Source organism: Methylosinus sp. Sm6 (assembly GCF_019802345.1).
Lineage (GTDB): Bacteria > Pseudomonadota > Alphaproteobacteria > Rhizobiales > Beijerinckiaceae > Methylosinus.
This window is the reverse complement of the sequence record NZ_JAINDZ010000028.1, coordinates 1-53,062: the sequence shown is the minus strand read 5'-3', so window position 1 is coordinate 53,062 and position 53,062 is coordinate 1. Positions and strand designations below refer to the sequence as shown.

62 protein-coding genes (1 of these 62 cut by a window edge) are annotated in these 53,062 nt (G+C 66.0%); 27 read left to right on the top strand and 35 right to left on the bottom strand.

Annotated elements, in window-relative coordinates; translation table 11 throughout:
• A protein-coding gene (locus K3F48_RS17430; RefSeq protein WP_222576703.1) for a carbon-nitrogen hydrolase family protein crosses the window boundary here: on the top strand, positions 1-508 show its 3' portion. Its footprint begins 341 nt before the window's first position; 508 of the gene's 849 nt are visible here — the last part of the coding sequence; its start codon lies beyond the left edge, outside the window; its stop codon occupies positions 506-508.
• 126 nt (positions 509-634) lie between these two features.
• On the opposite strand, the gene K3F48_RS17425 is transcribed toward K3F48_RS17430, so the two are convergent.
• Positions 635-1,282, bottom strand: a complete 648-nt coding sequence (locus K3F48_RS17425; protein ID WP_222576702.1) for a hypothetical protein — start codon at positions 1,280-1,282, stop codon at positions 635-637.
• A gap of 220 nt (positions 1,283-1,502) precedes the next feature.
• Here K3F48_RS17425 and K3F48_RS17420 point away from each other — a divergent pair, with 220 nt between their 5' ends.
• From K3F48_RS17420 to K3F48_RS17410, 3 genes are all read left to right on the top strand, one after another.
• Positions 1,503-2,399, top strand: a complete 897-nt coding sequence (locus tag K3F48_RS17420) for a radical SAM protein (RefSeq protein WP_222576701.1) — start codon at positions 1,503-1,505, stop codon at positions 2,397-2,399.
• A 166-nt stretch (positions 2,400-2,565) separates the two neighbouring features.
• Entirely contained in the window at positions 2,566-3,684 is a 1,119-nt protein-coding gene (locus K3F48_RS17415; RefSeq protein ID WP_222576700.1) for an acyltransferase, read from the top strand.
• A 105-nt stretch (positions 3,685-3,789) separates the two neighbouring features.
• Entirely contained in the window at positions 3,790-4,062 is a 273-nt protein-coding gene (locus K3F48_RS17410; RefSeq protein WP_222576699.1) for a hypothetical protein, read from the top strand.
• A 198-nt stretch (positions 4,063-4,260) separates the two neighbouring features.
• Here the strand turns inward: K3F48_RS17410 and K3F48_RS17405 are convergent, their stop codons facing one another.
• Together K3F48_RS17405 and K3F48_RS17400 are read right to left on the bottom strand one after the other, a co-directional pair.
• Positions 4,261-5,589 (bottom strand): PAN domain-containing protein, encoded by a 1,329-nt coding sequence (locus K3F48_RS17405; RefSeq protein WP_222576698.1) that lies wholly within the window; start codon positions 5,587-5,589, stop codon positions 4,261-4,263.
• Between the two features lie 445 nt (positions 5,590-6,034).
• The gene (locus K3F48_RS17400) at positions 6,035-6,889 is read right to left on the bottom strand and encodes a nitroreductase family protein (RefSeq protein ID WP_222576697.1); all 855 of its coding nucleotides are present in this window, start codon (positions 6,887-6,889) and stop codon (positions 6,035-6,037) included.
• A gap of 230 nt (positions 6,890-7,119) precedes the next feature.
• Here K3F48_RS17400 and K3F48_RS17395 point away from each other — a divergent pair, with 230 nt between their 5' ends.
• The 4 genes from K3F48_RS17395 (at position 7,120) to K3F48_RS17380 (ending at position 11,811) form a co-directional block, all read left to right on the top strand.
• Positions 7,120-8,427, top strand: a complete 1,308-nt coding sequence (locus K3F48_RS17395; protein WP_222576696.1) for a homoserine dehydrogenase — start codon at positions 7,120-7,122, stop codon at positions 8,425-8,427.
• Positions 8,428-8,480: 53 nt separating this feature from the next.
• Entirely contained in the window at positions 8,481-9,476 is a 996-nt protein-coding gene (gene glpX, locus K3F48_RS17390) for a class II fructose-bisphosphatase (protein WP_222576695.1), read from the top strand.
• Between the two features lie 195 nt (positions 9,477-9,671).
• Positions 9,672-10,526 (top strand): right-handed parallel beta-helix repeat-containing protein, encoded by an 855-nt coding sequence (locus K3F48_RS17385; RefSeq protein WP_222576694.1) that lies wholly within the window; start codon positions 9,672-9,674, stop codon positions 10,524-10,526.
• A 331-nt stretch (positions 10,527-10,857) separates the two neighbouring features.
• On the top strand, positions 10,858-11,811 hold the full coding sequence (locus K3F48_RS17380; protein WP_222576693.1) for a hypothetical protein: 954 nt from the start codon (positions 10,858-10,860) through the stop codon (positions 11,809-11,811).
• A 90-nt stretch (positions 11,812-11,901) separates the two neighbouring features.
• Here the strand turns inward: K3F48_RS17380 and K3F48_RS17375 are convergent, their stop codons facing one another.
• Positions 11,902-12,042, bottom strand: coding sequence for a hypothetical protein (locus K3F48_RS17375; protein ID WP_222576692.1), 141 nt, complete (start codon positions 12,040-12,042; stop codon positions 11,902-11,904).
• Positions 12,043-12,244: 202 nt separating this feature from the next.
• Here K3F48_RS17375 and K3F48_RS17370 point away from each other — a divergent pair, with 202 nt between their 5' ends.
• The 3 genes from K3F48_RS17370 (at position 12,245) to K3F48_RS17360 (ending at position 16,829) form a co-directional block, all read left to right on the top strand.
• Positions 12,245-13,537, top strand: a complete 1,293-nt coding sequence (locus K3F48_RS17370) for an RsmB/NOP family class I SAM-dependent RNA methyltransferase (protein WP_222576691.1) — start codon at positions 12,245-12,247, stop codon at positions 13,535-13,537.
• A gap of 116 nt (positions 13,538-13,653) precedes the next feature.
• Entirely contained in the window at positions 13,654-15,255 is a 1,602-nt protein-coding gene (guaA, locus tag K3F48_RS17365) for a glutamine-hydrolyzing GMP synthase (RefSeq protein ID WP_222576690.1), read from the top strand.
• A gap of 293 nt (positions 15,256-15,548) precedes the next feature.
• Positions 15,549-16,829, top strand: coding sequence for a tyrosine-type recombinase/integrase (locus K3F48_RS17360; protein ID WP_222576689.1), 1,281 nt, complete (start codon positions 15,549-15,551; stop codon positions 16,827-16,829).
• On the opposite strand, the gene K3F48_RS17355 is transcribed toward K3F48_RS17360, so the two are convergent.
• The 6 genes from K3F48_RS17355 to K3F48_RS24990 form a co-directional block, all read right to left on the bottom strand.
• On the bottom strand, positions 16,759-17,055 hold the full coding sequence (locus K3F48_RS17355) for an AlpA family transcriptional regulator (RefSeq protein ID WP_222576688.1): 297 nt from the start codon (positions 17,053-17,055) through the stop codon (positions 16,759-16,761). The genes K3F48_RS17360 and K3F48_RS17355 overlap by 71 nt on opposite strands.
• Before the next feature lie 385 nt (positions 17,056-17,440).
• Positions 17,441-18,379, bottom strand: a complete 939-nt coding sequence (locus K3F48_RS17350; protein ID WP_222576687.1) for an EamA family transporter — start codon at positions 18,377-18,379, stop codon at positions 17,441-17,443.
• Positions 18,376-19,011, bottom strand: coding sequence for a nitroreductase family protein (locus K3F48_RS17345; RefSeq protein WP_222576686.1), 636 nt, complete (start codon positions 19,009-19,011; stop codon positions 18,376-18,378). The genes K3F48_RS17350 and K3F48_RS17345 overlap by 4 nt, the downstream gene beginning before the upstream one ends.
• Positions 19,012-19,075: 64 nt before the next feature.
• A complete protein-coding gene (locus tag K3F48_RS17340; protein WP_222576685.1) occupies positions 19,076-19,303 on the bottom strand; it encodes a SelT/SelW/SelH family protein in 228 nt (75 codons plus the stop codon).
• A 70-nt stretch (positions 19,304-19,373) separates the two neighbouring features.
• On the bottom strand, positions 19,374-19,814 hold the full coding sequence (locus K3F48_RS17335; RefSeq protein WP_222576684.1) for a GNAT family N-acetyltransferase: 441 nt from the start codon (positions 19,812-19,814) through the stop codon (positions 19,374-19,376).
• Between the two features lie 94 nt (positions 19,815-19,908).
• On the bottom strand, positions 19,909-20,151 hold the full coding sequence (locus K3F48_RS24990) for a MerR family transcriptional regulator (protein WP_222576683.1): 243 nt from the start codon (positions 20,149-20,151) through the stop codon (positions 19,909-19,911).
• A gap of 191 nt (positions 20,152-20,342) precedes the next feature.
• Between K3F48_RS24990 and K3F48_RS17325 the strand changes: the two genes are divergently transcribed.
• The 4 genes from K3F48_RS17325 (at position 20,343) to K3F48_RS24480 (ending at position 22,895) form a co-directional block, all read left to right on the top strand.
• Positions 20,343-20,858 carry a helix-turn-helix domain-containing protein gene (locus K3F48_RS17325; RefSeq protein ID WP_222576719.1) on the top strand — a complete coding sequence of 172 codons (516 nt, stop codon included), beginning with the start codon at positions 20,343-20,345 and terminating at the stop codon, positions 20,856-20,858.
• Positions 20,859-20,873: 15 nt separating this feature from the next.
• Positions 20,874-22,136, top strand: a complete 1,263-nt coding sequence (fabF, locus tag K3F48_RS17320; RefSeq protein ID WP_222576718.1) for a beta-ketoacyl-ACP synthase II — start codon at positions 20,874-20,876, stop codon at positions 22,134-22,136.
• A 64-nt stretch (positions 22,137-22,200) separates the two neighbouring features.
• Positions 22,201-22,764 (top strand): PaaI family thioesterase, encoded by a 564-nt coding sequence (locus K3F48_RS17315; protein WP_222576682.1) that lies wholly within the window; start codon positions 22,201-22,203, stop codon positions 22,762-22,764.
• Positions 22,761-22,895, top strand: a complete 135-nt coding sequence (locus K3F48_RS24480) for a hypothetical protein (RefSeq protein ID WP_255609277.1) — start codon at positions 22,761-22,763, stop codon at positions 22,893-22,895. Before K3F48_RS17315 ends, K3F48_RS24480 begins: the two co-directional genes overlap by 4 nt.
• A gap of 32 nt (positions 22,896-22,927) precedes the next feature.
• Here the strand turns inward: K3F48_RS24480 and K3F48_RS17310 are convergent, their stop codons facing one another.
• The gene (locus K3F48_RS17310; protein ID WP_222576681.1) at positions 22,928-23,329 is read right to left on the bottom strand and encodes an ester cyclase; all 402 of its coding nucleotides are present in this window, start codon (positions 23,327-23,329) and stop codon (positions 22,928-22,930) included.
• 240 nt (positions 23,330-23,569) lie between these two features.
• Here K3F48_RS17310 and K3F48_RS17305 point away from each other — a divergent pair, with 240 nt between their 5' ends.
• Positions 23,570-23,932: a helix-turn-helix domain-containing protein gene (locus K3F48_RS17305; protein ID WP_222576680.1), complete on the top strand. Its 363-nt coding sequence runs from the start codon at positions 23,570-23,572 to the stop codon at positions 23,930-23,932.
• Positions 23,933-24,023: 91 nt separating this feature from the next.
• Entirely contained in the window at positions 24,024-24,455 is a 432-nt protein-coding gene (locus K3F48_RS17300; protein WP_222576679.1) for an ester cyclase, read from the top strand.
• Between the two features lie 198 nt (positions 24,456-24,653).
• Here the strand turns inward: K3F48_RS17300 and K3F48_RS17295 are convergent, their stop codons facing one another.
• Complete coding sequence (locus K3F48_RS17295; RefSeq protein ID WP_222576678.1) at positions 24,654-25,265, bottom strand: TetR/AcrR family transcriptional regulator; 612 nt, start codon at positions 25,263-25,265, stop codon at positions 24,654-24,656.
• A gap of 60 nt (positions 25,266-25,325) precedes the next feature.
• Between K3F48_RS17295 and K3F48_RS17290 the strand changes: the two genes are divergently transcribed.
• Genes K3F48_RS17290 through K3F48_RS17280 form a run of 3 tightly spaced genes read left to right on the top strand, consistent with a single transcriptional unit; the run spans position 25,326 to position 26,536 of the window.
• A complete protein-coding gene (locus K3F48_RS17290) occupies positions 25,326-25,772 on the top strand; it encodes a DUF2147 domain-containing protein (protein ID WP_222576677.1) in 447 nt (148 codons plus the stop codon).
• Between the two features lie 3 nt (positions 25,773-25,775).
• Positions 25,776-26,204, top strand: coding sequence for a hypothetical protein (locus K3F48_RS17285; protein ID WP_222576676.1), 429 nt, complete (start codon positions 25,776-25,778; stop codon positions 26,202-26,204).
• Positions 26,204-26,536, top strand: a complete 333-nt coding sequence (locus tag K3F48_RS17280; protein WP_222576717.1) for a multidrug efflux SMR transporter — start codon at positions 26,204-26,206, stop codon at positions 26,534-26,536. The genes K3F48_RS17285 and K3F48_RS17280 overlap by 1 nt, the downstream gene beginning before the upstream one ends.
• A gap of 100 nt (positions 26,537-26,636) precedes the next feature.
• On the opposite strand, the gene K3F48_RS17275 is transcribed toward K3F48_RS17280, so the two are convergent.
• Entirely contained in the window at positions 26,637-27,260 is a 624-nt protein-coding gene (locus tag K3F48_RS17275; RefSeq protein ID WP_222576675.1) for a TetR/AcrR family transcriptional regulator, read from the bottom strand.
• An 87-nt stretch (positions 27,261-27,347) separates the two neighbouring features.
• Between K3F48_RS17275 and K3F48_RS17270 the strand changes: the two genes are divergently transcribed.
• The 4 genes from K3F48_RS17270 to K3F48_RS17255 are packed head-to-tail and all read left to right on the top strand — an operon-like array spanning position 27,348 to position 31,104.
• A complete protein-coding gene (locus tag K3F48_RS17270; RefSeq protein WP_222576674.1) occupies positions 27,348-28,391 on the top strand; it encodes an NAD(P)-dependent alcohol dehydrogenase in 1,044 nt (347 codons plus the stop codon).
• 16 nt (positions 28,392-28,407) lie between these two features.
• Positions 28,408-29,235 carry an alpha/beta fold hydrolase gene (locus K3F48_RS17265; RefSeq protein ID WP_222576673.1) on the top strand — a complete coding sequence of 276 codons (828 nt, stop codon included), beginning with the start codon at positions 28,408-28,410 and terminating at the stop codon, positions 29,233-29,235.
• Positions 29,219-30,139, top strand: coding sequence for an alpha/beta fold hydrolase (locus K3F48_RS17260; protein ID WP_222576672.1), 921 nt, complete (start codon positions 29,219-29,221; stop codon positions 30,137-30,139). The genes K3F48_RS17265 and K3F48_RS17260 overlap by 17 nt, the downstream gene beginning before the upstream one ends.
• 38 nt (positions 30,140-30,177) lie before the next feature.
• Positions 30,178-31,104, top strand: a complete 927-nt coding sequence (locus K3F48_RS17255) for a LysR family transcriptional regulator (RefSeq protein ID WP_255609271.1) — start codon at positions 30,178-30,180, stop codon at positions 31,102-31,104.
• Here K3F48_RS17255 and K3F48_RS17250 read toward each other — a convergent pair.
• From K3F48_RS17250 to K3F48_RS17190, 13 genes are all read right to left on the bottom strand, one after another.
• Positions 31,076-31,339, bottom strand: coding sequence for a DUF2274 domain-containing protein (locus K3F48_RS17250; RefSeq protein WP_222576671.1), 264 nt, complete (start codon positions 31,337-31,339; stop codon positions 31,076-31,078). The two genes, K3F48_RS17255 and K3F48_RS17250, sit on opposite strands and share 29 nt — an antisense overlap.
• Before the next feature lie 2 nt (positions 31,340-31,341).
• The gene (locus K3F48_RS17245) at positions 31,342-32,562 is read right to left on the bottom strand and encodes a TrbI/VirB10 family protein (RefSeq protein ID WP_222576670.1); all 1,221 of its coding nucleotides are present in this window, start codon (positions 32,560-32,562) and stop codon (positions 31,342-31,344) included.
• Entirely contained in the window at positions 32,559-33,587 is a 1,029-nt protein-coding gene (trbG, locus tag K3F48_RS17240) for a P-type conjugative transfer protein TrbG (protein ID WP_222576716.1), read from the bottom strand. The genes K3F48_RS17245 and trbG overlap by 4 nt, the downstream gene beginning before the upstream one ends.
• The gene (gene trbF, locus K3F48_RS17235; protein WP_222576669.1) at positions 33,584-34,267 is read right to left on the bottom strand and encodes a conjugal transfer protein TrbF; all 684 of its coding nucleotides are present in this window, start codon (positions 34,265-34,267) and stop codon (positions 33,584-33,586) included. Before trbF ends, trbG begins: the two co-directional genes overlap by 4 nt.
• Complete coding sequence (gene trbL / locus K3F48_RS17230) at positions 34,267-35,625, bottom strand: P-type conjugative transfer protein TrbL (RefSeq protein ID WP_222576668.1); 1,359 nt, start codon at positions 35,623-35,625, stop codon at positions 34,267-34,269. The genes trbF and trbL overlap by 1 nt, the downstream gene beginning before the upstream one ends.
• Positions 35,626-35,628: 3 nt before the next feature.
• Positions 35,629-35,964, bottom strand: coding sequence for a putative entry exclusion protein TrbK-alt (trbK-alt, locus tag K3F48_RS17225; RefSeq protein ID WP_222576667.1), 336 nt, complete (start codon positions 35,962-35,964; stop codon positions 35,629-35,631).
• A 9-nt stretch (positions 35,965-35,973) separates the two neighbouring features.
• Complete coding sequence (trbJ, locus tag K3F48_RS17220; RefSeq protein WP_222576666.1) at positions 35,974-36,732, bottom strand: P-type conjugative transfer protein TrbJ; 759 nt, start codon at positions 36,730-36,732, stop codon at positions 35,974-35,976.
• A complete protein-coding gene (gene trbE / locus K3F48_RS17215) occupies positions 36,729-39,167 on the bottom strand; it encodes a conjugal transfer protein TrbE (protein WP_222576665.1) in 2,439 nt (812 codons plus the stop codon). The genes trbJ and trbE overlap by 4 nt, the downstream gene beginning before the upstream one ends.
• A gap of 8 nt (positions 39,168-39,175) precedes the next feature.
• Positions 39,176-39,457 (bottom strand): VirB3 family type IV secretion system protein, encoded by a 282-nt coding sequence (locus K3F48_RS17210; RefSeq protein WP_222576664.1) that lies wholly within the window; start codon positions 39,455-39,457, stop codon positions 39,176-39,178.
• On the bottom strand, positions 39,457-39,789 hold the full coding sequence (locus K3F48_RS17205; protein WP_222576663.1) for a TrbC/VirB2 family protein: 333 nt from the start codon (positions 39,787-39,789) through the stop codon (positions 39,457-39,459). The genes K3F48_RS17210 and K3F48_RS17205 overlap by 1 nt, the downstream gene beginning before the upstream one ends.
• Positions 39,786-40,721: a P-type conjugative transfer ATPase TrbB gene (gene trbB / locus K3F48_RS17200; protein WP_255609265.1), complete on the bottom strand. Its 936-nt coding sequence runs from the start codon at positions 40,719-40,721 to the stop codon at positions 39,786-39,788. Before trbB ends, K3F48_RS17205 begins: the two co-directional genes overlap by 4 nt.
• 216 nt (positions 40,722-40,937) lie before the next feature.
• The gene (locus K3F48_RS17195; protein ID WP_222576661.1) at positions 40,938-41,372 is read right to left on the bottom strand and encodes a ribbon-helix-helix protein, CopG family; all 435 of its coding nucleotides are present in this window, start codon (positions 41,370-41,372) and stop codon (positions 40,938-40,940) included.
• A 7-nt stretch (positions 41,373-41,379) separates the two neighbouring features.
• On the bottom strand, positions 41,380-43,371 hold the full coding sequence (locus K3F48_RS17190) for a conjugal transfer protein TraG (RefSeq protein WP_222576660.1): 1,992 nt from the start codon (positions 43,369-43,371) through the stop codon (positions 41,380-41,382).
• Positions 43,372-43,858: 487 nt separating this feature from the next.
• Here K3F48_RS17190 and K3F48_RS17185 point away from each other — a divergent pair, with 487 nt between their 5' ends.
• Positions 43,859-45,019 carry an MFS transporter gene (locus tag K3F48_RS17185; RefSeq protein WP_222576659.1) on the top strand — a complete coding sequence of 387 codons (1,161 nt, stop codon included), beginning with the start codon at positions 43,859-43,861 and terminating at the stop codon, positions 45,017-45,019.
• A 160-nt stretch (positions 45,020-45,179) separates the two neighbouring features.
• Here K3F48_RS17185 and K3F48_RS17180 read toward each other — a convergent pair whose 3' ends face one another.
• The gene (locus K3F48_RS17180; protein WP_222576658.1) at positions 45,180-45,851 is read right to left on the bottom strand and encodes a class I SAM-dependent methyltransferase; all 672 of its coding nucleotides are present in this window, start codon (positions 45,849-45,851) and stop codon (positions 45,180-45,182) included.
• Positions 45,844-46,470, bottom strand: a complete 627-nt coding sequence (locus K3F48_RS17175; RefSeq protein ID WP_222576657.1) for a CatA-like O-acetyltransferase — start codon at positions 46,468-46,470, stop codon at positions 45,844-45,846. The genes K3F48_RS17180 and K3F48_RS17175 overlap by 8 nt, the downstream gene beginning before the upstream one ends.
• A gap of 195 nt (positions 46,471-46,665) precedes the next feature.
• Here K3F48_RS17175 and K3F48_RS17170 point away from each other — a divergent pair, with 195 nt between their 5' ends.
• Together K3F48_RS17170 and K3F48_RS17165 are read left to right on the top strand one after the other, a co-directional pair.
• Positions 46,666-47,247, top strand: coding sequence for a TIGR00730 family Rossman fold protein (locus tag K3F48_RS17170; RefSeq protein WP_222576715.1), 582 nt, complete (start codon positions 46,666-46,668; stop codon positions 47,245-47,247).
• Positions 47,237-47,653 carry an NUDIX domain-containing protein gene (locus tag K3F48_RS17165; protein ID WP_222576656.1) on the top strand — a complete coding sequence of 139 codons (417 nt, stop codon included), beginning with the start codon at positions 47,237-47,239 and terminating at the stop codon, positions 47,651-47,653. Before K3F48_RS17170 ends, K3F48_RS17165 begins: the two co-directional genes overlap by 11 nt.
• Before the next feature lie 72 nt (positions 47,654-47,725).
• On the opposite strand, the gene K3F48_RS17160 is transcribed toward K3F48_RS17165, so the two are convergent.
• From K3F48_RS17160 to parA, 7 genes are all read right to left on the bottom strand, one after another.
• Positions 47,726-49,462, bottom strand: a complete 1,737-nt coding sequence (locus tag K3F48_RS17160; RefSeq protein ID WP_222576655.1) for a VirD2 family relaxase/mobilization nuclease — start codon at positions 49,460-49,462, stop codon at positions 47,726-47,728.
• Positions 49,463-49,706: 244 nt separating this feature from the next.
• Positions 49,707-50,435 carry a lytic transglycosylase domain-containing protein gene (locus tag K3F48_RS17155; protein WP_222576714.1) on the bottom strand — a complete coding sequence of 243 codons (729 nt, stop codon included), beginning with the start codon at positions 50,433-50,435 and terminating at the stop codon, positions 49,707-49,709.
• Between the two features lie 4 nt (positions 50,436-50,439).
• Positions 50,440-50,775, bottom strand: coding sequence for a DUF736 domain-containing protein (locus K3F48_RS17150; protein ID WP_222576654.1), 336 nt, complete (start codon positions 50,773-50,775; stop codon positions 50,440-50,442).
• 66 nt (positions 50,776-50,841) lie between these two features.
• Entirely contained in the window at positions 50,842-51,387 is a 546-nt protein-coding gene (locus tag K3F48_RS17145; RefSeq protein ID WP_222576653.1) for a S26 family signal peptidase, read from the bottom strand.
• Positions 51,384-51,905 carry a DUF2840 domain-containing protein gene (locus tag K3F48_RS17140; protein WP_222576652.1) on the bottom strand — a complete coding sequence of 174 codons (522 nt, stop codon included), beginning with the start codon at positions 51,903-51,905 and terminating at the stop codon, positions 51,384-51,386. Before K3F48_RS17140 ends, K3F48_RS17145 begins: the two co-directional genes overlap by 4 nt.
• The gene (locus K3F48_RS17135) at positions 51,902-52,153 is read right to left on the bottom strand and encodes a hypothetical protein (RefSeq protein WP_222576651.1); all 252 of its coding nucleotides are present in this window, start codon (positions 52,151-52,153) and stop codon (positions 51,902-51,904) included. The genes K3F48_RS17140 and K3F48_RS17135 overlap by 4 nt, the downstream gene beginning before the upstream one ends.
• Positions 52,150-52,800: a ParA family partition ATPase gene (gene parA / locus K3F48_RS17130; protein WP_222576650.1), complete on the bottom strand. Its 651-nt coding sequence runs from the start codon at positions 52,798-52,800 to the stop codon at positions 52,150-52,152. The genes K3F48_RS17135 and parA overlap by 4 nt, the downstream gene beginning before the upstream one ends.
• Positions 52,801-53,062: the final 262 nt, after the last annotated feature.

Below are 53,062 nucleotides of genomic sequence, written 5' to 3'. Positions count from 1 at the left end.
CTATGACAAGCGTCTTTGCTCCAACGCCGAGCTGAGCGATTGGTATACGCCGGGCGCCGTAGCCTTTGTGTTCGAGGTCGACGGAATATGCTTCGGCGCCGCGCTTTGCATCGAAGTGCAATTTCCGGAATTGTTCATCGACTATGGCAGGCGCGGCGTCGAGTGCGCGCTGCTCTCCGCCTATGCCGATGATCCGATCTACGGGCTCTTGGCGCAGGCCCACGCCGCGACCAATAATTTTTGGCTGAGCCTTTCAATTCCCGCCTTGCCGGACAATCGTCTGTCTGCCGGCTTGATCGGACCTGACGGCTATTGGCTCGCACAAGCCGAAGCGAATGGCGCGGAACTCCTGGTTTGCGGCGAGATCGAGAAGGACGCTCCGCGGTTCGACATTGCGATCAACAAGGCGCGTCCGTGGCGCGCCACGGCGAGATCCGGCGCAATATACGCCGAACGCCGCGTGTTGGACGCGCGAAGCAATGATCGAATGTCATTCTTCATCGTCTGATGTGGTTTCGATCGCTGCGCCTCGAGACTGCCACAACGTAGGCCGATCCGCTGGAAACGATGTGATTTGCTTCCCGGATCGTCGTGCGATCACAGGAGCAGGCGCCCGACGCAGCCGACGCCGCGTTCACTTCGCGGTCCCGAACTCTGGCTTGCCCACCTGCACGAACTGCTCGGCTTCCGCCACCGAGGCGGTCGCCGGAACGCTCGCGGCCGGAACGAGATAGCCTTGGATGTGGAGAGAAGCGGTCCTTCGTTTTGTAGGGCCCGAGACGAAGACGCCGGTCAGAGCAGCGCCCGCTTTCACGACGAGGGGAGATTCAAAAACAGTCGAAAGGGATCCGGCCGCATTATTGGCGATAAATTCGAATTTATACTGATTGCCATTGCTCGCATTGGTCGTCAAGGCTTCAAATACAATGGTATTTCCGCTGGTGTTGTCGCCGTAGTTGAACTGCGCCGACTTTATGAGCAGCGTCTTGCCGGCCGGCGGCTGATATATGAGCGTCGGCTGCAGCGCGACGCCGGGCTGGAAGACCAGCGCGGCCGATATATTGACCACATTCGCCGGATTATGCGCGTAATCCACGAAAGTATCGGCGACATGGAGATTTCTGGCGCTGTCGACCTGGGCTTTCGCGCCCGTGCCGGGATCGACGAGGCCGACCGCCTGATAGACCACGGCGGCGCCGAGCGTTCCCGGCCCGGACAAGGCCAGCGCCAGCAGAACGATCGTGATCTGCGTTCCCGATAGCTTGCCGAAAAGCTGGCGCATGATTGTTCCCCCTGAGACGTTCGGATCGGCCGTCGCCGTCCGGCGAGACCGGGGCGTTCGCGGCGAAGGAGCAAGCTATGCCCGGGCGAGGCGCTTCCGCGTCCCCCATGCGGGGGATGTCGAGCGCCGAAGGCGCTCGGGAGAGGGCGAATTCGCGCGAACGATTCCGTTCGGACGGAAAGGGCGCTAAGTGGACTCGTCCCGAGCCGAGAGGCGCCGCATGAGCCTGCTTCCGATCCGCTATGTCGAGCCCGTCTTCCGTCCGCCGAGCGAGGCGGATTCGCTCATTCTTCCCGTCACCGACGGCTGCTCCTGGAACCGCTGCGCCTTCTGCGAGATGTATACGGCGCCGCAGAAGCGCTTTCGGCCGCGCGACGAAGCGGAAGCGCTGGAGACGATCGCGCGCTGCGGCGCGCAGCTCGGCCAGAGCGTCAAGCGCGTCTTCCTCGCCGATGGCGACGCGATGACGCTCTCGACCCGCCGCCTGAAAAATATCCTCGCTGCGATCCGCCGCGATCTGCCGGGCGTCAGGCGCGTCTCGAGCTATTGCCTGCCGCGCAATCTGCGCAAGAAATCGGTCGAGGAGCTGCGCGAGCTCGCCGAGCTCGGCCTCTCGCTCGTCTATGTCGGCGCCGAATCCGGCGATGATGAAACGCTGGCGCGCGTCGACAAGGGCGAGACCTTCGAGACGACGCGCGACGCCTTGGAGAAGCTCGGGCGCGCGGGGATCAAGCGCTCGGTGATGATCCTCGACGGGCTCGGCGGCCGCGCGCTGTCGCGACAGCATGCGCTGAATTCCGCCGCACTGATGAACGCCGCGCAGCCCGAATTTCTCGCCACGCTCGTGGTGAGCTTTCCCGAGGGCGACACGCGCTTTCGCGACACATTCGGCGCGTTCGAGCCGCTGGACGTGCTCGGACTTTTGCAGGAGATGGAGCTGTTCCTCTCCGCGCTCGAGCTGAAGCGCACGGTGTTCCGCAGCGATCACGCCTCCAATTGGCTGATCCTGAAGGGGACGCTCGGCGCGGACAAGCCGCGTCTGCTCGCCGAGCTGCGCGCCGCCATCGCCGCGCCCGACGCCGCGCCGCTGCGGCCCGCCTGGGCGCGCGGGCTCTAGCGGCTCGCGGTCCGGAGGCGCTCTTTTCGGCTCTTCAGCGCACGCCGGCTGCCAATGACGCTGAGGCGATTTGCCGAAAGCGTCCCGCGATCACAGTGATCAGATAACCCGAGCTTAAGGGAAAGGTCATACACCCCTCGGACGACTGTGTCCCGGAGTGCAGGCCGTGAAGATAGCGTCGGTTCAAATCTTGCGCGCCGTCGCCGCGCTGTCCGTCGCGATCGGCCATGCGCAGAGCTTCATCGGCCTGCCGATGGAACGGCAGGGCCAGACCTTCGGTTGGAGCTTCCTCATCCCCTGGGGAGCGGGCGTCGATCTGTTCTTCGTCATCTCCGGCTTCATCATCGTCTATTCGTCGCAATCGCTGTTCGCCGCGCCGGATGGCGCAAGGACGTTCGTCCTGCGGCGCCTCACGCGCGTCGCGCCCTTGTATTGGGTCGCGACGGCCCTTCTGCTGGCCCGGATGGCGATCGTTCACAAGCCGCTTCCCGACGCCGCGACCATTGCGGCCTCCTTCCTGTTCATTCCGTGGGACAGTCATGAGACGGGCGTTCCGCGGCCCGTCTACGAGCTCGGCTGGACGCTCAATTATGAGCTGTTCTTCTACGCCGTTTTCGCGCTCTTCCTCGGCCTTCGCCGCGAGCGGGCCGTGCTCTCGATCGCCGCGTCGCTCGGCGTTCTGGTCGCGATCGGCATGATCTTTCCGATCGACAATGCTCAGCTCCTGGTGTGGACGCGGCCGATCGTCGTGGAGTTCGTTCTCGGCATGGGGCTGGCGGCGCTGGCGCTGCGCGGCGTTTCTCTGCCGGCCGGCGCGCGCTACGCGCTGGTCGCGATCGGCGTCGCGATGTTCCTGCGCGACTTTCTCGACTCCGCCGCGCAGCCGCGGGTCTGGCTCACGCCCAACGACTGGATGCGCGTCGTGGCCTGGGGCGTCCCGGCCGCGTTGATCTTCGCTGCCTGCGTGCTCGACAAGAGCAAGGGAGGCGCTGACGGACGTCTCACGCGCGTCGGCGTGTCGATGGGGGAAGCCTCCTATTCGCTCTATCTCTGCCATCCCATGGTGATGAGCCCCTTCGCCGCGGCATGGTTCGCGGCGGGGCTGGACAAGATGCTGCCGGCCTATGTGGCCGTGGCCATCTCCGTCGCGGCGTCGGCGGTCGCCTCGGCGCTCGTCTATCGCTGGTTCGAAATTCCCGTCACCCGGTCCCTTCGATGGCTGATCCGCCCCGAACCGGCCGCGCGTCCGGTCAGCCGCTTCGAGGCCGAGTCCCGAGGCGCATGAGGTCGTTCGCTTCACCGCCTTTGCGGTTGAGCAAGGCGCGCGCAGCTACGATTCTTGCATGCCGCAATGGTAGAACGGCCGCGGGTCGGCGAGAGGAGATCGGTTGTGGCGGAGGAACGGTCATTTACGCGCGAGCGGCCGAAGACGGTGGGCGAGCTCATCGAGGCGCTGCAGAAGTTTCCGGCCTCGGCGCGGGTGATGGTGCCCGGGGCGCAGGACAGCCTGCATGATTGCGGCGCGCCGATGATGACGCTCGTCATGCTCAACCGCTATCCCGACGACACGGCCGCTCTCGGCCCGCACAAGGACGCGAGCGACATGAATGTCGACAAGGCCGTCGGCGTCGTGCTGCTCGCCGAGGCGAACCGGGAATTTTGACGCGCGTCGACGAAAGTGAAGAGAGCTCGACGCCCCCTCCCCGGCTTCGCGGGAGAGGGAGCAGATTCGGCGCTTCATAGAGAGTTCGCGAAACGCCGGCCGCCTCGTTCTCCCGCGAAGCGGGGGGAGGGTGAGGGAGAGGGCCTTCGGTCTCTTCGGCTCGCTCTCGAAGCCCGTCAAAATCGATGACGCAGACCGCTAGTCCTGCCGCTTGCCGCCGCTGTCGGCGAGCGCGTTGGGAAAATACTCTCCTGTCGTCGAAAACAAATGGCACAGGCCGTCGTCGAGGCGGAAGGTGAAGGCGACGCAGGCGGCGTCGTCGCGGCACAGGCTCTTGCAGGCGTCTGCCCCCTCGCTCGGCTGCGAGCGATAGCCCTCGCCCGGGAAGGCCTTGGACGGATAGCGCTCCATCGCGATCGGGCCCGCGGGAGGGCGCGGAACATGGACGTCCTCGCGCAGCGCGCTCGTCGCGCGCGGGTTCAGCCGAAACGCCGTGACGCTCGATTTCAGCCGGCACATCCGGTTCCATTTGTCGAACACAGAGGCGAGGCAGTCCGGCCGGCGCCGGCAGGCGGCGAGGCAGGACAGCGCGTCCAGATTGCGCAGAGCCGCGATCTGCGCCCCGGCGACATCGCGATTGTCGACGCTCGGCCGAAAGGCCGCGGGCTTGGGAGCCGGCGCCTCGGGCGCGGCCGCCGGCGGCGGCGCGGCGGGAGCGGCGGGCTCGCCGGGGAGGGCGGATTCGGCGGCGGCGGGGGCGCGCTCGGCCGGCGCATCCGCCGCGAGCTGCGGCGCGGGCGCGATCTCGTTCAGCCGGGCGCGCGCCGCCGGCGGATCGGCGGCGATCACGCGGGCGATGGTCCCGTCCTTGTCGGCCGCGAGCAGAGCGGCGAGCGCCTCCGTCCCCGCCCGGCGCGCCGCGAGCTCGGCGAGCGTATGGCGCGCCTCGGCCTCGAGCGCGTCGCGAATGCCGGCGAGGTCGCGCGACGGCGCGACGGCCGTCGCCGCGACGATCGCGCCGAGCCCCGCCAGCACGATGGCGACGACGAGGGCTGCGCGCGGGGATCGTCGCTCCCGGGTCGGGGCCGAGGCGGCGGCTTGCGTCGGCGCGGCCTCGCGGAGGCGCCGCTCCAGCGCGTCGGCGCGCGCGGTCTCGGCGTCGAGCCGCTCGCGCAGCGCGGCCGCCTCGGCCTCGGCGGCGCGGCGTTTCGTCCGCTCGACGGAGGAGCCTTGCCCCGCCGCGCCGCGCTCGAGCCAAATCTCGAACAAGGTGGACAGGCTCGGCTTGGGCGACGCTTCGCCGCGCCGTTCGCGCTCGAGCCAGGCGTCGAAATCGCGGGCGAAAGCGGCGAGCGCATTGTCGATCTTGACCTGCTCGCTCGCGACGCGCTGCTCGAGATGGCGGCGCGCGTCGCGCAGCAGAGCGGCGCATTCCTCCCGATATTGCGCTTCGACCTCGCTCCAGGGACGCGAGTCCGCCGCTTCCTGCATCGGCCGCCGCGCCGATCCATCCACCGCCGCCATCATCTCTCCCTCGGTCGATGTCCCGCCTCGTCGCGGGGCCCGGCCTCGATCCGCTTCCTGTGTTCAAGGGCCGAAGGTCGCGGGCGCGATCTCGGCGGGAATACGATGCGTGAGCGCAAAGCTGTGGCCGACGCGGGGCGCGCCGCCGGGGAAAGCGCGGTGAAAAGACCAACGAATCGATCGAGCGCGCGCATATTACGATAGTCGCCGCTTTCGCTGCGAGCCCGAAGGCGCGCCCCGACAGGGCAATCGGGTGAAGGACCATATCCCTGACCCTCGTCCTGAGCCGCCGCAGGCGGCGTCTCGAAGGACGGCCGCAGGGCGAAATCAAAGGTTTCTCCCCATTGCCGTCCTTCGAGACGCCCGCTTCGCGGGCTCCTCAGGACGAGGGTCTAGGTATATAGTCCTTCGCCCGATTCCCCTGCCCGGCCTCGGGCTCGGGCTCCGGCTATTTCAGTCCGAAGCCCAGCGCGCGCAGCATTTCGGTCAGCCGGTCGCGGCCGCCGAGGCTTTCGGGGCCACGCACGCGCGAGAGCGCCTGGCGGATCCAGCCCTGCTCGGGAAGGCCGGCCTCTTTCTGGAAATCACGGAACTTCTCGTCATAGGTCGCGATCGCCTCGCGCTGCGCGTCGTTCCACGCATAGCGCTCGCGATGCAGCACGGCGCCCTGGCCGAGGCGCGGGCGCACGCCGCCGGCCTTGGCGGGATCGGGGCGGCCGACCGCCATGCCGAACACGGCAAAGGTCCCGGGCGGCAGCTCCAGCTCCTGCGCCACCTCCTCGGGCTTGTTGCGGATGCCGCCGATATAGACGCCGCCATAGCCGAGCGATTCGAGCGCCACCAGACCGTTCTGGGCGGCGAGGGCCGCGTCGACGGCGGCGGTCAGGAACATTTCGAGGAAGGGCAGGGCGGCGGCGTCGCGGCCCTGATCCTTTCCCATATTGTCGAGCCGCGCGAGATCGGCGAGCCACAGCAGGAACAGCGGCGCGTCGCGGATATGTTGCTGATTGCCGGCGAGATCGGCGAGCCGGCTCTTGCGCTCGGCGTCCTCCACGGCGACGAGGCTCCACACCTGCAGATTGGAGGAGGTGGAGGCCGATTGCGCCGCGGCGACGATCGTCTCCAGAACGCCCGGCGGAACGGGCTCCGGCAGAAACGCGCGCACGGAGCGATGGGCCAGCAGCAGGTCGAGCGTCTCGTTCCAAGCGGGCGGCGTCGGCGAATCCTCGCGGCGATAGCGCGCGCGAATGGCCGCGGCGCCCTGGCTCGCGCCGAGTTCTCGTTGGCTGACGGGCTTGTTCATGTCCTCTCCGGAAACTTTAGATGACTGGGGCTCGCACCATGGTGGCGAATGCGGGCGCAAAAATCCACCCCTCGGGCCGGCGGGAGCTTCGCGCTTCCAGGCGTTCGCCTGATGCCTCGTCAGCGGGACTATCTTTGAACCGCCCATTGGACTAAGTCACAGGGCCCTGCGCCGTTCGGGCGCAGCCTCGAGCCACTCGTCGCGGACGTAACTCAGCGGACGTAATTCTCATGGCGGAAATTCTGCGTGTCGGCGTCGCCGGCCTCGGCACGGTCGGCGCTTCGGTCGTTCGGCTCCTGCAGCGGCAGCGGGAGGCGCTCGCGGCGCGCACCGGCCGCGAGATCCGGCTCGTCGGCGTGTCGACGCGCGACAAGGCCAAGGATCGCGGCCTCGATCTTTCCGGCGCGACCTTCTTCGACGATCCGACCGCGCTCGCCGCCTCGAGCAGCATCGATCTGTTCGTCGAGCTGATCGGCGGGGCCGAGGGCGCCGCGCGCGCCAGCGTCGAGACGGCGCTCGCGAGCGGCAAATCCGTCGTCACCGCCAATAAGGCGCTGCTCGCCGCCCATGGCCTCGCGCTCGCCGAGCTCGCCGAGGCGAAGCATGCGGCGCTCGCTTTCGAGGCGTCGGTCGCCGGCGGCATTCCGATCGTCAAGACGCTTCGCGAGGGCCTCGCGGGAAACTCGATCGAGCGCGTCTATGGCGTGCTCAACGGCACCTGCAACTATATCCTCTCGCGCATGGAGCTGGAGCGCCTCTCCTTCGCCGACTGCCTGACAGAGGCGCAGCGTCTCGGCTATGCCGAGGCCGATCCGACCTTCGACATCGGCGGCTTCGACACGGCGCATAAGCTCGCCATTCTCGCCTCGCTCGCCTTCGGCACGCGCATCGCGCCCGAGGCCGTCGATATCGAGGGCATAGAGCGCGTCACCCTCGCCGATATCGACGCCGCCGCCGAGCTCGGCTTCCGCATCAAGCTGCTCGGCGTCGCTCAGCGCACGGCGCAGGGCATAGAGCAGCGCGTGCATCCGACCATGGTGCGCAAGACGACGTCCATCGCCCAGGTGATGGGCGTCACCAACGCCGTCACCATCGACGCCGACGCCGTGCATGAGCTGACGCTGGTCGGCCCGGGCGCCGGCGGCGACGCCACGGCCTCCGCCGTCGTCGCCGATATCGCCGACATCGCCCGCGGCGTGCGCTCGGCGCCCTTCGGCCTGCCGAGCTCCGCTCTGCGCGCCTGCGAGCGCACGCCCGTCCAGCGCCACGAGGGCGGATATTACATCCGCCTCTCGGTGCCGGACGTGCCGGGCGCCTTCGCCGCCATCGCGACGCGCATGGCCGAGCGAAAAATCTCGCTCGAGAGCATCATGCAGCATGGCGCCCGCGCGGCCCGTCGCGGCGCCGACGCGCCGGTCGGCGTGATCCTCATCACTCATGCGACGACGGAGCTGCTCGTGCGCGAGGCGCTCGACGCGATTCTCGCGGACGGAACCATCGCCGAGCCGGCGCAGGTGATCCGCATCGAGCGCGAGTGAGCGAGCGAGCCTTTAAGGCTCGCCCTTCGACAGCCGAAGAGGGGGCGTTCGACATGAACTGGATTCCGTCGGCGGATGGAAAGGGCCTCGACCGCAATCTCACACTGGAGCTCGCCCGCGTCACCGAGCGCGCGGCGGTGGCGGCGGCGCAATGGCGCGGTCGCGGCGACGAGATGGCGGCCGACCAGTCCGCCGTCGACGCCATGCGCAGCGAGCTCGATCGTCTCGCCATCCGCGGCCGCGTGGTGATCGGCGAGGGCGAGCGCGACGCCGCGCCCATGCTCTACATCGGCGAGGAGGTCGGCGCCGGAACGGGGCCGGCGGTCGATCTCGCCGTCGCGCCGCTCGAGGGCTCGACCCTCTGCGCCAAGGACATGCCGGGCGCGATCTCCATCGTCGCCATGGCGGCGACGGGCTCGCTGCTCTATGCGCCCGACGTCTATATGGACAAGATCGCCGTCGGCCCCGGCTATCCCAAGGGCGTCGTCGATCTCGACAACGCCCCCGCCGCCAATATAGCGGCGCTGGCCGAGGCCAAGGGCTTGTCGCCGCGCGAGATCACCATCTGCATTCTCGACCGGCCGCGCCATGCGCAGCTCATCGCCAAATGCCGCGAGGCGGGCGCGCGCGTGCGCCTCATCGGCGACGGCGACGTCGCGGGGATCATCTTCACCGCGCAGCCGGCGGAGACCGGCGTCGACATGTATCTCGGCTCCGGCGGCGGGCCGGAGGGCGTGCTGGCGGCGGGCGTGCTTCGCTGCGTCGGCGGCCAGATGCAGGGGCGCCTCGTGCTCGACAGCGCCGCCAAAGTGTCGCGCGCGGCCGCCATGGGCATCGAGGATCCGAAGAAGAAATATGCGCTGGAGGAGCTCGCCCGCGGCGACGTCGTCGTGTGCGCGACCGGCGTGACCGGCGGCCCGCTGCTCGCGGGCGTGCGCTTCGACAAGGGCGTGGCGGAGACGGAGACGCTGGTCTATCGCTCCTCGACCGGGACGGTCCGCCGCATCCGCGCGACGCATCGCGCCCCGCCGAAATTCGATATGGATTAATAGTTTCCCGTCGAGCGCCGCGCCTCTCTACTATGCGCGAGACGCGAGCCTGAAGGCTCGCGGTCCGGGCGCCGAGGCCCCGGCTTCGCGCGCAGCGTTCGTCGTGTGCGCCAGCGCACGAGCGCGATCGAGAGCATTTCCCTATCATGCTCCTCCATCGGAGCGGGCCTGCTCCGCAATTCGAGGAGAACGCTCATGCGAAATCATATTCTTACGTCCGCCGCGATCGGCGCGTTCACTCTCGCCTCGCTCGGGGCGGCTCCGGCGATGGCCGGCTCCGGGGTCACCTATGTCTCCGGAAAGGGAGCGGACGCCGGCAGCTGCGCGACGCCCGCCACGGCCTGCCGCAACTTCGCCTATGCGCTGTCGCAGACCGATTCCCACGGCGAGATCAAGACGCTCGATCCGGCCGATTACGGCGTCGTCGCCATCGCCAAGTCGGTGACGATCACCGGCGTTCCGGGCGCGAGCATCGAGATGTTTTCGGCGGGGTCCGCGATCTCCATCGACAATGGCGCGGTGACGGTCAGCCTGCGCGGCATCGAGATCAATGGCCGCAATGTCGGCACGAGCGGCATCACCGTCGCCAACGCCAAATCGGTCAGCATCGTGGACTGCATCGTGCGCCGCGTCGGCGCGGATGGAATTTCGATTTCGCCGGCCGCCGGCGCCGTGACGGCGACGATCTCCAACACGATCTCGTCCAACAATGGCAATTTCGGCATTCAGTTCGTGCCGGGCGCCGGCGCCAAGGTGACCGCCTCGGTCGATCATGTGACGACGAACAACAATGGATTTTCCGGCATTCTCGTCGCGCCCAAGGCCGCCGTCATGATCTCCGACAGCATTGCGAGCAACAATGCGAACAGCGGCTACCGCGCCTCCGGCGACGCCACCAGCAAGATGTATCTTTCCCGCAATGTCGTCTCCGGAAATCCGACGGGCATTCACAATGTCACGGCCGCGACCGTGAAGAGCTTCGGCGACAACAAGGTGTATGGCAACACGACCGACGTCGACGGCGCGGTCGGCTCGGTCGCGTCCAAATAAGTCTCGCCGGGTGGTGGGCGGCGCTGTCGAGCGTCGCCCCGCATCTGCCCACGAGTCCGCCTGCGGTCGCCGTTCCCGCGAGGAGCGCGGCTGTCAGTTTCGGCGGCAACAAGCTGTTCAGCAACGGGGCCGACGTGCAGGGGACGCTCAGGACCGCTTCGTCGATGTGATCGTCGTTGCTTTTTCAGCGTTGCGAATAGCGAATAGCGAATAGTAGCGAGTAGCGAGCGCGGGTGGTAGGGCGAGCCCCTCTACTCGCTACTCGCTACTCGCTATTCGCCTTTCCCATTCGCTCGCGCAGGCGCCGCTCTCGCCTCGGCGGCGGCCGGCGATGTGCTCTCCGGCACAGCCGAGCGTGAGCCGCACGGGCATCTTCCGCGGCATGGGAGCGATCGCGCTCCACATCATCCAGGAGGACACGCCCATGCGTGATTGTTGTTTCGTTGCGGCCATCGCCGCCGCCGCTTCGCTCGCCGCCTGCGTCGCCGCATCGCCGGCGATGGCGCTCGGCGCGGTCACTTATGTATCCGGCAAGGGCGTCAACTCCGGCGTCTGCGCGACTCCCGCCACCGCCTGCCGCACCTTCGGCTATGCCATCGGCCAGACCAGCGCGGCCGGCGAGATCAAGGCGCTCGACCCGGCGAATTACGGCGCGCTGACGATCGACAAATCGATCACCATCACCGGCGTCCCTGGAACCAGCGTGCGAACGGCCAATGCAAAAAATGCGGTCGCCATCAACGCCGCGAACGCCATCGTTACTCTGCGCGGCATAGACATCGACGGCGGCGGAGTCGGGACGGCCGGCGTCGTCGCCTATTATGCTCGCGTGCTGAACATCGTCGGCTGCGTCGTGCGCCGCTTCGCCAATGAGGGGGTTGCGATCTCCGGCGGGTGGGATGGAATGTCCGTCACGATCTCCGACACGATCTCGTCCAACAACGGCAAGTTCGGCGTCGACATCGTTCCGGGCCAGAAGCCGGTCGTGGCCTCCATGGATCATGTGACGACGAATGACAATGGCGTCGCGGGCCTGCGCGCTTATCCCGGCGCGATAGTGACGATCGTCGACAGCTTCGCGAACAATAACGCCAGCGTCGGCTATCTGGCGGTCGGCGGCTTCCCGAACGCGACCACGATGCGGCTCGGCCGGTCCGCCGCCACAGGCAACCAGGTCGGAATTCAAAATCTCAACTTCGCAACCGTGCAGAGCTTCGGCGACAATGCGGTGCTGGGCAATGCGACCGACATTTCCGGCGTCGTCGCTTCCATTTCCCACAAATAATGCAAGCCTTTCACGAGTGATGCGGGCGCGGGGTCGATCTCGTGCGACGCCGAGGCGCGCCATCGCGGCGGCGCGCCTCGGTCACGCCGTTCAGTGATGGCCCGATTCGAGCTGCGTCTTCGCGTCGAGCGGCGCTTTCGGCGGAGGGGTGAGATCGGGCTGCGACTGCGCCGCGCAGGCGGCGAGCGAGAGCGCGAGCAGAATTGCGGCGAGCGGATGAAGAGCACGCATCTTTGGTATTTCCTGGGAAAGTGTTGAGCCGCCGCGGGTCGCCGCAGCGCAGACATGACTTGAGCGCGGCCTTTTGGGCCAGAATGTGGCCGTGGGCGCGGCTTTGCGGCAAATTGGAGACTTTCTGCTTTTCCGCGGCAAATCGGCCGCTTCCGCGCCTTTGCGCTGGCGTCCGGCCGTTCAACTCCTTAAGTCACGAACGATGACGCCTGCCGCCCATGTCTCCGCCGCCATAGAGATTCTCGCCGAGCTCGCCGCCCGCCGCCGGCCGGCGGCCGACGCGATCAAGGATTGGGGCCTGTCGCATCGCTTTGCCGGCTCCAAGGATCGCGCCGCGATCGCCGGCCTCGTCTTCGACGCCCTGCGCAAGCGCGCCTCGGCCGCTCATGTGATGGGGGAGGAGTCGCCTCGCGCCATCATGCTCGGCGCGCTGCGCGAGGCGCGCGGGCTGACAGGGGAGGCGATCGCGGCGCTCTGCAGCGGCGAGGGCCATGCGCCGGCTCCGCTCTCGGAGGGCGAGCGCGAGCGGCTCGCTTGCGCGACGCTCGACGGCGCGCCCGCGCATGTGCGCGGCGATTATCCCGAATGGCTCGCCGAGCGCTTCGCCGCCGCTTTCGGCGCGGCGGCGGCGGAGGAGGGCAGGGCGCTCGCCGCGCGGGCTCCGCTCGACGTGCGCGCAAATATTCTGAAGTCCTCGCGCGAGGAGGCGATGCGCCGGCTCGCTCATCTCCATCCCGAGCCGACGCCGCTGTCGCCGCTCGGCCTGCGCCTGCCGGCCGGACCGCATGGCCGCGGCCCGGCGCTCGCCGCCGAGCCGGCTTTCGTGAAGGGCCATGTCGAGCCGCAGGACGAGGGATCGCAGCTCGCCGCGCTGCTGTGCGCCGCCGCGCCCGGCGAGCAGGTCCTCGACCTCTGCGCCGGCGGCGGCGGCAAGAGCCTGGCGCTCGCCGGGCAGATGCACAATCGCGGGCAGATCTACGCTTTCGACGACGACGGACGCCGACTGACGCCGATCTATGCGCGGCTGGAGCGCGCCGGGGCGCGCAATGTGCAGGTGCGCGCGCCGCGCGGCGGCGCCGATGTGCTCGCCGATCTGGAGGGCCGCTGCGACCTCGTGCTGATCGACGCGCCTTGCACGGGGACGGGGACCTGGCGGCGCCATCCGGACGCCAAATGGCGCCTCGCCCCGGGCGCGCTCGCCGCGCGGCTCGAGGAGCAGCGCGCGCTGCTGGAGAAGGCGCCGCGCTATCTGCGTTCGGGCGGGCGGCTCGTCTATGTCACCTGCTCGCTGCTGCGCGACGAGAACGAGGATCAGATCGCGGCGTTTCTCGAGGGCGCGAGCGGCTTCTCGGCGGTTCCGGCCGCCGAGGCGGCGGGTGAGGCGCAGCTGACGGAGCTCGCCCGTTTCGCCTCGCCCTTCGGCTTCGGGCTGCGTCTCGGCGCGCGGGCGAGCGGCACGGATGGGTTTTTCGTGTGCGTGCTGAGGAAGGCGTGAGGGCGCGGCAGCTCGTCTTGCGCATGACCGACCCCGGGAGGTAGTCAGGACGCGACGACATCGACGCAATGCTTCCGCCCCCGCCCCGCATCGTCACGAGAGCGCGAAAGAACGACATGACCGCCGCCGACAGCTTCCACCACGAGATCGCCGATCGCCACGACAAGCTGCTGATCGTCGATTTCGGCTCGCAGGTCACGCAGCTGATCGCGCGGCGCGTGCGCGAGGCCGGCGTCTATTGCGAAATCGCGCCGTTCCAGAGCGCAGAGCGCGCCTTCTCCGAGATCCGCCCCAAGGCGGTCATCCTCTCCGGCGGACCGTGCTCGGTCACCGACGCGGGCTCGCCGCGCGCGCCGCAGAGCATCTTCGACTCGGGCGTGCCGGTGCTCGCCATCTGCTATGGCGAGCAATTGCTCGCGGCGCAGCTCGGCGGCGCCGTCGAGGGCGGGCATCATCGCGAATTCGGCCGCGCCGAGATCGGCGTGATCGAAGCGAGCCCGCTGTTCGCCGGCGTCTGGGAGACGGGCGGGCGCTATCCGGTGTGGATGAGCCATGGCGACCGCGTGACGCGGCTGCCGGAGGGCTTTCGCGCCATCGCCGCGTCTGAGAACGCGCCGATGGCGGCGATCGCCGACGAGGCGCGGCGCTATTACGGCGTGCAGTTCCATCTCGAGGTGGCGCATACGCCGGATGGCGCCGGGCTCATCGCCAATTTCGTGCACAAGGTCGCCGGGTTGAAATCCGATTGGACCATGGCGGCGTTTCGCGGCGAGGCGGTCGAGGCGGTGCGCCGTCGGGTCGGCGCCGGCCGCGTGCTGTGCGGACTTTCGGGCGGCGTCGATTCCGCCGTCGCCGCAGTGCTGATCCATGAAGCGATCGGCGACGCGCTCACTTGCGTCTTCGTCGATCATGGCCTTTTGCGCGCGGGCGAGGCGGAGGAGGTCGTGCGCCTCTTTCGCGATCACTACAACATCCCGCTCGTGCATGTGGAGGCGCAAGAGCTGTTTCTCCGCGCGCTGGACGGCGTCGAGGATCCGGAGATCAAGCGCAAGACCATCGGGCGCCTGTTCATCGAGACCTTCGAGGAGGAGGCCGGGAAAATCGCCGCCGACGGAGGCGGCGCGCCGCAGTTTCTCGCGCAGGGCACGCTGTATCCGGATGTGATCGAGAGCGTGTCCTTCTCCGGCGGTCCGTCGGTGACGATCAAATCGCATCACAATGTCGGCGGCCTGCCCGAGCGCATGAACATGCAGCTCGTCGAGCCCTTGCGCGAATTGTTCAAGGACGAGGTGCGCGCGCTCGGCCGCGAGCTCGGCCTGCCGGAGGCTTTCGTCGGCCGGCATCCGTTCCCCGGCCCCGGCCTCGCGATCCGCTGCCCCGGCGCGATCACGCGCGAGAAGCTGGAGATTCTGCGCAAGGCGGATGCGATCTATCTCGACGAGATCCGCAAGGCGGGACTCTATGGCGAGATCTGGCAGGCTTTCGCGGTGCTGCTGCCGGTGCGCACGGTGGGCGTGATGGGCGACGGCCGCAGCTACGAGCATGTGTGCGCGCTGCGCGCGGTGACCTCGACCGACGGCATGACAGCGGACTTCTATCCCTTCGACATGGCCTTCCTGGGCCGCGCGGCGACGCGGATCATCAACGAGGTGCGGGGGGTGAACCGCGTCGTGTACGACGTGACCAGCAAGCCGCCAGGGACCATCGAGTGGGAATGATTCAGGCCCATCCGAGAGTATCCGGCGGTATCCGGAAATACGCCATAACGTACTAATAAACAAAACAAAATCATCCTTAGACGTTCGGAGACTATCGGCCGGCAGAGATCGCCGCTGACGGACCCCCTGACGGTGCGCTTCCCCATTGCTAAATCCGATTTCGTCCGATACCGTCAGGGTGCGAGCGCCCTCTGACGGTCTTTTTTCGATCTAACATACTGTAAGAAAAAGAGATTGTTCCGCGAGGATGCCCGAAAATTGCCTGACGGTCTTTTTCTGAGGAGGCGGCCGAAATGCTCACGGATGCGGCCCTTAAGCACCTGAAACCAAAAGAGAAAATCTACAAGGTGACGGACCGGGACGGCATGTACGTGCTCGTAAAGCCGTCAGGGACCCTCACTTTTCGGCTGGATTACCGGATGAACGGGCGGCGCGAGACCGTCACGTTCGGCAAGTACGGGCCGGCGGGCCTATCACTCGCTCGGGCGCGTGAGCTGTGCATCGATGCCAAGCGGGCGATTAGCGAAGGACGATCGCCGGCGATTGAAAAGCAGCGCGAGAAGCGCCGGCTCCTGGAAGCGAAGAGCTTTGGCGAGTTCGGCGAGAAGTGGCTGACCGCGGCGTCGATGGCGGACAGCACGCGGGCGATGCGCCGCTCGATCTTCGAGCGCGAACTGCTTCCCAAGTGGCGCAACAGGCTGCTGACTGAAATCACCCCGGATGACCTCCGGGCTCATTGCGGCGCCATCGTCGAGCGCGGCGCGCCAGCGACGGCGATCCACGTCCGCGACATCGTCAAGCAGATCTATGGCTTCGCGATCTTGCATGGCGAGAAGGTCGCCAACCCCGCTGACGATGTGGGGCCGTCTTCGATCGCAACCTTCGTGCCGAAGGACCGGTCGCTCTCGCCGACAGAGATCAGGATCATGCTCAGGATGATCGAGAAGGCGGCGACGCTGCCGACCATCCGGCTCGGCATGCGCCTCTACCTGCAGACGATGGTGCGCAAGAGCGAGCTTCAGGATGCGACCTGGGACGAGGTCGATTTCGAGAATGCCGTCTGGACCATCCCGAAGGAGCGGATGAAGCGCTCGAAGGCGCACAACGTCTACCTGTCGCGGCAGACGCTCGACATCATGATCGCGCTGAAAACCTGCGCCGGCAATTCGCGATACCTCTTGCCGTCGCGATACGATGCGGATGCACCGATGTCGCGCGCGACGTTCAATCGCGTCACCTACGCGGTCGTCGAGCAAGCGAAGAAGGAGGGGCTGCCGCTGGAGCCGTTCACCGTCCACGACCTGCGCAGGACCGGATCGACGCTGCTGAACGAACTCGGCTTTAACAGCGATTGGATCGAGAAGTGCCTGGCGCACGAGGATGGTCGTTCGTCGCGCGGGGTCTACAATAAGGCCGAGTACGAAGTGCAGCGTCGCCACATGATGCAGGAGTGGTCGGACATCATCGACGCCTGGGTCGCCGGCAAGAAGCGCGTGCCGACGCTCATTCCACCTTCGATGCCGCTGCTTGAACCGGATCCCGCTCTCGAACCGGGCGCAAGCGCCGTTGTCTGACGTCGGGAGACTGAGCGCGCCGGATGGGTGCAGACCGGCGCGAGGCGAGCCACGCCTCGACCTCCGCAACATCCCACACAACGCATCGCGGTGAGAGAGCGAAGCGTCGAGGAAATTCTCCGCGCTGTTCCATCTCGTAGATGGTGCTGTCGGCGAGCGGGACCATCTCGCGCAACTGATGCCGGCGGATTGTTCGTCTAGTTGGCTTGTCGGTCAAACGGACCATCTTGCGGCTCCTCGAGTTCATGACTGAGGAGAATTGAAAGCAATAGCTATCGATAAGTGGAAGCCTGAAATAGGGGAGATCGGGTCAGGGCGGGCCATGGCGTAGAATTCGGACAATATGTTCTGCGTCTCCCGCTAACGAATGCGAAATGGTTCCAAGCTGCGGTGGCCACCATCCGCCGAGTTCGCGCTTCATTCGACGCATGCCGATTCGAAGTCGCGCGACTCCAATTCAAAGCCGCGCGCCGCGCTGCGCACGGTGGCGAGGCGCCCGGCCGCGAGATCCGCCGCGACAATCTCCGAAGGTGGAGGCCACAGGTTCGAATCCTGTCGGGTGCGCCATCTCTTGCGATGGCTTCCCATCTCAAATCAGATTTGAGTTCCTCCTAACCTCCGCACGACGTGGCGGCTCCGCTTGTGGCGGCGGTGCAGCTCTGTGCCCGTTGACCGGACCAGATGCCGCCAGTCACCAGCATCATGCCCAAGATCTGAATGGGCGTGAGGGATTGGTCCAGGAGAAGCCAACCAAGTGCCACGGCAGTCAATGGGCTGAGAAAGAGCAGGAACGAAACGACGGCGGGCTCCAGCCGCGCAATGCCTCGCAGCCACAGGAAATAGGTCGCTGCAGCCCCGACCAAGCCGAGCCAGGCAAAACCGAGTGCGTTGGCTGCAGTCAGGTTTGATGGAAATGGCTCAAGAACAACCGCGGCCGGCAGCAGCAGGAGCCCGCCGGCTGTCAACTGCCAGGCCGCAAATGTGAGCGCGGAAACCGGTGGCTGCCACTTCCTGCTGAGAACCGTCCCGCACGCCATGGACAATGCTCCGCCGAGAGCAGCGGCGACCCCGACTGGATCAAGCCTTGCCGCCGGCGTCAGGACGAGAAGCGCCACGCCTGCAATACCGACAAAAGCCGACGCGATGGCCACTGGCCGCATCGCTCTACCGAGGACAAGCCGCGCGAGACCAATAACGATCAAAGGCTGGATAGCACCGACTGTAGCGGCGACGCCGCCTGGTAGATGGTAAGCCGAGACAAACAACAGCCACCAGAAGACAGAGAAATTGATTCCCCCAAGCAGAAGGCTGCGCCACAACCAAGCTCCACGAGGTAGCGTCCGGACAATCAGGAGCAACAGAACGCCCGCGGGCAAGGCCCTTAGCATGGCGATAGTGAGAGGAATTCCCGCCGGCAGGAGTTGGGTGGCAACGATATACGTGCTGCCCCAGATAGCTGGCGCGACGGCAGTGAGCAGAAGGTCAAACCCGCCCGCCGATCGAGCGTGCGGCACCGGCTTTTTACTAAAATCTACCGAACCGACCGTCATGCGAACACCAGAACTTCTCGCAGCGGTCGTCGCGGTTTCTGCGGCCAGTTGCCGGGCGCAGCTGTACCGACCGTCATGAGCAGCACAGGAACCTCGTTCGGGCCGAGGCCGAATTCCTGGGCGACTTTATCCGGATCGAAACCCACCATCGCTCCCGTCGCGAGGTCATGGGCCGCAGCCGCGAACATGAGTGTCGCGGCCCCGAAGACGGCGGAGCGCACGGCCTCGTCGCGCTGCATTTGAGGGCGCTCTGAGTAGAGCGCGTCCGCGCCTTGCACCCATTGCACCGATATCGCCGCCGGCATGAATCCCGCATCGACCGAAGAGCGAAGCCTCTCCGCAAGAACGGAATGGTCAGGCAGTTGTCCGCAGATGATGAAGGTCGCCGAAGACTCCAGGACCTTTGGCTGGCAGCCCGTTGCCTCCCAAAGCTTCTTCTTGGCTTCCTGCGTCCTGACGGCGATGAAGCGCCAGTTCTGCAAATTGAATGCGGTTGGCGCGCGGGTCGCCAGCCGAACCAGTTCGGTCAGCACGCTGTCTGACAATGCAAACGATGAATCGTAGAAATTGGTCGAAATGCGCTTCTCGATTGCGTCGACAAGCACTCGATGACGGTCGTTCTTGGCATTCATGAGAGTATCCGCTTATGTGCGCTCGATAAGGGCCCTTGCGAGTCACTTTTCTCCGGCTGCCCTGCTACTTCAGCGCCGCAGAGACGGAGCCGACGATTTCCGAGGTGTCCGGAAAATGTCCCTTGATGCGCTTGGCGACGACCTCGCCGTTGACGCGCACTTCGAAGATGCCGCCTTTCCCGGCCACGAGGCGGGCAGTAACTGACAGGTCGCGTTGGAGCGCCTCGGCCGTTTCCGCTGCCCGCTTTTCATAGCAACACGGTTTGCAATAGGTGATCGTGATGTCGCTCATGGGTTCAGTCCTTTCTTCTGGAATCGGAGGTTTGGTCGGTGGGTGTGACTGCATCGTTCCGCAGGCGCGGTTATTCGATGATTCCGTTTTCCCGGTTGCGCTCGGCCGGCACGACGAAGGAGCACAGCATCGCGGTCTTCATCCGGTTGAAACCGCGCTTCAGGTAGAACCTCTCCTTGCCATGCCTGGCATAGAGAATGATCCGCTTGTGGTGCCGCAACTTTTGCTTCAGCGCTTCGAGGATGCGGCTGCCAAGACCGTTTCCCTGGAAATCGGGATGAACCGCCATGTCGCAGATAACGGCACAATCGACTTCATCGCCGAAGGCGCGACCGGCACCGACGAGCCGTTCGCCGTGTAGTACAAAGATCCGGTACGGGCTGTTGCGGAAAGCCTCGACTACTGCGTGGGCTGGCCGATCCCCGAGCTTCGCGGCGTCATAAAGCCCGACGAGCTGAGCCTCGTCGTGGAAGGATGAGACGAGTGTCGTTTCGAGTTCAGCGGAGCTCATGGTCTCGTTTTTTGCGCGTTCGAACGGGTTACGGAGTCCAAAGGGCAAAGCAAGGTTTGGCCGGTGTACACATCCTTGCTGTCGCCATATGCCTTCACGACCGCGGGACGGGCACGGATCGCCTCGAACCAGCGAAGGAGGTCCGGGAATTCCGCCAAGCGCTGACCGTGTGCGGCGTGGGGAACGATCCACGGAAAACAGGCCATATCAGCGATGGAATAGTCCCCGGCAACGAATGTCCGGTCAAGCGTGTCGGCCGAATGAGGCCAGCGGCCTCATAGTGGCGCAGGGTGCGCGTACTGACGCCAAGTTGCTGAGCTACATCACCAATTCGCATCGATCTCATGCCTCTGGGTTGGTTCTACCGGCTTCACGCTAGTGACAAGGTCAAGCGTTTGGTTAGGGAAGCCGGAAGTGTCGATCCCCCTGCCGTCGTCGAGGCGTTCCAGATGAAGCCTTCGGGGCGGCAGGTCACTGCGCTTGCCAGTCACTTGCTTTTCGGTAGTGACTAGGCTAGTCACTAGCGTTATGCAACCTAGGAAATCCGCCTTCAGCGAATGCCCGGCGGCGCGCGCGCTCGAATGCGTCGGCGAGTGGTGGAGCATTCTGATCCTGCGCGATGCGTTTCAGGGCTTCACGCGCTTCGACGAGTTTCGCCAGAGCCTCGGCATTGCTCCGAACATCCTTTCGAGACGGCTCGCGCATCTGACGGAGGCTGGCATGTTCGAGCGGCGGCTCTACAGCGAGAAGCCGCCGCGGCACGAATATGTGCTGACCGCCAAGGGACGCGATTTCTTCCCCGTGGTGGTGGCCCTGTTTGCCTGGGGCAACACGCATCTCGCGCCAAAGGGCGAAGCCCTCTTGCTCGCCGACCGCAAGACGGAACGCCCGGTGGATCCCATCATGGTGGACGCTGGCAGCAAGGCGCGGATCACGTCGACGAACGTCGTTCTCATTCCCGGCCCACGTGCGAGCCGCGGAATGCTCAAGCGCCTCGCGTCAATCAAGGCGCTGCGGCCGACCGCATATTCACTCGAGGAATGAGGCTAGGTGGCCGGCATGCGTCGTGTCGTTGTGACTGGAATGGGAGTGGTTTCGCCACTGGGGTGCGGAGTTGAGGTGGCATGGTCGCGGCTGCTTGCCGCCCGTTCAGGCCTGCGCGCCCTTCCAGAGTGGGCGTCTTCGCTGCCCGCAAGGATCGCTGGGCTTGTGCCCGGTAAGGCAGAGGATCCGCAAGGCGGCTTCGATCCCGACCTCGCCGCGTCCTCGAAGGACCAGCGCAAAATGGACCGCTTCATCCTTTTCGCGCTGGTGGCGGCCACGGAGGCGATTGCACAGGCCGGGTGGACGCCCGCCGATGCGCACGCCGCCCAGCGCACTGCTACGATCATCGCTACCGGCATTGGCGGTTTCCCAGCCATAGTCGAGTCGGTCCACACCACTGATCAGCGCGGTGTCCGCCGCCTGTCGCCCTTCACCGTGCCCTCCTTCCTTCCCAATCTCGCTGCCGGTCACGTCACTATAAGGCACGGCTTCAAGGGACCGATCGGCGCGCCCGTGACGGCCTGCGCCGCGAGCGTGCAGGCCATCGGTGACGCGGCGCGTCTCATTCGCACCGGCGAGGCCGACATCGCGGTGTGCGGCGGCGCGGAGGCCTGCATCGACCTCGTCAGCCTCGGCGGCTTCGCCGCCGCGCGGGCGCTCTCGACCGGCTTCAATGACACTCCCGAGCGCGCATCGCGCCCGTTCGACCGGGACCGCGATGGGTTCGTCATGGGCGAAGGGGCGGGCGTCCTCGTGATCGAGGAGCTCGAGCACGCTCGCGCTCGCGGGGCGACGCCGATCGCGGAAGTCGTCGGCTACGGCACCACGGCGGACGCGTATCACATCACCTCCGGACCGGAGGATGGAGAGGGCGCGGCCCGCGCCATGAAAGCTGCATTACAACAAGCCGGCCTCGCGCCGGGCGACATTCAACACCTCAACGCGCATTCGACCTCGACGCCGGTTGGCGATCTAGGTGAACTCGCCGCCATCAAGGCGGTGTTCGGCGGGGAGGGCAAGATCGCGGTGAGCGCCACGAAGTCGGCGACCGGCCATCTGCTCGGGGCCGCCGGCGGGCTCGAAGCGATCTTCACCATCCTTGCGCTGCGCGATCAGATCACGCCGCCGACCCTCAATCTTGAAAACCCCGATGCGGCGGCGAAGGGTGTCGATCTTGTTTCGGGCGAGGCCAGGCCGATGGCGATAGAACACGCGATTTCGAACGGCTTCGGCTTTGGCGGCGTCAATGCCAGCGTCATCTTGCGGCGATGGTCGTGACGGGCCTGCGGAGCGATCGGGCCCGACTGCGGGTCCGCTGATAGCATGTTCTACGGAGAAGGGAATGACGACTGAGCAGCCTCGATCCACCGCCGTCACGGGTGTCGTGAGTGCCGACGTATTAGCATCCCTGAGCGGACTTGATTTCCTGCAGCGGATCGCCGACGGGCGCTTTCCGGCTCCGCCGATCGCCGAACTGCTCGGCTTCGAGCCGAAGGAGGTCGAGAGGGGGCGGGCTGTGTTCGTGTCGACGCCGGATTCCCGCCTCTACAATCCGATCGGCTCGGTGCATGGCGGATACGCCGCAACGCTGCTCGATTCCTGCATGGCCTGCGCGGTCCACTCGATGCTCAAAGCCGGTCAGGGCTATACGACCGTCGAACTCAAGGTGAACTTCGTGCGTCCGCTCTCCGCTGATATCGGCGAGATCCGCGCCGAGGGCAAAGTCATCCATGTCGGCAGACAGATCGCTTCCGCCGAGGGGCGACTGACCGATGCGCGTGGCAGGCTTCTGGCGCACGCGACGACAACATGCCTGGTGTTCGCCCTTCCTGCTTCACGCGGACTAGGCGAGGCGCCGGATGGCGCCAAACCCAGCATGGCAGCAGACAATCACGAGGATGCATGAGCAAGCACACGATCGAGACCGCCGTAGATATCGACGCGCCGGTCGAGCTGCGTGTGGCGCGGGCTGACGGATTTCGCCAGCTATCCGCGATGGAGCCGTTTCATTCTCTCCATTACGGGGGAAACGCGTGAAGGCGCACGCCGCTCGCCGTCTGAGCCGCCAGTTACTTGACTACGCCGAGTTGTTTGAAGAGGCCGTATGTGTCGAGGACATCCCAATGCTCGGCAAGGCGGCCGTCCGCAACGCGAAAGATATCGACCGCGTCGAATGCATAGCTCTTGCCGGTTGCAGGAATTCCAAGCCAGTCGCCCGTCTGAGTGCCGGAGTATGTGCCGTATGCCCACACGAGATCTCCTTCGGCAACAAGCTTCTTGAGCTCATACTTGAAGTCGGGCACGGCCTTGAACCAGGTCTCGAAGAACTCACGGAATCCCTCGCTGCCTTGAGCGACGAGCGAGTTGTGCTGAATGTAGTCGTCGCGCATAAGCTGGTCGAGCTTGGAAAAATCCTTCCTCGCGAACACGCTCTCTCCTAGCGCTGCAAGTACTGCCCTGGGATCTGTCATTCTCATCTCCTAGGTTGCTGGCTTGCTGACGTGCTTTACTGCTGCGCACCGCTGTGGGACGCCCGAAAGCAGTGCAAGCCCTGAAACGGACGCCGACCGCTGAAGGGAAATGGAACGTTCCCCATCTCCCGATAGGCACCCACGGTGCCCAATGTCCATTTAGGCCGGATAGGAACTTTTGAGAAGAAGGCACCAATTTGTGGTATAGGTACCCAATGGTGACTTAACAAGGATAGAGATATGCGCTGGAACCCCTACGCGGCCCAGTGCCCGACGCGTCAACTCTTGGATCGGATCGCCGACAAATGGGTGGTGCTGGTGCTGGGCCTGCTCGAGCCCGGCCCGCAGCGCTTCAATGCGCTGAGAAGGCAGATCGAGGGCATCTCGCAAAAAATGCTCACCCAAACGCTGCGCAGCCTCGAAGCTGACGGATTCATCACACGACGCGTGTTCCCGACGGTCCCGGTCACGGTGGAGTATGAGCTCACGCCGCTGGGGCGGACCCTCAATGGGGTCTTGAACCCGCTGCGAGAGTGGGCGGAAAAGAACATGTCGCGTGTGCACAAGGCTCGCGAAAATCGGGGTGCTGCCGATGCGAAGTGAGTGCGGGACTTGCGGTGTCGGGCGGCGCGTAAAAGCGCCGAAAGTCAGATTTCATCCAGGGAAGAACGGACTAAAGCAGAGGAGTGATTGCATGCCGAACGATTTCACGCCGTCCAGGCAAGCTGAGGAACTGGCGCGGGCCTTCTTGTCGCGGGTATGGAATGGGACCGCCAACGATCTCGGCGCGATCGACGACCTGATGACGGAAGATTATCAAATTCACTCCGCTATGAAGACGGTCAGCGGACGTGACGCCTTCCGACAGTGGGTAAGCGATTTTCAAAACGTGCTGACGAATGCGCGCAACGACATCCTCGAAGTCTTTGCAAACGCGGCAGGCGACCGCGTCGTTTCGCGATGGATGTGCTCGGGCTTCAACAACGGAGTATTCGGGCTTCCCGCCGATGGACGCTCCGTCAAGTTCTCTGGGATCGCCATCTGGCGTGTCGAGAACGGACGGCTGGCCGAATGCTGGATAGAGCGTGCTGGCCTTGAGGCTTATCGGGATCTGACCAGCGCCTGACGGTTTGTATCGGCCGAGGCGTCCGGCTATCTCGAACTCGTTTTCGGGCGTTCTTGCCTTCGCCGATTTCCAGAGCTTTCCTTGGTTTCCGCGGGGCGTCCTGAACCGCTCCGCGGCAGCTCCTTCACGGTGCACACGACTGCGGCAGCGCCTGTCTTTGAAACCGCGCGCCCGGCGGCCAGGTGAGTGAATGAGGTGTCAGCACCTGCTGCGTCCGACGCCATCGATAAGCACGTCGACGATCGCCGCTGCGCGTGATTTGCCGGAGACCTCGTCGCTTCCGTCAACGAGCGTGCCCTCGAGCCTCAGACTCACATAGCCGTGGATCAGGGACCATGCCGCAATCACCTGCGAATCGATGCTGGTTTCGGTGCCCGCGCCGCCGAGGATCTCCTTGACGGCGTCATACAGGACGGTGCCCGCGATCTCGGCCGATGACTTGTCCGCGGCGAAGTTCTCACCCCGCCACAGTAAGCGGTAGCGATGCGGATGCCGGAGCGCATACTGCACGATCACGTCCGCGATGGCGTGGAGGCGTGCTCTGGGCGAACTTGATGAAATGCCAAGTGCCGTCACGACCTCGGTCGTCAGTTCCTGGAAAATGCGGGTCGCGAGAGCCGCAAGCAGTGCCGCGCGATCCTTGAAGTGATTGGCCGGCGCCGAGTGCGCCACGCCGGCCTCGCGCGCTACCGCCCGCACGGTGACGGCCCCAACGCCTCCCTCGTCGAGCAACCTTTCCGCTGCGTCGAGCAACGCCTGCGCCAAATCGCCGTGGTGGTACGCTTTTCGGGCACCCTTCTTCGGTCGCATATTGACACTGTCCATATCTGGGGCTAGAGAATATGGACACTGTCCATATTGGAGAGCCGCATGTCAACCGACCGAGTCTTGCTATTCAGCCTTATTGTTGCAGCTTCGGCTGTGTTCGCAGAGCCGGCATCGGCTGGGGAGCGGCTGACTGGAACCTGGTTGACCGAAGATGGATCGACACAAGTCGCTTTCACACCCTGTGGGAATCTCGATTGCGGCCAGATCGTCTGGTTACGCGAGCCGATCGACCCAGAGACCGGGAGCGCTTGGCGCGACAAGCACAATCCCGATGAATCGCTGAAGGGCAGGCCGCTCGTCGGCCTCACTATGGTGCTTGATCTACGGGCGACGACTCCCGGTACGTGGGGCGGCACGCTGTACAATCCGCTCGATGGCAACAGCTACTCGGGCCGCTTTCAGATGCTCGATTTCAGCAAGATGCAGCTTAAGGGCTGTGCGCTTGCCGGCCTCCTATGCCAGACCGAAACCTGGGCCCGGGTAAAATAACTCATGAAACCGCTCTTAAAGGCGACATTGTATTTCACGGCGGCCGGTATCGTAGCCTATTGGGCAGCCGTGTTCTCAGGGGCGTTCCCGGTCGACGAACTTGTCCCCGGATATCGAACCTGGTTCCTTTCATTTCCGCTTGCCGACTTCTGGATCGCAGCGACATCAGTGCTTGCGGCCGCTTTGGTGACCGCCAACAGGCCGTTGGGCGCGATCGTCATGGCAGCGGCCGGCTCCGGGCTGATCTTCCTCGGGCTCAACGCCTTTGCCTACGGATTCAACACGGGCCTGATCTACAATCTAACAGTCGATGAGGTGATCGAGATCGCCATCAAGGTCTACTGCCTTGCGGTTGGGGGATGGTTGATCGTGTCCGCCTACCGACAGGTGGCCACGCTCTCGCGCGAACCCATCTCAAGGCTAGGCACGTGATGCACTACGCTCCCATCGCGATCGCGATTTTGGCCGAAGTCGCGGCGACCATGCTTCTACCGTTGACGAATGGCTTCACGAGGCTGTCGCCGAGTCTCGGCGTGCTTGCCGGCTACGGTGCGGCATTCTACTTTCTCTCCCTCGCCTTGCGGGCTATGCCCGTCGCCATCGCCTATGCGCTGTGGTCCGGCCTTGGAACCGTGCTTGTGACGATCCTGTCGTGGCTCACGGCACGTCAAGCGATCGAATTCACACAAGTTATCGGCATTCTGCTGATCGTGATCGGGAGTTCCATCCTGCATCTCGGCGGGCATGGTCTCAATTCGCTGTGAGATTCGCGCCAATCGACCGCAATCGAGGCGCGTTCGCACAATACCACTCGTGCAGTTGACGGCCGCGGCGAATGGTTCTCGCCGGTCAACGCCCGCCGCCTCAACGACCGCTGGCGGCGCCCGGCCAAGCGTTGAGAGCAGTCGCGGCAATGGTTTTCAGCACGTCGCGGTCGACGCCGTCGCGCGCCTGGATCGACAGGCCCTGAACGACCGCCGCGTAGAACGCCGCCAACGCCTCCGTGTCGGTCGAGGGCGCAAGCTCGCCTTCGATCACGGCGCGATCGAGCCGCGCCTTGATCGCGGAGATCGTGGCCAACCTTCGCTTGGACAGATCCGCGACCACCATAGTGTGCTCGGGCGCGCAGGTCACCGCGCCGCTGGCCAGCATGCAGCCCCGCGGTGCCGGCCCTTCGGAATAGACCGCCACCGACTCCTGCAGGATGCGCTCTACCGCCTGCCGCGCCGTCGGCTCTTCAGCTAGCGCCCGGGCGGTGAATGAGCCATAGGAAGCGCCGTAGCGGTCCAAAGCTTCCTGATAGAGCCGCTCCTTGCTGCCGAACGCGGTGTAGAGGCTCGGCGGGGTCACGCCCATGGCCGCGGTCAGGTCGGCGACGGAAGTGCCCTCATAGCCATGCCGCCAGAAGAGTTGTAGCGCTGTCTCCAACGCCTCGTCGCGGTCGAGTGCGCGCGGCCTCCCGCGGGGTCGCTTTCCGATGTTTTTCATAGCGATCAATATAAAAATTATCTTGACCAGTGCGCAATCGCCTAATTAACTAGCGATCACTATTTTAATCCACGCGAGGAGAAGATCGTGACCAAAGCTGCTGTATCGCCATCAGCCACACACCGCGCTTACCGGCTCGTTCCGACCGATAGTGGTAGCCGTCTCAACCAGGTCGAGGATGTGGCGCCGGTGCCTGGGCCGGGCGATGTGCTGGTGAGGGTGGAAGCTGCGAGCCTCAACTACCGCGACCTGCTCGTCCTACGCGGTCAGCTCGGAGCCGTGCGTGAAGGGCTGATTCCGCTATCCGACGGCGCGGGCCGGGTTGTGGCGACGGGCAAGAACGTGACGTGCTGGCGCGAGGGGGATCGAGTGGCGCCGATCTTCTATAGGAACTGGGTCGCCGGTCCCTATCGCGAGGCCTATGGTCCCGCGGCGCTCGGCGGCGGCGAGACCGATGGCGTGCTCGCGGATACCATCGCTGTGCCGGAGGCTTCGCTGGTGCGCATTCCCGACGGGTGGAGCTTCGAGGAGGCGGCGACGCTTCCCTGCGCGGCTCTGACTGCCTGGCACGCGCTCGTCGTGCGCGGCCGCCTCGCGGCCGGCGATACGCTGCTGGTGCAGGGCACCGGCGGCGTCGCGCTGTTCGGCTTACAGATTGCGAGCGCGCTCGGCGCCCGGACCCTCGTGCTGTCGTCCTCGGACGAGAAGCGCGAGCGCGCCACGAAACTCGGCGCCTTCGCGACGGTGAACTACCGCACGACGCCGGACTGGGATGTCGAGGTGCGCAGGCTGACCGGCGGGTTTGGCGTCTCGCATATCCTCGAGCTCGGGGGACCGGACACGTTCGACCGTTCGCTGAGCGCGCTTGCTGCCGGCGGGCACATCGCCCAGATCGGCGTCTTCACCGGGTTCGGTCCGCGCTCCAACCTGATCCGCCTGCAGCAGATCAACGGCACCATCGACGGCATCAATGTCGGCTCCGCCGAGCAGTTCGCTGCGATGAACACCTTTCTCGCGGCCCACCAGATCAAGCCGGTGATCGACAAGAGCTTCGCCTTCGACGAGGCGGAAGCCGCCTACGACGAACTCGCGAGCGGCCGTCACTTCGGCAAGCTCGTCATCCGTCTCTGAAAATTTGGGAGGCCAAATGGCATTCGCTGCGAACAGGAATTTGCAACTCGCCTACGACGTGATCGGCGCCGGTCCCGATCTGTTGCTGATCGCCGGAACATCGGCGGATCGCGCCCTGTGGGCGCAAGTTCGCCCGGCCCTGAGCGAGAGGTTCAGGACAATCGCCTTTGACAATCGCGATTGCGGTGCAAGCGGCGCCTCGCCAGGCGACTATGGCATCGGCGATCTGGTGGACGACACGATCGCAGTGCTCGACGCCGTGGGAAGCGAGCGACCCCATATCCTCGGGCATTCGCTTGGGGGCATGATCGCGCAAGAGTTCGCGCTTGCCCATCCGGAACGAGTCGCCAGCCTGACGCTCGCCAATAGCTGGGCGCGGCGCGACACCTATGTGACGTCCGTCTTCGACTTGGCGAGGGACCTCTCGCAATCGATCGAGGATGACGCGCTACGTTTGCGAGCGATCTATTTCATGGCGCTGGGCGTCCCGATCCTCCGCACCGTTCCGCTTGCCGGCATGGTCGAGCAGGTGCTTGCGGCGGGACCGGCCCAGTCCCGCCAGGCAGTCGTCCGCCAATGGCAGATCGACCTCGACGCCGACACGCTGGACCGGCTCGCGGCGATCACGGCGCCGACCCACGTCATCTGGTCGACGGGCGACAAGCTCCTGCCCGAGCCGCACGGGCGCGACCTCGTCCAGGGCATCCCGAACGCCTTCGAGACGGTGATGGACGGGATCGGCCATGCGCCGATGATCGAAGACCCGGCAGCGTTCGCCGCCGCCGTCCTCGGCTTTCTCGATAGCCGATTTCAGAGGGAAACTCACAGTGATCCAATCAGATGAAACCTTCGGCGGCAGCTTTCCGTTTACGCCGCACTTCACCGACGCCGCAGGCTTCCGCATGCATTATGTCGATGAAGGGCCGCTCGACGGCGAAGTCGTGCTTTGCCTTCACGGCGAACCGACTTGGGGGTACCTCTACCGCCGCCTCGTGCCCGCGGTCGCTGAGACCCGTCGCGTCATCGTTCCCGATCACATGGGATTTGGTAAGAGCGCGACGCCGCCGGAGCGGAGCTACTGGCTGCAGAATCACATCGATAATCTGGAGCGCTTCGTTCTCGCGCTCGATCTCAGCGCCATCACGCTGGTCATGCATGACTTCGGCGGGCCGGTCGGCATGGGATTCGCGGCGCGGCATCCGGACCGTATCCGCCGGGTGATCTCGGCCAACGGCCCCACGCCGTTCGGGCAAGCGGACCTTCTCGACCGGTTGACGGCGAATATCGCCGTCTCGCCCTGGTTCCAGTGGGTGCTGAAGGCCGAGAGGGAGGGCAGCCTCGAGGTCGTGCTGGGTCATCTCGGCTTCAACATCCTCAGCACGCTGAAGCTGAACGGGTTCGAGAACAACAACGTCATCAGCGACACATGGCTTTCCGCATACGGAGCGCATTTCGCGAGCCCGGCGGACTGCCTCGGCGCCATCGGGTGGGCGAAGGGCCTCGCTATCGGCGCGCATCGCTTCGAGGCGCCCGACGCGCCGGCCCTGCGTGCGATCCGCGCCAAGCCAGCGCTCGCCATCTGGGGCGAGGCGGACCGCACGCTCCGGGCCGAACATTTCCTGCCGCTCTTCGCCGAACTCTTCCCGTCGGCGCCGATCCATCGGTTGGCGGAGGCCGGTCACTATTGTCTCGAGGATGCGCCCGACGCCGTCATTTCCCACATCACCCGCTTCATCGGGCAAGCATAGAAGCTGGGATCTGCGCCGAGCCGCCGGAGTGAGCCGGATTGCCCTTCGAGCTTCGCCATCTTCGCTATGTGGTCGCGGCTGCCGATTACGGCAGTTTTCGTAAGGCGGCGATGGCTCTTGGCGTCCAGGAATCAGCGGTGAGCCGCCGTATCCGCGACCTGGAAGATCGGATGGGCGCAACGCTATTTGTTCGCCATCACAGCGGCGCCTGCCTGACCTACGCCGGTCACCAGTTCGTCGTTCGCGCTCGCAAAGCGATTGATCAGCTCTCTTGTGCCACGAGGGACGTCGCCCTTATTGGCCGTGGCGAGGAAGGTCTGGTGCGCATCGGCATCATCTCGTCGCTCGCGTCCGGTTTCCTGGCGCAACTCGTCCAAACCTATGAGACCAAACATGGCAGTGTCAGGCTGGAGTTCGTCGAGGGCGGCCACGACGATCACGTGCCGGCAATCCGGCAGCACCGCCTCGACGTTGCTTTCCTTACCAGACCGTCAAAGGCGGACGATTGCGATGTGGCCCACCTGTGGAATGAACGGGTGTTTGTCGCGATGTCGGAAGGCGACGAACTCGCCGCCAAGGAAGAAGTGGCGTGGGATGATTTGCATGGGCGCGGGTTCGTGGTCAGCGAGGCGCAGCCTGGGCCGGAAATCCACGACTATCTGGTCAAGCACCTTGCCGATCTCGGCGTCTCGCCGGAGATCGAGCGCCAAGCCGTCTACCGTGACACGCTCATGCACATCGTCGCCGGCGGGCGCAAGCTGACGCTGACCAGCGAGGCGACAACGGCCGCGCAATTCCCAGGCGTCACATACCGGCCGCTGAGCGACGAAACTCTTCCGTTCTGCGCGATCTGGTCTCCGATGAACGACAATCCCGCTTTTCGAAGGCTGCTCAGCCTCGCCAAGGTCATGTCCAAGCGCAGCACCGCGTGCATGGTCAAGACGGGGGCGCCGGATCCTTCGTAGCGGACCAATCGTCGCGATCGCGCAATCGACGGGCCTTCGCGAATCCACGGTCCGTCGCGATGAAACGCTCCAGCATCGGCACAATGAGTTTCATTGGATCACTGATCGTCTGGCCTTGCTCGCGGCCGAGCGCCTCGGCATAGGCCTTCAGATCGCGATGGAGCGCCGCCGGGAGTTCGACCGTCACCTTCAAGGGCTTGTCGTCGGCGATGGCGCCGAGTTTCAGCTTCGCCATTCTCAGCCTCCGTAAGGTTCGAGAACCAGGTCGCGGGTGACGATAACGCGGACCGGAAAGCCCGGCCGGATGGTCAGCGTCGGTGCGACGTTGAGCTGGCGGCGGACGATTTGCTGACCCGCGTCATTGATGGTGTCTTGCCCGCCGCTGCGGATCGCCCGGATCAGGCGGTCGTCGTCATTGGTGGCGAGCTCGGCGCCGATGCTGAGCAGCGTCGACAAGCCGGCCGCCTTGGCCAGATCCCACCAATGATAATCGACGCCATCCTGCAGACCAGCAGAGCCTTCCGCATCCGCACCAGGTTGGCGCTCGAGAACGATCGAGCGCCCGTTGGGGAAGATCAGGCGGTTCCAGACGAGCAGCACGCGGCTCTGGCCGAACTGAACATTGTTGTCGTACTGGCCGATGATCCGCGTGCCCTGTGGCACCAGAAGGATGCGGCCAGTCGGGCTGTCATAGATGTTCTCCGTCACCTGCGCCGTGATCTGGCCGGGCAAATCCGACCGGATGCCGGTGATGAGCGCAGCGGAGATGACGGCGCCCGCCTGCAGGGTGTTTGGCGAAGCCGGGAGCGTGACACGATCGGGAGCGACCGTGCGCCGATCAGCGGCGGCGTTGAGGAAGGCGAGCTGTCTGTCCTGGGCAGTCGGCGTGGACGGCTGCGGAGCAAGGCCGAGGCTTGCTAGATCGGGCATAGCCGGCGCTGATGCCGCCGGAGCTGGCGAAGTCGCGGACGCGGGTCGTATATCTGTGCTGGCGAAGAGACGCGCGGTCCGGGCCGCCTCAATCTCCTGGAGGCGGCGCTGCTCCTCGGCGCTGAGGCCGGGTTGCGGCGTGGCGACGCCGGGTGGCGGAACAGGCTGGCCGCGATTCTGCGCATTGAGGATCGGCCGACCGAGATCGCCGGGCAGCGGCGGGCCGAGCTGGGGCACGCTGGTATAGTCGCGCGGCAGGCCGGCCAGGCCGTCCGCCGTGGAGCGATTGTCGGTCGAGTAAAGTTCTTCGGGCGGCTTCCCCCCGTTCCGGGTCTGGAGCGCATAGACGAGCGCGCCGCCAAGCCCGAGGCTCGCGACGAGCCCGAGCCCCGCCAGTGCCTTTCGGGACAGGCGCGTAACGCGCGGAGCGTCGGCGCGCAGCCGCATCGGTGCGGCTGCCTCCGAGGCCGACCCGGTGAGCGGTGCGCCGGATTCCTCTTTCTCGTTCCGGGTTTCCGCGTCGCTCACGACGCCGGCCTCCCGTCGGTGCGGGTGATACGAACGCGCTTTTGACGGTCGCCGGAGCCGTAGCGCAATTCGGCGGCGGCGAAGAGCCGGTCGACAATCATGTAGTTGCTGCGAACCCGGTAGTTGACGAGTTCGGAGGTGTCGCCCTCTGACCCGACGACGAAGAGCGGCGGCATCTCGCCCTGGGCAATGCCGCGCGGAAACTCGATGAACACCTGGCGGCCGTCGTCGTAGGCGCGCAGCGGCCGCCACGGGGCGCGATCGCCGTCGATCGCATAGCGGAAATTGATATTAGCGAGATCGACGCCGGTTGCGACGGGCTGCGCCGCCTGCGCGTCGGCATTCTGCCGGCGCAGAGCGATAAGCTGGTCCTGTGGGTATTGCCAGCTCACGGACGCCATATAGGTGCGCTCAGTCGAGCGCAGCTCCATGTGATAGGTGCGCAGGTTGGTATTGATGACGAGATTGGTCATCAGGTCGGGGCGTGTCGGCTTCACCAGGATGTGGACCTGCAGCGTCGCGCCAGCCCCGCTTTGCGTGTCGCCGATGATCCAGCGGACTGTGTCGCCGGCCGCGACCGGGCCCGAGCCGACGAGCTGCTCGCCCGGCTGGAGCGCGATGTCGGTGATCTGCCCGACTGCCGTGTAGACCTGATAGAGCGCCCCTTGCGTGAACGGATAGACCTGCATCGAGTTGATGAAACCGTCGCGCGCCGGTTGCACGCGCGCGGCGGCGTTCGCCTGATTGACGCGCGCCGTCGGGTCAGCCGGCTCGGGCGTCGAGCGCGAAGGCTCGACGCGCTGCAACTGGCCGGGCAGCGGCAGCGGGCGCGGCAGCTCGACTACCCGCACCGGCGCTGGCGGATCGACCGTCCGCACGGCGGGCGCCGCATTGTCGTAGCTGATGTCCGGCGGCCTCTGCGTCGTGGCGCAGCCAGCGAGGGCGGTTGCGGAAAGCAGGAAAGCCGCGATTGCGTGAATGCGGAAAGCCGGTTCTCCGGCTTTGCGGAAAATCGGCAGAGTCATTGCCCCAGCTCCCGTGACCAAGAAATTGCGTTGACGTAGATCCCCAGCGGATTGGCGCGCAGCCGGTCGGCGTTCCGCGGAATCTGGACGACGATCGTGAGGATCGCCGTCCACCGGCTCGTATCGGCGAGCTGCCCGTTCTCGTAACGGCGCTCTGTCCATGCGATGCGGAAGCTGTCGGGCGACGCGCGGATCACGCTCGACACGTCGACGGCGATCTGCTGGCGGCCGACCTTCGTGAAGGGATCGTTGGCGCGCGCGTAGTCGTTGAGCGCGGCCGCGCCGCGATCGGTCGTAAAGTCGTAGGCGCGCAGCCAATTCTGGCGGACGATGATTGCGTCGGCCGGAATAGAGCGGACCTCCTCGATAAAGCGCGCGAGATGGAAGGCGATTTGCGGATCGGTCGGCTGATAGTCGGCGACGGCGGGTGCAATCGCCTGCGCCTGGCCGAGGCGGTCGGTCTGCACCACCCACGGCACGACGGTCCCGCGCGCCGACTGCCAGACCAGCGCTGCGGCGAATCCCGCAGAGAGGAAAAGCGAGCCGAACGCCATGTAGCGCCAATTGCGCGCCTGGAGGCGAGCCGAGCCGATGCGGTCATCCCAGACCTGGGCGGCGCGCTGATACGGGGTTTCTGGCTCGGGCGCCTTGCCATAGTGCGTAGTGGGTCGTCGAAACATCAGCGATCACCTTCAGAAAGGTTGATGGAGGAGCCGCCGCCGTGGCTGTCACCGCTGCGCACGGCATGGACAGTCGTCGAGACGGCGTGGCTCACTTGTTGGGAGCGCTTCATGCGGCGAGCCCAGGCCGGAGGCTGGTCGCCGCCGCGGGCGGGGCTCGAGGCTGCATCATCGCCCGCGTCGCCGACCGTGCCCATGGTGGAGGAGCCCCCGGTCGCCTCAAAGGCGGCGCGTGCGCCGCCCGCAAAACTGGAGCGCATGCTCTCGGCCGAGCGTTCGGCGGCGCGGCGTAGCGGCGATGTGGCGGCCGAGCCGGCCGCCCGGGCGACGCCGCCGAGTCCGCTCGCGACGCCGGAGACGCCGGACTGACCGGCTGCGCCGAGGCTGTAGGCAGTCGATGCGCCACCCGCGAGGGCCGCGCCGCCACGAGCGGCGGCGGCCGCACCTCCCGCCAGTGCCATGCCGCCGGAGGCGACCGCGCCGACGGTGGCCGCGCCTGCCGCGAGCATGCCGCCAGCGGCAAGGCCCGTGCCGACCGCTGCGCCAGCGCCGAGCTGCGGTCCGCCGGAGACCAGGCCGTTCGCGATCCCCGGTCCGAAGATGCCGAGGCCGAGGAGCGAGAGCGCCGCGAGCACGATCGCCATGGCGTCGTCGATCGTCGGCGTCGCGCCGCCGAAGCCTGCGGTGAACTCGGAAAAGAGCGTCGAGCCGATACCGATGATGACCGCGAGCACCAGGACCTTGATGCCCGACGAGATGACATTGCCGAGCACCCGTTCAGCCATGAAGGCCGACTTGCCGAACAGACCGAAAGGGATCAGCACGAAGCCGGCCAGAGTCGTCAGCTTGAACTCGATCAGCGTGACGAAGAGCTGGACCGCGAGAATGAAAAAGGCGAGCAGCACCAGCGCCCAGGCGAGCAGCATCACCGCGATCTGGATGAAATTCTCGAAGAAGGACCAGTAGCCCATCAGGTTCGAGATCGAATCCAGCAGCGGCCGACCAGCATCCAGCCCGGTTTGGGCAACCTTTCCGGGGCGCAAGAGATCGGCTGTCGTAAAGCCGGCGCCGCTCGCTTTCAGGCCAAGACCGGCGAAGCTCTCGAAGACGATACGGGCCAGATTGTTCCAGTTGCCGATGATGTAGGCAAAGACGCCGACGAACAGCGTCTTCTTCACCAGCCGCGCGATGATGTCGTCGTCGGCGCCCCACGACCAGAAGAGCGCGGCCAGCGTGACGTCGATGACGATCAGCGTGGTCGCGATGAAGGCCACTTCGCCCCCGAGGAGGCCGAAGCCGCCGTCGATGTAGCGCGTGAAGACTTCCAGGAAATGGTCGATGACGCCGGTGTTGCCCATGGTCTATTGCGCCTCTGAGCGTCGCGCCGGTGTCGGCGTCGGGAGCGGCGCGGGCTGCGCCTCCGGAAGGCGCTCGGCTGGACGGGCTCCGGGGGCGAGGAAGCGATTGCGGTTCTCCGCCCAGGCGCGCTGGCACGCGGGGTCGCGCGGGCCGGCTTCGCCGAGGGCCTGGCAGCGCAGCAGCTCGCCGCGCAGCGGATCTTCTGGGACGGTGACTTGCCGGCTGGAGGCCCAGCTCTCCGCCGGCTCGTCCTTGCGGCTGACTTCGATTGCGGTCGCGGTGATCGCGACCGCAACGAAGATGACGGCGCCGATACGCGCGAGCGATTTTCCGTCCATCGCCGCGCCTCAGTTGCTGCCGGGGAACATCTGCGCGTTGCCGGGCTGGTAGCCGCTGCCCGGCGTGAGGAAGCGACGCCGCTGCTCGCGGCCCTGTTCGGCCGCGGCCGACCGTTCGGCGTCGGCGAGCGCCTGCGCCCGGCCGTTCGCGGCGACGACCGCCGTAAGATCGGCAAGCTGCTGGGCCTGCAGCGCGAGGAGCTGGTTGCCGGCCTGAGTTGCCTGCAGCGCGCCGGTCGCGCCCTGGCTCTGGCCGACCAGCGCCGACATCTGCGAGCGGTTGGTGTCGATGTTGCCGACCACGCCGGCCTGGACTCGCATGGCGTCCTGCAGGCCCGAGACGGTGTTCTGCCAGCGCTCCTTCGCCTGGGCGACGAGTTGCCGGTCCGACGCGGTCATCGAGGCGTTTCCGTAGGTGGTCTGGAACGCCTGATCGATGTTCTGGACGTCATAGGCGATGCGCTGCGCTTGGCTCAGGAGCTGCTGGGTGCGCTGGACAGACTGCTGGAGCTGCTGGAGCGAGGAATACGGCAGGCTCGCGAGGTTGCGGGCCTGGTTGATCAGCATCGTCGCCTCGTTTTGAAGCGACGTGATCTGGTTGTTGATCTGCTGCAGGGCACGCGTCGCCGAGAGCAGGTTCTGGGCGTAGTTCGTGGGATCGTAGACGATCCACTGCGCCGAGGCCGGCGCCGTCAGGATCGGCGACACCGACACCGGGACGGCAAGCAAGGCGGCGACGAGCGCCGCGCGACGGACACGCAGTTTCATGGCTGGCTCTCCAGGTTTGTGAGGTTGGGAATGAGGTCGGCGGCCCAGTCGACGCCGCGATGGCGCAGCCACGCCGCGAGGAAGCCCTCGCGCCCATGCTCGGCGACGATGCGATCAATGGCGGCCTGGTCGGTCTTGGCGGAGGCGGCGCAGAGCGCGAGCGCCACGTCGGAGAGGCCCAGCTCGAACAGCCGGTTGCCGCGGCGCGACTGGCAGTAATAGTCGCGCTTCGGCATGGCCCGCGCGAGGATCTCGATCTGCCGGTCGTTCAGACCGAACCGCCGGTAGATCGCCGTGATCTGCGGCTCGATGGCGCGCTCGTTCGGCAGGAGGAGCCGGGTCTGGCAGCTCTCGATGATCGCCGGCGCGATCGCCGAGCCGTCGATGTCGGAGAGCGACTGCGTGGCGAAGACGACGCTGGCGTTCTTCTTTCGAAGCGTCTTCAGCCACTCGCGCAGCTGGCCGGCAAAGCCCTCGTCGTCGAGCGCGAGCCAACCTTCGTCGACGATGATCAGCGTCGGCGCGCCGTTCAGGCGGTCCTCGATGCGATGGAAGAGATAGGCGAGCACTGCCGGGGCCGCGGCCGTCCCGATGAGCCCTTCGGTTTCGAAGGCCTGCACCGTTGCAACGCCGAGATGCTCGCTCTCGGCGTCGAGCAGCCGGCCATAGGGACCGCCGACGCAGTAGGGTCGCAGCGCCTGCTTGAGTTCGTTCGACTGGAGCAGCACGGACAAGCCCGTCATGGTCCGCTCGCCGACCGGCGCGCTGGCCAATGAGGTCAGCGCCGTCCAGATGAGTTCCTTCACCTCCGGCGTGATCGGGACGCTCTCGCGCATGAGAATGGCCACGATCCAGTCCGCGGCCCAGGCGCGCTCGGGCGTCTCGTTGATTCGGGAGAGCGGCTGAAGCGCGACGCTATCGGCCGAGCCCTCGGTCAGGCCGCCGCCGAGATCGTGCCAGTCGCCGGCCATGGCAATCGCCGCGGCGCGGATTGATCCGCCGAAGTCGAAGGCGAACACCTGGGCCTGATGGTAGCGGCGGAACTGCAGCGCCATCAGCGCCAGCAGCACTGACTTGCCGGCACCAGTCGGGCCGACCACGAGCGTATGACCGACATCGCCGACATGGATGGAGAACCGGAACGGGGTGGACCCTTCGGTCTTGCCGTACAGCAAGGGGGGCGCACCGAAGTGCTCATCCCGTTCCGGCCCCGCCCACACGGCGCTCAAGGGGATCATGTGGGCGAGATTGAGCGTCGAGATCGGCGGCTGACGCACATTGGCGTAGACGTGCCCGGGCAGCGAGCCGAGCCAAGCATCGGCCGCGTTGATCGTCTCGGGCATGGCCGTGAAATCGCGTCCCTGAACCACCTTCTCGACAAGGCGGAGCTTTTCGGCGGCCACGCGCGCGTCGGCGTCCCAGACCGCGACCGTGGCGGTCACGTAGGCTTGGCCGGCATAGTCAGCGCCCAGCTCCTGTAGCGCGAGATCGGCATCGGCGGCCTTGTTGGCGGCGTCGGTGTCGACCAGCACGCTCGCCTCGTTGGTCATCACCTCCTTGAGGATGGCGGCGATCGACTTGCGCTTGGAGAACCACTGGCGCCGGATCTTGGTCAGCAGCTTGGTGGCGTCGGTTTTGTCGAGCAGGATCGCGCGGGTCGCCCAGCGATACGGAAAGGCCAGCCGGTTCAGCTCGTCGAGGATGCCGGGCGTCGTCACCGTCGGGAATCCGACGATCGTCAGGACGCGCAAATGCGCTTCGCCCAGTTGGGGCTCCAGCCCGCCGGTCAGCGGCTGATCGGCGACCAGCGCGTCGAGATACATCGGCGTCTCGGGCACTCGGACGCGGTAACGCTTCGTCGAGACGGTCGAGTGCAGATAGGTCAGCGTCTCGACGTCATCGAGCCAGGCGCACTCCGGCATGAAGGCTTCGACGAGCTGCAGGATGCGGTCGGTGCGGTCGACGAAGCCGCGCAGCGCCTCCCAGGCGTCGACACCGCGGTCGGCCTTGCCCTCGTAGAGCCAGTTCTCGGCGCGCGCGGCGTCCTCGGCTGGCGGCAGGAAGGTGAAGGTCAGGAAGTAGCTCGACTCGTAGTGCGCAGCGTCTTCCTCGAATTCGGCCTTGCGCTCGGCATCGACCATGGCGGACGCCGGATCGGGAAACCGGCTCGTCGGATAAGCGCCGACGGCGTGGCGCTGCGCCTCGACGAAGATCGCCCAGCCGCTGCCGAGCCGGCGGAAGGCGCTGTTGAGGCGGCCGGCGACGGCGACGAGCTCGGCCTGCACCGCGGAGTCGAGGTCGGGCCCGCGGAAGCGCGCGCTGCGCTGGAAGCTGCCGTCCTTGTTGAGCACGACGCCGGGGGCGACGAGCGCCGCCCACGGCAGGAAATCAGCGAGACGGGTCGAGGTCCGGCGATATTCGGCGAGGTTCATCATGGCGTGCCTCAGACTCCGAGATGGCCGGGGATGCGCAGGTGCCGGCGACCGACGTCGACGAACTGCGGGTCGCGTTTGGCCGCCCAGACGGCGGCGAAATGGCCGATGGCCCAGAGCACCAGGCCGACGAGCCAGAGCCGTAGGCCGAGACCGAGAGCGGCGGCGAGCGTGCCGTTCAGGATGGCGATCGACCGCGGCGCGCCCCCAAGCAGGATGTGCTCGGTCAGCGCCCGGTGAACCGGAACGGTGAAGCCCGGCACGTCGCCGCCGCTCTCGATGAGGCCCGCCATCAGACGAGCGCTCCGCCGCCGAACGAGAAGAACGACAGGAAGAAGCTCGACGCGGCGAAGGCGATCGACAGGCCGAAGACGATCTGGATCAGGCGGCGGAAGCCCCCGGACGTGTCGCCGAAGGCGAGCGTCAGGCCGGTGACGATGATGATGATCACCGCGATGATCTTCGCGACCGGCCCCTCGATCGATTGAAGGATCTGCTGCAGCGGCTGTTCCCACGGCATGGACGAGCCGGAGGCATGGGCTGCGGGAGCCAGGATCATGCTGACCAAGAGGACGGATGTGGCGATTGCGATGTGGCGGCGAAAATGCAGGGCACGGCCGATCATGCGTGGTCTCCTTCGAGGGGCTGGGTGACGGGGCGGACGCGGTAGTCGCCTTCTGGGCTGAGCCCCTCGACGCGGCCGAGCTCGGCCAGGCGTCGGGTGGCGCCGCGTCCGGAGAGCACTGCGACGAGGTCGATCGTTTCAGCGATCAAGGCGCGCGGGACGGTGATGACGGCTTCCTGGATGAGCTGCTCGAGGCGGCGCAAAGCGCCGAGCGCGGTGCCGGCGTGGATCGTGCCGATGCCGCCCGGATGGCCCGTGCCCCAGGCTTTCAAGAGGTCGAGCGCCTCGGCGCCGCGCACCTCGCCGATCGGAATGCGATCAGGGCGCAGGCGGAGGGAGGAGCGGACAAGATCGGAGAGCGTCGCGACTCCGTCCTTGGTCCGCATGGCGACCAGGTTCGGCGCGGCGCATTGCAGCTCGCGGGTGTCCTCGATGAGGACGACGCGATCGGAGGTCTTGGAGACTTCGGCGAGCAGCGCGTTGGTGAGCGTGGTCTTGCCGGTCGAGGTGCCGCCGGCGACGAGGATGTTGCGCCGATCGGCGACCGCCTGGCGCAGGATCTCGGCCTGCTCGGCCGTCATGATCCCGCCAGCGACGTAGTCGCTTAGCGTGAAGACGGCGACGGCGGGCTTGCGGATTGCGAAGGCCGGCGCCGCAACGACCGGGGGCAGCAATCCCTCGAACCGCTCTCCCGTTTCCGGCAGTTCGGCCGAGACACGCGGATTGCCGGCATGAACTTCGGCGCCGACATGGTGTGCGACGAGGCGCACGATGCGCTCGCCATCGGCGGCCGACAGCCTCTCGCCGGTGTCGGACAATCCCTCGGACAGCCGGTCGATCCAGAGACGGCCGTCAGGGTTGAGCATCACCTCGACTACGCCGGCGTCTCCGAGAAAACCGGCGATGGCGGGGCCGAGAGCGGTCCGCAGCATGCGGGCCCCTCGAAGTATCGCCTCAGATTTCTCGGAAGAGATGGCCACGTCGTCCCCGTCCTTTGCGGGACCGCGTCAAGCCGCCCCTGGATCGGGGATGATTAAGAGAACCGGAAATCGGTCGGCTGCAACAGATTGTTTCGAGCGTCGTACTGTGGAGTGCAAATACAGGTGTTCGGCGGAATCGGCGATTACTTGAGATGCCGCAATCGACGCCTATTGCGCGTCGCGCGCGGGCTCGATGTCTTCTGAAATCTCCTGCCGCAGCTTCGGCCCCTTGGCGAGTCTGCGGCCCAATGCGGCGACGAAGGCGTCATAGCGCTCGCCAGCCTGCGCCCGGGCGGCGGCCTGCGCCGGTTCAGGCAAAGGCGGGTTGGTGGTGAGCCAGAAGCGCACGAAAACGGCTAGCATCTCGACCGAGATGCCGAGATCGCGCTCCATGCGGGTCATGCGTCGGTCAAGCTGGTCGAGGCGCTTGGTCGTCGCCGCCTCCTGACGCTCAGCGGCATCCGGCGACAGGAAGGACGCGATCGCCGCCTCGGCGATCAGCGAGCGCGACTGGTCGCGGCGAGCGGCATGGGCGGCGAGCGCCTTCATCACCTCGGGTTCGAGATAGACCGACAGGCGCTGTTTCTTCGTCGGCTTGGTCATCAGCGCCTCACAGCTCCATGCCGTCGTTCGGATCGAGCGAGACCTGGCGCGCGACGCCTTGCATGATTTGGTTCGCGCGGCTGATGCGCGCGGTGTCGTCGTCGGCATCGTCGTCGACGCCGCCATCGAACTCGTTCTCGATCGGCATCTTCTTCTCGACCGGTACGGCGCGCGCGAGCTCGGGCTGGTGGCGCCGCTCCGACCCGATCGGATCTTCGTCGCCGGCCTCGGATACGACGGTGCCCTCTAGGACCGCCACCTTCGGCCGAGCCGGAAGCGGCAGCCGGCTCCAGTCGTCGGCGCTCGCCCCCGACGGTCTGGTCAGTGCCGGCGGCGGCATGATCCGCTCCTTGAAGCGCCGGTCCTCGAAGTATCGCGCCTTCTTCGCCCGGATCGGCGGCGTGCCCGCGACCATGACGATCTCGTCGGCCGGCGGGAGCTGCATGATCTCGCCCGGCGTGAGCAGCGGCCTGGCGGTCTCCGAGCGCGACACCATCAGATGGCCAAGCCAGGGCGACAGCCGATGGCCGGCATAGTTGCGCATGGCACGCATCTCGGTCGCGGTGCCGAGCGCGTCCGACACGCGCTTGGCGGTGCGCTCGTCGTTCGTTGCGAAGCTGACGCGCACATGGCAGTTGTCGAGGATCGAGTTGTTCGGCCCGTAAGCCTTCTCGATCTGGTTCAGCGACTGCGCGATCAGGAAGCTCTTCAGGCCATAGCCCGCCATGAACGCCAGGGCGGACTCGAAGAAGTCCAGGCGGCCGAGCGCCGGGAACTCGTCGAGCATGAGTAGCAGCCGATGGCGGTTGCCCTTCGCCTGCAGATCCTCGGTCAAACGCCGGCCGATCTGATTGAGGATCAGCCGAATGAGCGGCTTGGTCCGGGCGATGTCGGAGGGCGGCACGACCAGGTAGAGGCTGGTCGGGTGGCGACCGCCGACAATGTCGGCGATGCGCCAGTCGCAGCGGCGCGTCACCTCGGCGACGACGGGGTCGCGATAGAGGCCGAGGAATGACATCGCGGTCGAGAGCACGCCTGAGCGCTCGTTGTCGGATTTGTTGAGCAGCTCGCGCGCCGCCGAAGCGATGACGGGATGCGGCCCGGCCTCGCCGAGATGCGCGGTCTTCATCATCGCGGCGAGCGTCGACTCGATCGGCCGCTTCGGATCGGACAGGAAGGCGGCGACGCCGGCGAGCGTCTTGTTCTCCTCGGCGTAGAGGACGTGGAGGATCGCGCCGACCAGGAGCGCGTGGCTGGTCTTCTCCCAGTGGTTTCGCTTCTCGAGACTCCCTTCCGGATCGACCAGGATGTCGGCGATGTTCTGGACGTCGCGCACCTCCCATTCGCCGCGGCGGACCTCGAGCAGCGGATTATAGGCGGCCGACTTCGCATTGGTCGGATCGAAGAGCAGGACCCGGCCGTGGCGCGCGCGGAAGCCGGCAGTCAGCGACCAGTTCTCGCCCTTGATGTCGTGGACGATCGCCGAGCCCGGCCAGGTGAGCAGCGACGGCACGACAAGGCCGACGCCTTTGCCCGAGCGCGTCGGCGCGAAGCACAGCACATGCTCTGGTCCGTCATGCCGAAGGTAGGCACTGTCGAATTTGCCGAGTACCACCCCGTCGGGTCCAAGCAGACCAGCGGCTCGCACCTCATCGGCGCGCGCCCAGCGCGCCGAGCCATAGGTCTCGACATTCTTGGCCTCGCGCGCGCGCCAGACCGACATCCCGATGGCGACCGCGATGGCGATAAAGCCGCCCGATGCCGCGATATAGGCGCCCTCGACGAAAACGTGCGGTGCATAGGCGTCGTAGAAGTACCACCACCAGAAGAAGGCCGGCGGATGGTAGACAGGCCAGCCGAAGAGTTCGAACCATGGCCGGCCGAGCTGCGGCTGGAAGCCGAGCTGCCACGCCGTCCACTGCGTCGCGGCCCAGGTCGTCGCGAGCACGATCAAAGAGACGGTGAGGATCTGCCCCCAGAGGATTTTTGTCGCGGACATGCTCCAGCTCTCTTCGCGGGAAAATACCGTGAAGATCGGAGGATCGCGGCACCGTTCTCAAGACCTCAAAGCCTGCCGGCGAGGTTTCGGCGGCGCCATCGCGTAAAGACAGGAGTTCGGCGGTTGAACCCAGACCCGAAGGGCGCGTCGCGACGACGCGTCCGACAGGGAACTGAAAGGCGAGCGGCGGACGGAGTTGATCGAAAGCCGCTCTTTTGCTACCAGCATTCTACGTCTTCGAACGCCTGCGGCGATCACTTTGCCGCCTTCCGCCTCCATCAGGCGTGATTTGTTCGGGTCCGCGCTCTTCCCTCGGCAGGACGCTTCGTCGCCTTTTGCGATGACCAAGGCGTTCGCGCGTGGCGCCCGCATCTCCAGCGTCCGCTGAATTCCCCCTCTCGACCTACCGACTGCTCGTCCCGGCGATGCCCGACGCGTTGCGTCCACGCGCCGGATATCGCCCATGCCTTTCCAAGGAGGCCGGTTCGTGCCATCCCAATTTCTGCTCCCCGTTCTTGCGCTTGTGGTCTATTTCGTCGGGGCGACGGAATTCATGCTGTCGCCCATGCTGGCGCCGCTTGGCGCGGCGTTCGATGTCACGCCCGCCCGCGCCGCATGGCTTGTCTCCAGCTACGCGTTTGCTTACGCGCTTGCCGCGCCGGTGTTCGGTTATTTCTCCGACCGGATCGACCGGCGGCGGCTCTTGCTCGCGGCGCTGCTGCTCTTCGCGCTCGATGGCGCTGCGTTGACGCTTGCGCCATCCTTCGCGGCGGCCATCGTCTTTCGGGTCTTCGGCGGGCTGGCCTCGGCAGCGCTCATCCCGACGGTTTTCGCGCTCATCGCGGATCGCATGCCGTCGGATCGGCAAGCGGGCGCCATGGGCCTCGTCATGTTGGGCATGACGCTCGGGATCGCATTGGGCCCGGTGGTTGCGGGCCTGCTCACCGACGCTTTCGGCTGGACCGCGCCCTTCCTCGCGACAGCAGCCGGGTGCGTTGGCACATTCGCGCTCGGACGGAGCGTGATTCCTGTGGGGCCCGCGCGGGTGACGCCTGGGCGCATCTCTTGGAAAAGGCTGAGGGAGTGGGCAATTCTGCGGCCGCTCGTCGCCAAGGGCGCCTGGAATGGCACGGCGGTATCGGCCTTCCTGTTGTCGGGCGAGGTCTTGCGCCTGCGATACGGTTTCGGCGCAGCCGAGGCGGGTGGCGCAGTCTCCGCGTTTGGCATCGGGCTCGGTTTCGGCAACTTTGGCGTCGGCCGTATCAGCCGGCTGTGCGGGCGAGATGAGATGACGCTGACGCTCGCGACCCTCGTTGTCCTGTGTGCGGTCGGCCTCTTTCTTATAGTACCCGTGGCGTTGGCGGGGTCCCTACTATCGCTCGGCGTGTGGGGGGCGGCTCTCGGGGTCGCTGCTCCCACCAGCACCGCGATCCTCGCGTCCCGGGCGAAGGAGGACAAGGGCGTGGTTCTGGCGATTTCCGAGAGCCTGAACAATCTGACGATCCTCGCCGTCCTCCCGCTCGCTGCGGTAGTACTCGAAGGCAGCGGAGTTCGCGGCGCAGCGATCGTGTTCGGCATCGGCCTGTCGGTTGGCGTCGGACTGACCGCTTGGGATCTTGCAAGCTCGAGGAGCAGCGAAAACGCCTGACATTGCGGCTATTGCTGCGCCCGAGTCACTCGGTGGTCCACACGTCGCAGCCTAGGCGGGCACAATCATGAGGACGGTGGTGACCTGCCGCGAGAAATTGCGGTGCGGAGTCGATAGCCAGCTTTGCCGAAGGAATCATTCACGTGGCGGAGTTTGTCGCTCAGAGGCGCAGCGAGAACTCGACCAATAGGGGGAAATCGGAACCGCGCTTGAGAACTTTGGCCGGAAGCGGCCCGCGGAAATCGCGAGGTCGCCACTCCCGACACTTGGCCACGCGCAGCCCAACCGAAGCCGCTGTGTTCAAATAGTCGGAGAAAGCGTGCGGAAAGGTCGGCATTTGCACGACATCGTCGCCGTCGCGAAAGTGCGCGCCCACATTGCCCATGGACATGAACGGATGGATCTCGATGAGCAGGATCGTTCCGGAAGGCCGAAGGAGGCGTCTGGCTTCGCGCAGCGGCGGCGCAATGTCGGCTACGTGCTCCAGCGTCAATGAGAACAGCACCACATCGACCGAGGCGCTCGGCCGCGCCAGCGGCTGCATGATGTCATGGCGCAGGAGCTCGAGCTCTGGATCGCGCCGCGCGCGCGCGAGCATGCCAGCCGAAAGATCGCAGCCGATCAAGCTGGCTGCGCCATGCTTCTTCAATTGCAGGAGATTTCGCCCGGTGCCGCAGCCGAACTCGATAACGTCTTTTCCTGCCACAGTTTGTGCAAGCAGTCCGATCACCTGATCGACGCCGAAGATAAGCGGGTTGTCGTAGCTGTCGTAAAAGCGCGACCAACGATCGTAGGCCTCAGCGACCGGCAGGAAGATCGTGGGTTCAGGCATGGGAGACGTCTTCCACGAATGAGTTCAAGGAATCCGCCACCATCGAGATGAACTGGAAGATGTGCCAGCCGTCCACGAGACCGTGATGGGCCTGGACCGCCAGCGGAAAGACGACATCTCCCTCTGCAGGTCTGAATCGTCCCGCAGCGATATTGGGAATGGAGCAGTCCGCGAAGCGAGCGATCGGGTGCTGGATGGCAGTGAAGGCCAGCCAGGGAAGGCAGGTCACGAACAAGTAGTTGCGGTCATGCATGGGTACGAGGCGTAGGTGTCGCGCCCGCCGAGCTTCGGAGCGATCGGCAAGGTAGCGTGACACGAACTCTTCGAAATCCTGATCGAACGCAAAGGGCGAGAAGTCCAGGTTTCCGTCAGCCCCGATCACCGGATACGACACTTGCAATTCGTCGACGCAATGCGTGCGTCCTTCGAGCAAGCGGTGCCGGAAGGGGGCCAGTGCAAGGCTCGTTTGCGCGATGCTGTAGAGCAGCACTGAAAAAGGGGGCAGACTGCGGGCCTTTGCAGCAGTCACGAAATCGCGACACCGGCACTCCGCGGTTATGTTCACCACGGGCAGGTCGTAAGCGTTGAAGAAGGTGAGGTGCGCTTGGCGGCCGAACATAACACTTTCCCCGCGAGAGCCCGTCTCGATTTTCGGGGCAAGTAGTTTTCCGGCACGTACCGTTCAGCTCCGCCAGAGCGCATTCTTTCTAATGGATCGGCGGGACGTCTGTCAATAAAGGACCGCCATTGTGCCAACGTCACCGATTCGCGCTATAGAGCCGCGTTCCAATTCGAGTGCTTCATGGTCAACGATATGCGTCGCATTTGCGTTTTCTCTGGGTCGAACTCTGGTCGACGTTCCGCCTATCGCGAGGCTGCCGTTTCGCTGGGCCGTCTCTTGGTGCGGGAACGCATCGGCCTGGTCTACGGTGGTGCGTCCGTCGGCTTGATGGGAGCAATGGCCGACGCAGCGATGGCCGCCGGCGGCGAGGTGATCGGTGTCATGCCGCAAAGCCTCGTCAAGCGCGAGGTCGCTCACACCGGCCTTGCCGACCTGCGGGTCGTTGGCTCCATGCATGAGCGCAAGGCGCTCATGGCCGAACTCTCCGACGCCTTCGTCGCTCTGCCTGGCGGCATCGGCACGCTCGAGGAGATATTCGAGGTCTGGACTTGGGGTCAGCTCGGAAGCCATGGCAAGCCGTGCGCATTTCTCAATATCGAGGGCTTCTATGACCGACTGCTGGGCTTCCTCGATCATGTCGTCGAGGAAGTATTCCTGAAGCCCGCGCACCGCCGCATGATCGTCGTCGAAGAGAGGCCCGAGATTCTAATCGAGGCCATTCGTGGCTATTCCCCGCCAAGTGTAACCAAATGGGTCGGCCACCATGAACGGTGAAGTACGCTCACCGCGCGTCGGCTGCGGAGCGGCGCTCCTGCGGGATGGCAAGCTCCTGCTGGTCAAGCGCAAACGTCCGCCTGAGGCGGACCACTGGGGTTTGCCCGGCGGCAAGGTCGACTGGCTCGAGACAGTGTCCGCCGCGGCCGCCCGCGAGATTGCCGAGGAACTCGGGCTTGTGATCCAGCCGCGACGCCTGTTGTGCTTGGTCGATCAGATTGACGTCGAACGCGATGAGCATTGGGTGGCGCCCGTCTATATCGTCGAGGATTCTGAGGGCGAGCCGCAAATCCTCGAACCGAACGCGCTGGCAGCATGGGGATGGTTCAGACTGGATCAACTGCCGGCCCCGTTGACCCGAGCAACACTGGTCGCGCTCGCCCATCTTGGTCAGCGCCTTGCCTGATGGACCTCGCCGCCATGCGGCGGCGAGAGTTGGCGCGGCTCGGGCAAGAAGCGGACGCGGTCTAGCGTGATCTTAGAGGCCGAGTCCGCGCTTGCGGCCGAAGCTCCAGTCCACCCCGCCATCGGCCCGCGCGACGCCGGAGACGTGACGGCCGAGCTGCCTTTCGAGTGAAGGCGTCCAGGGCACGAGACTGAAGCCGAGCCCGTCGTCGATCATGGCGAAGCGGCCGCTCGCGAGCGTCAGCCGCCGCTGGTAGGCGCCGGAGACATATTCGCCGGCTTCCGGCTTCACTCGCGGCCTGCCGGTCTCAGCAGCGATCTTCCCGGCGACTGCGTCGAGCTCGCGGCGGCGGAGTGTGTCGACGAGGCCGGGCTGGAAGCTGACGCCGCGCTTCTGGCGCTCGGCGAGGCCCTGACCGACAAGATACTCGGCGCGACGGTCCATGGCCTCGCGCACCTCGGCGCCGAAGCCGCCGCCGAGCGCCACAGGCTCGCGGGCGATATTCTGCCGGTCGAGCCAGGTTGCACCCGTGGCGGTGACCTGCCGTTCGATGTCGAGATCGGAGCGCACCGCGATGGCGACGCGCCGCTGGCCGCGCGCGTCGTCGAACTTGCGGGGCTCGACGATCGAGCCCGGCGCGCCGTCGCCGGCCGCATCGAGATCGGGCAGCTTGATATGGTGGGTGCGCCCGTCGACGCCGTCGAGCACGACGAAGGCTGTGCCCTTCAGTTCATCGTCGAGCCCACGCGCGACCAGGCGGCCGATGACGGGATCGTCGAGGCTTTCGGAGGCGAGCACATAGCTCGCCGCGCCGCGCTCGATGCCGCGTTCGGTGAGGCCGTGATGGATCCGCTTAATGATATCGCCACGTAGCCCAAGTTCGCGCAGCGTCGCCTCGGCCTTCTCGGACATCGTCCATTGGCCCGGGCCGATCTCGTCGGCAAGTCCAAGCTTTTCGAGCTTACGCAGCCGCCCGATCTTCAAGGCGTGGAATTCGTCGGGCCGGCGATCGGGATGCGGCGCGAGGTCGATGATGCCGGTGCGGTAGCTGTCGCGCGCGAGCTGGCGATCGAGATTGGTCCAGCGATCGGCGTCGATCTGCCGCTCGAGCGTGCGGCGGATTTCCTGATCCGTGCGCGGCCCCAGCTCCTGAGTGATGAGATCGCGCGCCCGATCGCGCATGCCCTCCTTGATATAGTCGCGCGAGATGACGAGGTTCTCGCCGTCCTCGCGCACGCCGCGCACGATCAGATGGACGTGCGGATGCTCGGTGTTCCAGTGATCGACCGCGACCCATTCGAGCCGCGTGCCGAGATCCTTCTCCATCTGGCCGACGAGCTCGCGGGTGAAGCCCTTGAGGTCGGACATCTCCAGCGCGTCGTCAGGTGAGACGATGAAGCGGAAATGGTGGCGATCGTCTTCGGCACGCCTGGCGAAATCCTTGGCATCCGCGTCGCCGCCGCCCGGACCGAACAGCCGGGCCTTCTCCCCATCCCGGGTGACGCCGTCGCGCCGCAGATAGTCGAGATGGGTCGCGAGCGGCGCGGAGCGGCCGCCCTGGCGGACGACGCGCGCCTTGATGACCGCGCCGCGCGAGCGCGCGGTGACGAGGCGGTTCGCCTGGATCGAGGCGCGCTGGCCGCGCCCGAACCGGGAGCGCGCGCCGGGTCCGATCTTCCCTTGCCGGGAGACGCTGCCGCCGGCCCGCTGCGCGGCCGCCAGGGCCTGGGCGATGAAGGGCCGCGCCCGTTGCGCGCTGGTCGAGCGGATGCGGCCCGGCCGGATGCGGAATTCGTGGTCGTCGGTCATGACCGATGACCCGCACATCGCGGCAACGCGATGATTTCGTTTGGAAATGAGCGGGAGCGCAGGCTGCGCCGATCCGGCGCACCTCGCGAAAGCGGGGCATAACCCATTGAAAAAGCACAACCGAACCGAAGCGCACATCGCGCCCCTTTATCCTGCCATCGGTCGGTTGTGTTGTTCCGGTCCCGCCTGCACACCGACTTTGACGCGCAGGAGTGCGATAGGATGCGAATGGGCCAGTCGGCTATCATCGCGGCTCTCCTGAAGCGGAACGCGCGACGAAGAGGCCCGCCGATTGTGGTGCGAGGGCGGAGACATCGCGCATAGCGGATGCGGCCGATGCGTCTCCGGCCAGTCGCTCATCCGACACAGGATCGGCGCCGGGTGTGCGGTTCGGCTGTTCGATGAAGAGCGGTGCGCGTGTCCAGGCTAGCAGATCGGCGGCCGCGACGATGATCGGCGCGGGCGACGTGCCACCGTCAATCACCGGCGCGAGAGCGGCGACATAGGCGCGCGTTTCGGAGGGCAGAGGACGGCCCGCGAGATAGTCCTCGTAGCGACCGGGGCCGGCGTTATAGGCCGCGAGGAAACCGGGTGAACCGTAGCGGTCGTGCAACTCCCGCAGATATGCCGCGCCCGCCAGGATGTTGTCGCGCGGATCGTATGGATCGCGCCCGAGGCGATGCCGGGCGCGCAGATACGTCCATGTCTCCGGCATGATCTGCATGAGCCCCATCGCGCCCTTGGGTGAAATGGCGCGCGGATCGTTTGCACTCTCGACGCCCATGACGGCCCTGATCCAGGCGGCCGGAACGCCGAAGCGTTGCGAAGCCTCGGCGATAGGCGCGGCGTAGGGATCGGCCGGCGCTGGGCGCGAGACCGGCGCGGTCTGCGCGATGGCAGGCGGCGCCGGCGTCGCAATGAACGGCAAGCCGGAAAGGAGAAGAAGGGCGAGGCGGCGGCGAGCCGAGCGCATTACGTCAGTCCTTTCCGCTGCGCTTGGCCGGACGGCTCCAGTGCAGCGACCAGGACGTTCCATCGTCATCGTCGCGGAACAGATTGGCGCGGATCGGCTGCGGCAGAGTCGGGTCGTCGATGACGAGCGCGATGTAGTCGCCCGCACGTTCGCCGGTGCGCTTCCAGCCCGCGCCGATCTCGGGGCCGTCGTCATTGCCTTGATGGATGCGATAGTCGGGCGCGTTTTCAGCATCAGACGGTTCGGCCGGAACGAGGGTGAGTTCGCGGTAAACCGTGAGCGTGTGGATGCGTCCGACGAAACCTGTCGTCTCGCGTGTGAACTGGCCAATTTGCGGCATGAAAGTCTCCTGTTGCTGGTGGTGGAAGGGAAGGTGTCGCGTCGTGCATCTGCTGTTTGCGAACAGTCAGCGTGTCGGTGCGCGCCACACGAAGCGGCCATCGCCGTCCTCGTCGGTGTAGAGCGGCGTCGCACGGCCAATGACGCTGCGCGCCGCAATCGGGCCGAAGTAACGGCCGTCAAGGCTGTCGCGGATGTCCGGGTTCATGAGGAAGAGGTCGCCGTCCGCGATGCGCCGGCAGCCGCGCCAAACCGGCAACGCGCGGCCCATGCGGTCGCGGTCGAGCGCGTCGCCAAGCGGCACGCCGTCGACGGTGATGCTGTGGCCGGCGCGGCAGACTACTTGCCCCGGCAGCGCCATGACGCGCTTCATGAGCGGCACGTCGCGGCCGATATAGCCGCGGTCGACCATGAAGTCGGCAAACGGCTCCGGCGGCGTCACCGCCACCAGATCGGTGACAGCGAGATGGCGGGCGGGCTCGATCCCGTAGAGGCCGATCGGGGCACTGGCGGAGGCGTTCCAGACCAGGCGGACCGGGATGGGAAAGAAGGACGCGATGGCGATGGCCAGCGTCACGAGATACGTCAGCATGACGTAGCCGAAGCGGGTCATCCTTCGATCCCCCGCCGCTTGAGCCATGCCTGATGGCGCTCGATCGTGTAGGCGCGCGGCTCGTGGCCGGCGCTCATCCGGTTGTGAATGTGCCGCCAGTGGTCAGGCGCGACCTCGCAGGCGTCGATCCCGGCTGCTTCCACGGCGTCGATGTGCCGGAGCACTTGTTCGACCCTCGGCCAGCGCTCGACCTTCAGCAGGATGTCGCCGCCGGGACGCACGAAAGGGATCGTCTGGCAGGACTGACCGGGCGCCACGGCGCGCACGATGTCGATGCGCGAGATGATGGTGCCGAAGTCGTTGGCGACCCAGCGCACGAAGGCGAAAGTGCTGCCTGGACGGAACGACAGGACGCGCCGACGACGATCGAGCACCTGTTCATTCGCCTCGCGGCCGAACCTGATCCAATTCTCGATACGCTTCTCGATCCAGGTCAGTTCGACGTGGGTGAGGTTGTCGGAGGGATGCGCGGGCGGCACGGGGCCGGCGCGCACGCGGGGGGCCGCGGCGCCGGTCATGACGGGTCTCCTTCGGTTGTCGGGAATTCGCGCGCGAGCAAATCGCGCAGAATGTCGGCGACGGTCTGTCCCCGCCGAAAAGCGGCGATCTTGATGCGAGCGCGCAGCTCGGGCGTCACGTCGATCGTCAGGCGCGCGGTGAAGCCGCTTGCTTCGCCAACGCGCGGCGACAGCGTGTCGGCGGCCTTGATCCAGAGTTCGGGATTGGCGGGCCGTGAGGCGAAGCCGCGTCGGGTGCGCCCGCTCATGCGCGCCTCCCGACGCCAAGCCGTTCGATCTCGGCGGCCAATGCCGAGATCTCGCGCGCGCCGGGAACGTCGTCGTGGAGTTCCGACACGAGGCGTCCGGTCTGCGCGGCGGCCGCGAAAGCGACACGCTGGCCGATCGTGCTGGCGAGCACGGGCGGGTTGTGATCGGCCAGCGTTTCCGCGGTTTCGCGCGCCAGCACGGTGCGGGCGCCGCAGCGATTGAGCACGAAACGGGCGCTCAGTTCCGGCCGGTAGATGCGCGCCTCGGCGAGGAGCGCCAGCATTTCCGCCGAGGCCCAGCCGTCGAGCGGCGAGGGCTGCACGGGGATCAACACCAGATCGGCGGCGAGCAGCGCCGAGCGCATGAGCCCGGCGACACGCGGCGGGCCGTCGATGACGACATGATCGGCGTCGCGTGCCAGTTCGGGCGCTTCCCGATGGAGCGTGTCGCGCGCCAGGCCGACGACGCCGAAGAGCCGGGGGAGCCTTTCTCGCGCCCGTTGCTGCGACCAGTCGAGCGCCGAGCCCTGCGGATCCGCGTCGACCAGTGTGACGCGCTTGCCCCTTCCCGCCCATTCGCCGGCGAGATGCAGCGCGAGTGTCGTTTTACCGACACCGCCCTTCTGATTGAGGAACGCCACGATCATCGCGTGCCTCGCGATTTCCCGAGAGGCGGTCGCGATGCGCTGGCAGTATTGGTGGTCGTAGAGCCGTCTCTGCGGAAATACGCGGGCCTACGAGTCCTTGTTGATGTTGTTGCTTTGGGTTTGGACGAAAGCCTGCCGGCGATGTTCTCCACATCGCGCACGCGCTCTTCAAAGTTAGAATCTTGGTTAGCCGGGGTACTGACCAGTGCCCCCTCGCCGGCGCTGCGGCGGTGGCGATGATGCCTCTGCGATTCGATTCCCG

Excerpts from the sequence above, each read along its gene's own strand:
- K3F48_RS17425 (WP_222576702.1), bottom strand. The coding sequence starts at position 1,282 with ATGCGCCAGCTTTTCGGCAAGCTATCGGGAACGCAGATCACGATCGTT.
- K3F48_RS17420 (WP_222576701.1), top strand. The coding sequence starts at position 1,503 with ATGAGCCTGCTTCCGATCCGCTATGTCGAGCCCGTCTTCCGTCCGCCG.
- K3F48_RS17405 (WP_222576698.1), bottom strand. The coding sequence starts at position 5,589 with ATGATGGCGGCGGTGGATGGATCGGCGCGGCGGCCGATGCAGGAAGCG.
- K3F48_RS17400 (WP_222576697.1), bottom strand. The coding sequence starts at position 6,889 with ATGAACAAGCCCGTCAGCCAACGAGAACTCGGCGCGAGCCAGGGCGCC.
- K3F48_RS17395 (WP_222576696.1), top strand. The coding sequence starts at position 7,120 with ATGGCGGAAATTCTGCGTGTCGGCGTCGCCGGCCTCGGCACGGTCGGC.
- glpX (WP_222576695.1), top strand. The coding sequence starts at position 8,481 with ATGAACTGGATTCCGTCGGCGGATGGAAAGGGCCTCGACCGCAATCTC.
- K3F48_RS17385 (WP_222576694.1), top strand. The coding sequence starts at position 9,672 with ATGCGAAATCATATTCTTACGTCCGCCGCGATCGGCGCGTTCACTCTC.
- K3F48_RS17380 (WP_222576693.1), top strand. The coding sequence starts at position 10,858 with ATGTGCTCTCCGGCACAGCCGAGCGTGAGCCGCACGGGCATCTTCCGC.
- K3F48_RS17375 (WP_222576692.1), bottom strand. The coding sequence starts at position 12,042 with ATGCGTGCTCTTCATCCGCTCGCCGCAATTCTGCTCGCGCTCTCGCTC.
- K3F48_RS17370 (WP_222576691.1), top strand. The coding sequence starts at position 12,245 with ATGACGCCTGCCGCCCATGTCTCCGCCGCCATAGAGATTCTCGCCGAG.
- guaA (WP_222576690.1), top strand. The coding sequence starts at position 13,654 with ATGACCGCCGCCGACAGCTTCCACCACGAGATCGCCGATCGCCACGAC.
- K3F48_RS17360 (WP_222576689.1), top strand. The coding sequence starts at position 15,549 with ATGCTCACGGATGCGGCCCTTAAGCACCTGAAACCAAAAGAGAAAATC.
- K3F48_RS17355 (WP_222576688.1), bottom strand. The coding sequence starts at position 17,055 with ATGGTCCGTTTGACCGACAAGCCAACTAGACGAACAATCCGCCGGCAT.
- K3F48_RS17350 (WP_222576687.1), bottom strand. The coding sequence starts at position 18,379 with ATGACGGTCGGTTCGGTAGATTTTAGTAAAAAGCCGGTGCCGCACGCT.
- K3F48_RS17345 (WP_222576686.1), bottom strand. The coding sequence starts at position 19,011 with ATGAATGCCAAGAACGACCGTCATCGAGTGCTTGTCGACGCAATCGAG.
- K3F48_RS17340 (WP_222576685.1), bottom strand. The coding sequence starts at position 19,303 with ATGAGCGACATCACGATCACCTATTGCAAACCGTGTTGCTATGAAAAG.
- K3F48_RS17335 (WP_222576684.1), bottom strand. The coding sequence starts at position 19,814 with ATGAGCTCCGCTGAACTCGAAACGACACTCGTCTCATCCTTCCACGAC.
- K3F48_RS24990 (WP_222576683.1), bottom strand. The coding sequence starts at position 20,151 with ATGCGAATTGGTGATGTAGCTCAGCAACTTGGCGTCAGTACGCGCACC.
- K3F48_RS17325 (WP_222576719.1), top strand. The coding sequence starts at position 20,343 with ATGCAACCTAGGAAATCCGCCTTCAGCGAATGCCCGGCGGCGCGCGCG.
- fabF (WP_222576718.1), top strand. The coding sequence starts at position 20,874 with ATGCGTCGTGTCGTTGTGACTGGAATGGGAGTGGTTTCGCCACTGGGG.
- K3F48_RS17315 (WP_222576682.1), top strand. The coding sequence starts at position 22,201 with ATGACGACTGAGCAGCCTCGATCCACCGCCGTCACGGGTGTCGTGAGT.
- K3F48_RS24480 (WP_255609277.1), top strand. The coding sequence starts at position 22,761 with ATGAGCAAGCACACGATCGAGACCGCCGTAGATATCGACGCGCCGGTC.
- K3F48_RS17310 (WP_222576681.1), bottom strand. The coding sequence starts at position 23,329 with ATGACAGATCCCAGGGCAGTACTTGCAGCGCTAGGAGAGAGCGTGTTC.
- K3F48_RS17305 (WP_222576680.1), top strand. The coding sequence starts at position 23,570 with ATGCGCTGGAACCCCTACGCGGCCCAGTGCCCGACGCGTCAACTCTTG.
- K3F48_RS17300 (WP_222576679.1), top strand. The coding sequence starts at position 24,024 with ATGCCGAACGATTTCACGCCGTCCAGGCAAGCTGAGGAACTGGCGCGG.
- K3F48_RS17295 (WP_222576678.1), bottom strand. The coding sequence starts at position 25,265 with ATGCGACCGAAGAAGGGTGCCCGAAAAGCGTACCACCACGGCGATTTG.
- K3F48_RS17290 (WP_222576677.1), top strand. The coding sequence starts at position 25,326 with ATGTCAACCGACCGAGTCTTGCTATTCAGCCTTATTGTTGCAGCTTCG.
- K3F48_RS17285 (WP_222576676.1), top strand. The coding sequence starts at position 25,776 with ATGAAACCGCTCTTAAAGGCGACATTGTATTTCACGGCGGCCGGTATC.
- K3F48_RS17280 (WP_222576717.1), top strand. The coding sequence starts at position 26,204 with ATGCACTACGCTCCCATCGCGATCGCGATTTTGGCCGAAGTCGCGGCG.
- K3F48_RS17275 (WP_222576675.1), bottom strand. The coding sequence starts at position 27,260 with ATGAAAAACATCGGAAAGCGACCCCGCGGGAGGCCGCGCGCACTCGAC.
- K3F48_RS17265 (WP_222576673.1), top strand. The coding sequence starts at position 28,408 with ATGGCATTCGCTGCGAACAGGAATTTGCAACTCGCCTACGACGTGATC.
- K3F48_RS17250 (WP_222576671.1), bottom strand. The coding sequence starts at position 31,339 with ATGGCGAAGCTGAAACTCGGCGCCATCGCCGACGACAAGCCCTTGAAG.
- trbG (WP_222576716.1), bottom strand. The coding sequence starts at position 33,587 with ATGACTCTGCCGATTTTCCGCAAAGCCGGAGAACCGGCTTTCCGCATT.
- trbF (WP_222576669.1), bottom strand. The coding sequence starts at position 34,267 with ATGTTTCGACGACCCACTACGCACTATGGCAAGGCGCCCGAGCCAGAA.
- trbL (WP_222576668.1), bottom strand. The coding sequence starts at position 35,625 with ATGGGCAACACCGGCGTCATCGACCATTTCCTGGAAGTCTTCACGCGC.
- trbK-alt (WP_222576667.1), bottom strand. The coding sequence starts at position 35,964 with ATGGACGGAAAATCGCTCGCGCGTATCGGCGCCGTCATCTTCGTTGCG.
- trbJ (WP_222576666.1), bottom strand. The coding sequence starts at position 36,732 with ATGAAACTGCGTGTCCGTCGCGCGGCGCTCGTCGCCGCCTTGCTTGCC.
- trbE (WP_222576665.1), bottom strand. The coding sequence starts at position 39,167 with ATGATGAACCTCGCCGAATATCGCCGGACCTCGACCCGTCTCGCTGAT.
- K3F48_RS17210 (WP_222576664.1), bottom strand. The coding sequence starts at position 39,457 with ATGGCGGGCCTCATCGAGAGCGGCGGCGACGTGCCGGGCTTCACCGTT.
- K3F48_RS17205 (WP_222576663.1), bottom strand. The coding sequence starts at position 39,789 with ATGATCGGCCGTGCCCTGCATTTTCGCCGCCACATCGCAATCGCCACA.
- trbB (WP_255609265.1), bottom strand. The coding sequence starts at position 40,721 with ATGCTGCGGACCGCTCTCGGCCCCGCCATCGCCGGTTTTCTCGGAGAC.
- K3F48_RS17195 (WP_222576661.1), bottom strand. The coding sequence starts at position 41,372 with ATGACCAAGCCGACGAAGAAACAGCGCCTGTCGGTCTATCTCGAACCC.
- K3F48_RS17190 (WP_222576660.1), bottom strand. The coding sequence starts at position 43,371 with ATGTCCGCGACAAAAATCCTCTGGGGGCAGATCCTCACCGTCTCTTTG.
- K3F48_RS17180 (WP_222576658.1), bottom strand. The coding sequence starts at position 45,851 with ATGCCTGAACCCACGATCTTCCTGCCGGTCGCTGAGGCCTACGATCGT.
- K3F48_RS17175 (WP_222576657.1), bottom strand. The coding sequence starts at position 46,470 with ATGTTCGGCCGCCAAGCGCACCTCACCTTCTTCAACGCTTACGACCTG.
- K3F48_RS17170 (WP_222576715.1), top strand. The coding sequence starts at position 46,666 with ATGCGTCGCATTTGCGTTTTCTCTGGGTCGAACTCTGGTCGACGTTCC.
- K3F48_RS17165 (WP_222576656.1), top strand. The coding sequence starts at position 47,237 with ATGAACGGTGAAGTACGCTCACCGCGCGTCGGCTGCGGAGCGGCGCTC.
- K3F48_RS17160 (WP_222576655.1), bottom strand. The coding sequence starts at position 49,462 with ATGACCGACGACCACGAATTCCGCATCCGGCCGGGCCGCATCCGCTCG.
- K3F48_RS17155 (WP_222576714.1), bottom strand. The coding sequence starts at position 50,435 with ATGCGCTCGGCTCGCCGCCGCCTCGCCCTTCTTCTCCTTTCCGGCTTG.
- K3F48_RS17150 (WP_222576654.1), bottom strand. The coding sequence starts at position 50,775 with ATGCCGCAAATTGGCCAGTTCACACGCGAGACGACAGGTTTCGTCGGA.
- K3F48_RS17145 (WP_222576653.1), bottom strand. The coding sequence starts at position 51,387 with ATGACCCGCTTCGGCTACGTCATGCTGACGTATCTCGTGACGCTGGCC.
- K3F48_RS17140 (WP_222576652.1), bottom strand. The coding sequence starts at position 51,905 with ATGACCGGCGCCGCGGCCCCCCGCGTGCGCGCCGGCCCCGTGCCGCCC.
- K3F48_RS17135 (WP_222576651.1), bottom strand. The coding sequence starts at position 52,153 with ATGAGCGGGCGCACCCGACGCGGCTTCGCCTCACGGCCCGCCAATCCC.
- parA (WP_222576650.1), bottom strand. The coding sequence starts at position 52,800 with ATGATCGTGGCGTTCCTCAATCAGAAGGGCGGTGTCGGTAAAACGACA.